The sequence below is a fragment of the Terriglobus aquaticus genome, from assembly GCF_025685415.1.
Classification (GTDB): Bacteria; Acidobacteriota; Terriglobia; order Terriglobales; family Acidobacteriaceae; genus Terriglobus; species Terriglobus aquaticus.
Window position 1 is genome coordinate 2,239,502 of record NZ_JAGSYB010000001.1, and the last position, 57,671, is coordinate 2,297,172.

The window sequence follows — 57,671 nt, forward strand, 5'->3', positions numbered from 1 at the left end:
TATCTGCAACGCAGCACTGTGCCGCAGATTCGGCTGGAACAGATCGTGACTCAACGGCCACTCGCCGGCGCCGACGATCGGACGCTGATCACGGTTGAGGTACGCACCACGAATGTCGGCAAAGTGAAGGTGGACCTGACCGGCGGCACCATGGACATTCACCAGCTCAACCCAACGGGCAGACGCGACCCGTTTACGATGGTGCAACTCGGTGACCTGACGCTGGAGCCGGGAGAGACGGATCAATCCCTGTTTCAGACGTTTGTCTTCGTGAACTCGGTGAAAACCATCCAGGTTCACTCGGCCTACAAGGTTCCGGCCAGCAAGGAAATGTACTGGAACCTGTACAGCCCGGTGGATCTTGGCGAGAAGGCTGCCGGCAAGGAGACCGCAAGTACGACGGTGGCACAGCGTTAGTCCGCCGTTACCGCCGCTTCTTGCCCTTCTTGTCTTTCTTTTCCTCGGGCGCCAACTGCGCTTCCGCCGGCGGCGTGGTGCCGGGCGGCAGCACGCGGCGCGTGTTGTTGCCTTCCAAGCGGTAGGTCTTCGTGATGAGCTGATTCTTCGGCGGCGTCCACATTCCCGTCTGCGGATTCGGCTGCGGCAGCGGCGCGCCCGCGGCCAGCACGGTGTAGCTGTAGCTGGGCGCCGGGCCAACGAAAGGCGATCCCTTTTGCGGGTTCGTCGTGCCTGGGTCCGTGCCGATCTTTACCGGCAGGTAGCCGAGAATATTGCGGTCGCGATTGGCGCCTTCGTAGCGGTGGTGCTTGGTGTTCCAGTAGAAGACGCGCAACTGGTTGAAGTCGTACGGCAGGCCGGCCTTGAACGGACTGAGCACGACGACGTAGTTGGGAACGTCCTTGCTGGCGCCCTCGATCTCCGGGTCGTTCACCATGTTCAGCACGTACGCGCCGACAATGCGCTGGTTCTCCGCGTAGCGCGCGACCGAATCCGGCACGTCCACGTCGAGCATGCGGCTCAGCATCCAGCCGGTGTGACCGTGGGTGTCGCGGACCAGCCACCAGTCTTCCATGGGCGGCGGCTCCGGAGCCTCGGGAGCAGCGGCTGCAACCGGTGTAGCTTTGCCTTTGCCTTTGCCGGCCGGAACCGGCGTAGGGGCCACCGGCATACCGGGCGGCTGCGGCTTCAGCGTGCTGGCGCGTGCCAGCAGCTTCAATTTGTCGCCTTCGTCCAGGCGGTAGAGCTTGTCGGTATCGCGGCCCGGTTTGGTATGGAGGTACACGTCGTCGCGCACCACGCCGCTGGCCACGGGAACGTCCTTCTCGTGCTGCGCGTTCAAGTCGTCGAACTCTTTGGAGACGGCCTCGGTCGCGACCGCTTTTTCGTCGATCCAACCCACCTCGCCCTTATCGGTGCGGACCTGGTAGAAGCGCTTGTTCGACTGCAGGATCTCGAGCCGCTGACCGTTGCTGACATTGCCGGTGCGATTGGAAACGGCAGCGATGCGGTCGCGCAGAAAGGTCGACTTGGCCGTGACGTACACGTAGTGCGTCAGGATCTTCGGCTTCATGCTGCTGCAGCCGACGAGCGACGCGGCGGCCAGCAGCGCCGGCAACGCAGTTGAGGTGCGAAGGCGGCACAGCAGAAGGGGTCGTTTCAGCAGGTTCATCGTACCGATTCAGGGTAGCATCGGCCGGTTTTGCACCGAGGCGGGCGCCTAGTGCGAAAGCGCGACGAAGCTTGCTCCCGTTCCGGTGGCGCTGGAGCTGACCACGTACAGGCGGCCCGGGTTGGTGGAGTCGAAGCCGTAGAGTGTCAGGTCGGGCGACCCGCCAGAAGCCGCCACCAGCACCCACTTGCCTGACGAATCGATGCCGATGGACGTGGCACCGATGCCGGACGAGAACGGCGAGCCCGGCACCGCGGTCAGGGCTTCGTTTGTGTCGATGGAGTATCCGGTGACCGTGCTGTCTGCCTGGTTGGTCACGTAGACGTACGTTCCCGCGCTGTTGACGGCGACGCTGGTGGGCGTGTTGCCGGTGCCGTAGATCTTTGTCGTGGTGGGCGTAAGGGCACCGTTGCTGGCGACCGACTCCACGAGAAGGCCCTGCGAGTTGCCGGTACGGGTCAGGAACAGGTACTTGCCCGTGGGATCCCAAGCCAAGCCGCGATCGGCCGTGAGCGAGTCGACGGCCGGCGTCGTGGAGAGTTGCGAGAAGGCCCCACTCGACGTGTTGAAGTTGAACAGGATTTGGCCGCCCACACCCATCGCAGCCGCCACAATCGTTCCCGCGGGGTTGATGCGCAGGTGGTACGGAATCGTGCCGCTATTGGGGAGCGTGAAGCCGATGCCCTGCTGTGCCGTCAACGCGCCGGTGGTGCTGTTGATCGAAAACAGGTCGATGCCCTGGCCGCTGCCGTCGAGCACCATAAGCCAGTTGCCGTCAGGCGAGACCTGCATGTCGGTCACGTTGGCGTTCACCAGCGCCGATCCGCTGTTCAGGGAGGTCAGCACTCCCGTGGACGAGATGCTGTAGCCGAAGATTTCGGACGCATTCCCGACGTAGAGGAAGCCGTTGTTGCGGCTGACAGCCGCCGCGGTCGGCTGGCTCGTCGAGATGGAGATTGGCGATCCGGACAGGGCCGCGAGCGCGCCTGCCGACGAAATGCCCAGGCCGGCCACGCTGCCGCCTTGGCTGTTCACGACAAAGGCATAGTTGTTCGCGCTGGTGCCGCTGCCGCCGGAGCTGTCGCACGAGCTGTCGTGGAAGAAGCTTCCGCAGCCGCTGCTGTTCGTGTTCGTAAAGAACGAGCTGCCACACCCGCTAAGACCCGGCAAAGCAAGCAGGGACAAGGCGGCAAGAAACGGGAGCGTGTGGCGGCGCATGACGATTGGACGGGGCTGCACGCGGTTTGGAGGCGTACTCTGGGCCACTAATTCGGCCGGCGCTGGCAGTCGGCGCACAAGCCGATCACGTCGATGCTCAGCCGCTCCACGGCAAACCCGTTGGACAGGCGCTCGGAATATGCGGGCAGGCCCAACTCTTCGGGGGCGCAGTCCTGGATCTGTTTGCAGACGCTGCACACCAGGTGGTGGTGCGGATGGCTGTTCATCTCAACCCGCAAGGTGCCGTGGTGCATGGAAAGCTGGCGAAAGACGCCGCTTTCCACAAACAGGTGAATATTCTTGTACACCGTAGCCAGCGAGATCGTAGGCAACCGGCGCTTCACGACGGCGTACACCTCTTCCGGAGACGGGTGGCCGTGCATGCCCTGCATGGTCTCGTACAGCACCTGGCGCTGATGGGTAACGGCAATGCCGTGTTCCGCGCACAGGCTCCGAAATGTAACGGCCGTGTCGTGCATGTCCAGCATTCAGTAGAAAAGCTGGCCGGGGCGCTGTCAAGGCAGTTGCGGCGCGTTGCGAGCCGGGCCTCCAACGCCTATGCTGGCTGCGACACAGCTCCGCACCGGAGCCGGGGAGACTCACGTTTTGATTCGAAACGCCCAACGCCTTCTGCTCCACCTGACGATGCTTGCCGTGGTCTTCGGGATCCTGCCCGGCACCGCTCTGCTGGCCGCGGGTAAACCACGGTCTCGCTGGACGCCGGACCAGGCGACTGCTTACATGCAGCGTCAGCCGTACCCGGTCGGAGCGAATTTCCTGCCCAAGAACTCGATCAACGAGCTGGAGATGTGGCAGGCGGCAACGTTCGATCCCAGCGAGATTGACACGGAGCTCGGCAGGGCGCAGGGCATCGGGATGACGACGATGCGCGTCTTTCTCCACGACCTGCTGTGGCAGGGCGACTCGGCCGGCCTCCTGCAGCGCATGGAACAGTTCCTGGCGATCAGCAAGAAGCACGGCATCAAGCCCGTGTTCGTGCTGTTCGATAGCTGCTGGGATCCCAACCCGCGGCTCGGGCAGCAGCACGCTCCCATTCCGGGTGTTCACAACAGCGGATGGGTGCAGGCGCCCGGCGTCGCGCTGGCTGACCCGGCGCAGCACAAGCGCTTCGAGGCATATGTGAAGGGCGTCGTCGGTCACTTCGCCAATGACGACCGCATCCTGGCCTGGGATGTTTGGAACGAGCCGGACAACGGTGGTGGCGGCAACTACGCGGACAACCTGCCGGACAAGGTAGCGCTGATGGATGCGATGCTGCCGGAGGTGTTCGCCTGGGCGCGCGCCGAGGGGCCGAGCCAGCCGCTGACCAGCGGCATCTGGCACGACGAAGCGACCTGGAGCGATCCGTCGAAGTGGACCGCGACGGAGAAGATTCAGCTCTCCGAGAGCGACATCATCAGCTTCCACAACTACGACTGGCCGGAGAAGTTCCAGGCGCGTATCGATTCGCTGAAGCCGCTGGGGCGGCCGCTGCTATGCACCGAGTACATGGCGCGCGGCAACGGCTCGACCTTCGACGGAAACCTGCCAGTGGCCGCGAAGAACAACGTGGGCGCGATCAACTGGGGCCTGGTGCAGGGTAAGGAACAGACCAACCTGCCCTGGGATAGCTGGGCCCATCCGTACACCGACCGCGAACCGCCCATCTGGTTTCACGACGTCTTTTACTCGGACGGACGGCCATATCGGGAGGCCGAGGTGAACCTGATCCGGCAGATCAGCCAGGAGAAGAACGCGGCGAAGTAGCACCTGTAAGGGTCGGCAGCAAAGAGGGCGCGGCAGATGCCGCGCCCCTGCCTCTGATGCCCTGCTCTACTTCGTGGTGTCCGTGACAAACACCTGGTCCGGCTTAGGACCGAGGAAGCGGTAAAGCGCGAACTGGCGCGAGGTTTGGTTCCGCAACTCGAACAGGAGATCGGCGCGGTTGGATGCATCCGCGTCCACAGCGTCGACAAGGCGGTAGCGCGGCGCGCGGTCCAGGTGCGCAGCGTCGGTAACGGAGCGCAAGCCGACGATCAGCTTGCCATCGGGATCGCGCTGGGCAACCACCGTGACAAAGCGCACGGGAGCCGCACCCGTGGTGGCAGTCTGTGCGGTGTAGACGTACGTAAGCGGAGCGTCAAAGCTGAGCGTGTACGCCGCGATCTGCTCGTTCTGCAGGGCGTCGTTGCCAGTTGAGGCCGAAGCTAGCGGCTTGCGCGCTGCTGGACTCCTTCGTGTCGCTGCAGCCGACCGGGGCCGAACTGCGGCCGCGCCTTTGTTCGGGGCCGCCGGAGCGGCGCCACCCGGTGCAGGACCTGCGGCATCTGTGGCCAGCGATGGGTTGTGCAACACGGCCTGGGCAAGGGTCCGCATTTCGCCCAGTGCGGCGGTGCGTTCCTGCTCGCTCGCGAAGGGCGTGCTGAAGTCGTGCGTGGGGCGGTCTTTGGGGTCGGAAACGGCCACGGTCAGGTGCAGGTCGGGTGGCAGGCCCGGCGCGGCAACCGCCTGCAAGTCGGGCATGGACGCCGCTTGAGTGACAGCCGGTGCGCTGGCGGAGGCGCCGGTGTTGCGGCGGAGTTCCGGCCGGCCGTTGTCCGCGATCACGCCGTTCGACGCGGCTGTGGTCGAGGCGCTGACTGTTCCCGCCGAACCGTGCACGCTGTTGGCGCTGTTCACCTCAGATGGGTCGGGCGGAATGTCGATGTCGGAGTCACCGGCAGCCTTGCGCTTGATCACCGGGCGGTCCGGGTCGTCTGCCGGCCCTTTGCCGGCGGCGGTCACGCTCGACGTTTCCTTGGGGCGCTTGGACTTCGGTCCTCCCGTCGTGTCCTCGGGGCGGCGCCGCAGCGTGGGCCGGTCGGGATTCGGAGCCTTGGGGTCGCGGTTGTCGTCATCGGGCAGGCTTACGCGTTGCGCGCGATCGGCGTCGGGGTCCACGTCAGAGGTGTCGCGCGGGTTACGGGTCTTGCTTTGCGAGGAGTCGGACGGAGTGCTGCCGAAATGCGGCTTGCCGTCGTCCTGCACGGGGTAGGCGTGCTGGGTATGGCGCGCGGGGGACTTCGAAATCGCCGTCGTCGTGGGCGCCTTTTCCGGCACGAACTTGCCATAGCCGAACCAGGCCACGTCGAAGGGAACGGTCACCTCGGCGCTGGAGCCGCGCAGGTTCTTGGCGAAGGCAAGATCCAGGTCGCCCAGCGGCTCACCGGCGTGCTGCAACTGGTAGATGTTGCCGGTGTCGAGCGCGAACGGGATCGGCCGCGCCAGGTAGGTGCCCGCGTTTTCGAAGTGGCCGCCAATGAAGAGCGACACGGGGATGAGGCGGGCGGCGGTGGGCTTCTTCAGGTCGCCCGCGTACTCGTAGACGGCGACGGCGCGGGTGACGGGCTCGGACTTCTGCACCTTGTGGATCTGGGCGTGGAGAGGTGCCATCGTGAACGGAAGAGTCACTGCGGCGAAGGCAAGCGTGAAGGAGCGTGCGCGGGGCATCAGGAAGTTGGACGAGTTGTGGCGGGCAAAGGTGACGCCGCGCTGTGCAGGGGCTAGGTGCGGCTCAGGCGAGCAGGACGGGATCGCCAACCCGGAGCGGCCCGGGCGTGACCACGGCGGCGTAGATGCCGAGCCGGCCTTCGTGGTGGCGGTCCAGGTGTTTCATCAGGGTTGGGTCGGGTTCGCTGGTTTCGGGATCGAGCGTGACGACTCGGCAGCGCGGGATGCGTTCCAGCAGGCGCAAGCGGCAGGTTCCGCCGATCCGGAGCGTGCGGCCGGGCAGGGCGTCTTCCGGAAAACTCTCGGCGTTGCCCCTGGTGAGTTCGTGGGAGGCGTCCACGGTAAAAGTGAGGACCAGGTTGGAGCGGAAGCGCCGGGGATCGACGCTCTTGCCGAAAGTTCGATTGAGCACCGCGAGAGTTTGCGTGGAGACGAGGGAGATGGGACGAACGTCGGTGTAGGGGCCGGTGCCGGGATCCTGCTGGAGCGTCATGCGGTTCTGCTGCGGCAGATTCTGCTCCAGGTTGGTCAGCAGCGCCGGGTCGTCCGCGTTGAAGGTGAAGCCGCCGGGTGTTCGAATCTCGGCTCCGTTACCGCTAACGTGGGCACTGTACAGCAGCATCGCCGCGCGTTCGCGGCTGGTCAGGCGTGGTTTGCCCACCGGAGCGCCGCTGCTCACGAGGGCGTAGCGGCGGTCGCCGGCGATGCCGTCCGCCAGCACTTCGAGTGAGTCCACCTGCTCACCGCGCATGCTCTTGACCGGGTAGCGCCAGAGCTCGGCGATGTGGGCGATGGCGGTGCCGTCCGGCATCAGTGCGCGGCGGCCTCGTCTTCGTTGTGCTGCAACGTGAGCGAAATCAGGATGGTGACGAGCAGGATCGCAAAGATGATGGCCAGCGAGGCGAGCGGCGTGAACTCAAACCACGGGTCGATGATCATCTTGATCGCCGCAAAGGCGAGCACCGCGGCCAGGCCGTAGTGCAGGTACTTCAGCTTGGCCAGGGCGTGCGCCAGGACGAAGAAGAGCGAACGCAGGCCCATGACGGCGAGGATGTTCGACGTGTACGCGATGAAGGTGTGGCGCGTGATGGACAGCACCGCGGGAATCGAATCGAGCGCAAAGACGAAATCCGTGAAGGCGATGGCGATTAGTGCCAGCAGAAGGACGGTCGGCGCGCGGTGGCCGTTTTCCTGGACGAAGAAGCCGTCCTGCGACTCGGAAAATGTGGTCTTCGACTCGAGCCACTGCTGCCACTTCGGCTTCGCAGGTTTGTCATGCTTCTGCGGCAGCACCAGACGGATCGCGGCAATCAGCAGAAGCACCGCAAAGATGTAGGTGACCCAGGCGAAGCGGTCCAGCAGCTTGACGCCCGCGACGATAAACGCAGCACGCATAACGACCGCGCCCAGAATGCCCCAGAAGAGCACCTTGCGCTGCTTGTCCGGCTTGACCTGAAAGCTTTGGAACAGCAGAAGAAAGACGAAGAGGTTGTCGATGGAGAGCGACTCTTCAAGAGCGAAGCCGGCAAAGAACTCCTGCGAAAGCTGGTGATCGAGCGTCGCATACAGGTAGCCGCCGAACAGCACGCCACTGGTGAGCCAGAGCGCGGTAGCGGCGTACGCCCGCGCCGGACTCTGCTTACGCAGCAAGAGGAACTCCACACCCAGGGCGACGAGCAGGAGGACGTGGAAGACGACCCAATGGGTCACGTTGGCGTGCGGCATCTAGTCGGTTGGATGTGTCTGCGAATGATCCGGCTGTAGGTGCCGAGGGCGAATGACGGTGCCGCCATTCACCGTCGGGGGCGATAGGGTGAGAATTTCCTGCAGATACTCTACAAGTTCGATCTCCCGCCCCCGCCCCAGTCCGGCACTCAGCCTCGCCAGAAAGAGACACACAAAGGTGATGACACAGCCCGCGATGGGCACCCCGACACTCCCGCGATCGCTCGAGAACAGCCAAAAAGCAAGAAGGCACAGATCAACGATTAGCGCTGCCGGAACAATGACCCGAAGAGTTCCGGGATAGGCGAACGCGCCGACTAAATTCGTGCCTTGCGGAGCCTCCTCATAGATCAAGGAAAGCTGCCGATTCACTTGCCCCGCACTGAAGAAGCGAAACCCGCGATTTTCAAACCAGGCTTCATGCTCACCAACCCGACCTACGATGCCGATCTGCGGGAGCAGCAGGGCGTCCGAACCGGCCACTTCACGGCGAAGACGCTCGATCAATTGCCGACGATTCAGCCGCGTTTCAATCCTGACGGGCGTCTCTGGCAGAAACACTGGTCCTTCTTCAATGCGCTGAGATATCAACTTTTGATACTGGTCCGGACAGCAAACCTTGCTACAGCAGATTCTTCGCTGCGCTCAGGATGACATTGCTGTGGTGGTTCGGACTATGCATTGATCCTCAAGCTACGCAGCGGCAGGCAAGTTCTTTTTGCGTGCCGGGTGCACCATATAGGCGACACCGATGCTGATCAGGTAAAGCACCAGCATGGGCATGGCGAAGAGGCACATGCTGAGCGGATCGGGCAGCGGGCAGATGATGGCCGCGATGATAAAGATGACCAGGATGGCATAGCGGGCGTTGCGGATGAGGAACTTCGCGTCGGTGATGCCAAAGAGCGCGAGAAAGAAGACGACGACTGGCAGCTCAAAGCTGACGCCAAGACCGAAGATGATCGCGGAGAAGAAGCCCGTGTAGTCGTCGATGGTGATGATCGGGTGAAAGCGGTGGCCGAAGTCGCCGATGAGCACCTTGAGCGCGCCGGGCAGCACCCAGTGGTAGCCGAACCAGGCTCCGCCCAGAAAGAGGAACACGGTCGTGAACATGAACGGCCAGACGTACTTCTTCTCGTGCGCGTAGAGGCCGGGCGAGATGAAGAGCCACACCTGGTAGAGAATGTAGGGCGCTGCGAGGATGCCGCCGCCGTAGAGCGCCGTCTTAAGGTAGAGGTTCAGGCCGTCGGTGGGGTGGGTGAAGTTGAGCTGGTACTTCGCGACGTCCATGGGGTGCTGCACGATGTCGAAGAGCCGCTCGTGGAAGTAGTAGGCGACGCAGAAGCCGATGAGCAGGGCGATGGCGGAATGGATGAGGCGCGCGCGAAGCTCGGCCAGATGCTCCATGAGCGACATGCCGGGCAGTTCGGCACGGTCGGAGACGGCGGTTTTTACGTTGTCGATGACGTCGGGCATTGAGAAGTCTGGGTTCCGAGTGATGGTTGCGGGTTCTAAACGTGCGTGGCGCGCTCGCCCTCGCCCACCATGGCGGGCTGGCTGCGGTCAGGTGGTGGCGGAAGCTCGGCTGCGGGCTCTTCACTGCTCGATCCGGCGCCGAGCGAGGTCTGGCTGAGGGCGCCGCCGATGCTGTGCTCCGGGATCTCCGCCGCGGGTTCAGCAGGCGCGTAGCTGCGGGTGCGGGCCGAGCTTTCCATGGGCAGGCCGCTGGACGGCGGCATCATCTTGAGCTCGCCGGATTCGGCAATGGGCTGGACAGACGCGACCGCCGCCTCTGCTGCTTCGGGTGCGACCTCAGAGACCGGCGCCGGCATATGCGGGTGCGGCGGGTCCTCGACCGGAACGGCCGCAGGCGTTGGAGGCTGGAGCGCGGCGACCTTGGCCTGGTGCTCCTTTTGCTCTTCCAGGCGCAGTTCGTCTTCCATCTGCATGCGGAAGTCGTTGGAGGCTTTGCGGAACTCGGCCATCAGCTTGCCAAGCTGCCGAGCCAGTTGCGGCAGCTTCTTGGGGCCTAAGAGCATGAGCGCCAGCACAAAGATAAAGATGGAATCGCCCATGCTTGGCATACAGCGAATGATAAAGCAGCGGCGCGGGCGGCTGCGGCGGATGGTGTCGGCAGGTGAGTTCCCGGGCGTTTAGTGGGGGCGGTCGGGACGGGTGAACCGCTCGTCCAGCGGCTGGCGCTCGCTGGCATCCTGCTCGGGGGTACGCCAGGAGGTGATGGCGGACTGACCCTGCTCCCAGCACAGCAGAACGACTTCATCGTCGAGCTGGAAGGGGAACTCCAGCAGGCCGCGCTGCAGGTCGTTCACCGAAACGCCGATCTCTTCGATCTCCTGCAAGGTGTCGCGGGCCTCGGCGACGGCCTTTTCCTGCTCACTTTTCAGCCTGGCCACATGCAAGAGGTCCACATGCATGCCGCCGTTGACAAAGATGGCCTGGTGAAGCGACTGCAGGGCGTGTTCCCGCGCCGTAGCTTGACCGGCAGCGGCTTGCGCGCGTTCCAGCAGCGAGGTCAGAACGGGCAACAGGGTTTGCGCTTCGGGAAGAGTGAACGTGCGCATCTGGTACTACGATAGCGGAGCCCGGCGCCTGTGTTGCGCGCCGGCAGCATCAGCCAAGCTGCTCCCCTGCCCTGACCTGGTGGCCGCGCAGGAACTCGGCCGCGGGCATGCGCTTCTTGCCTTCCATCTGGACCTCGTCCAGGGACAGCGCGGAGCCGTTGCCACATGCCACGAGCATGCCGGGGCTGTTCAGATGGTCACCCACTGCAAGGACGGTGCCGGGGATGGCCGACGGACGGGATGCCGCCAGGCGCATGCTGTGGACGATCAGCTTCTTGCCACGTATTGCGGTGAACGCACCCGGCCAGGGCTGGAAGCCGCGGAACCGGGCGTGGATGCTGGCGGCCGGCAGGGTCCAGTCGATCCGCGCGTCGTCGCGGGTGAGCGGGCGGGCGTGGGTGGCCAACGCGTTGTTTTGCGGCTCGGGATGGATCGTGCCGGCTTCGAGGCCTACAAGCGCTTCGACCATCAGGTCCGCGCCCAAGTGGGAGAGGGAAAGGAATAGGTCGGCTGAGGTGGTTTCCGGCGTGATCGGGACCGCCCGCCGCAGCAGCATGGGGCCGGTGTCGAGCCCGGCGTCGAGGCGCATTATGGTCACGCCTGTTTCCTCGTCTCCCGCTGCGATGGCCCACTGAATAGGTGCGGCGCCGCGCCAGCGCGGCAAAAGAGAACCGTGGCCGTTGAGGCAGCCGAAGCCTGGCAGGTCGAGCATCCATTGCGGCAGGATGCGGCCGTAGGCGACCACGATGATGGCGTCCGGCTGGATGGCCTCCAGTTGGGCACGCAGGGCTTCGTTGGTCTTGATCTTTTCGGGCTGCTCGACGGGGATGCCGTGGGCCAGCGCGGCGGCTTTGACTGGGGTCGGCGCAACGGTGGCGTCGCGGCCGACGGGGCGGTCCGGCTGCGACAGCGCTAACGCAACGTCATGGCCAGCCGCGACGAGAGCTTCCAGCGTGGGCACGGCGAACTGGGGCGTTCCGCAGAAGACCAGCTTCATCTGCCCTGCCTACTTACCACTCGCCGTTGCGGATGGCCTTGCGGATTTTGCGCAGGGTCAGGTCGCGCTTGAGGCGGCTAAGGCGGTCGATGAAGAGGACGCCGTCCAGGTGGTCGAGCTCGTGCTGCATGGCGCGGCCCAGCAGCTCGGCGCCGCTGACCTCAAACCAGTTGCCGTCGATGTCCTGCGCGCGCACGACCACGCTGGCGTCGCGGGAGACCTTGTCGCGGATGTCGGGCAGCGAAAGGCAGCCCTCTTCCTCGTGGGTCTTGCCGCCCTCGCGGGAGATGATCTCCGGGTTGATGAGGACGAGCTTCTGGTCGGGTTCCTTGCCGAAGGAGACGTCGATCACGGTGATGCGCTTGAGGATGCCGATCTGTGGCGCGGCCAGGCCGATGCCCTCCGCGGCGTACATGCTCTCCCACATGTCGTCGACCAGCTTGCGCAGGTCCGCGTCGAAAGCGGTAACGGTCTCCGCCTTTTGCGCGAGGACGGGGTCGGGATACTTCACGATCGGGTAAATCATCTTCGCTTGTTAGTTTACGTGCGTAAGCCGCGAGGTGTGACGGTCCGAACGTTAGTAGGCGGCGAGCTGTTCGCGGTAGCTCTTCAGGTTGCGGGAGGTTTCCTGCAGGCTGTCGCCGCCGAACTTTTCGAGCATGAGGCGCGCCAGGGTGAGGGCGACCATGGCTTCCGCGGCCACGCCGGCGGCTGGCACCACGCAGACGTCGCTGCGCTCGTAGGCCGCCTTGACCGGTTCGCGGCTTTCGAAGCTGACGGAGCCGAGCGGCCGGCGGAGAGTGCTGATTGGCTTCAGGTAGCCGCGTACGGTTACGTCTTCGCCGTTAGAGATGCCGCCCTCGATGCCGCCGGCGTTGTTGCGCTCGCGGGTGAAGCGGGTGCCGGAGCCGTTGGCCTCGTCGGCATAGCTGATGGCGTCGTGCACGGTGGAGCCCATGCTTTCGGCAGCGGTAACGCCGCGGCCGAGTTCGACGGCTTTGACCGCCTGCAGGCTCATGACTGCCTGGGCGAGCAGACCGTCCAGGCGCTCGTCCCAGTTGGCGTGGGTGCCGATGCCGACGGGAACGCCGTGCGCGACCACTTCGAAGACGCCGCCGACGGTGTCGCCGGTGCGCAGGGCGCGATCGACCTCGCCCTTCATCTGCTGCTCGACCTCCGGGTCGATGCAGTTCAGCAGGACGGTCTCACGGGCGGTGCTGCTGACGATTTCTTCCCACTGGTAGCCGCGCGTAAGCTCGACGGCACCGACGCGGACTACGTGCGAGAGCACCTCCACGCCGAGTTCACGCAAGAGCAGCTTGGCAAGCGAACCGGCGGCGACGCGGGCGGAGCTTTCGCGGGCGCTGGCACGTTCCAGAACGTAGCGGGCGTCGCGGAAGTTGTACTTGAGCGCGCCGGGCAGGTCGGCGTGGCCGGGGCGCGGACTGGCCACAGCCTTGTGCTTCGCTGGGTCGCCCGCGCCTACGGGCAGGATCTCTTCCCAGTTCTTCCAGTCGCGGTTGGCGATGGTGAGGGCGATGGGGGCTCCAATGGTTGCGCCGTGACGAACGCCGCTGAGGATGTGGGCTGTGTCCGTCTCGATGCGCATGCGACCGCCGCGGCCGTAGCCCTGCTGGCGGCGCCACAGTTCGCGCGCCACAAACGTCTCATCCACAGGAACGCCGGCGGGCATGCCGCTGAGGAGTGCGACCAGCGCTTCTCCATGGCTTTCTCCGGCTGTCGCAAATCGCAGCAATCTGTTCCTCTTCTCTGCCTGGTTTCGGTCGATGTTGATTTTATCGAAGTGTCCGGACGGCGTTCTTGAAGAAATCCGGCCATCGCCAGGGCCGGTGCAACGAAAGTTGCAGTAGCTCTCACGGATGTGGAGTAAAGCAGTTGTAACTTGATGGATAGCGTAACCCTATGCCGCTGAGCGCGTTAAAGCCGGTACCGGAATGGCTCGACCTGAGAACGGTCGCACGGGAGACGCACCGGCTGACGTTGCGCGGCAACCTGCCGTTGCGCTTCCCCGCACCGTTGGAGGAGCTCTTCAACGAGGAGCGCGCGGTCCAGAAGCAACGGCAGATCGTCAACATGGGGCTTCTGGCAATCCTGGTCTTCGACATGTTCCTGGTGGGCGATTACCTGGTCGCACCGGAGCAGGTTGGTCTGGCAATGTTTGTACGCCTGGGCGTTGTCACGCCGGTGGTACTGGCTGCACTGTGGCTGCTGTGGAAACGGCCTGTTTCCGCGATCACGCAGGACCTGTTCTCGCTTTCGTATTGCATTCTGTGTTGCCTGGCGACCCTGCACCTGCACCACTTCAGCTTTGCTTCCGCAACAATTCAGGCTGGCCTGGAAACTCTGCTGTTGCTGGTGGTGATGAACACGATGCTGCGCCCAGACCTGTGGGCGGCGGCGCTGGGCACCGTCGTGTGCTGTGGCATGTTCTTTGGCTTTCTGGTGCTAACTCACATGTTCACGCGGGCGGAGCAGTGGACGTTGGCGGGACAGGTCTTCTGGTGCGCCACACTGACGCTTCTGGCAAACAATCGGCTGCTGCGTGAACAGCGCTTTTCTTGGTTGCTGCAGGTGCGCGGACGCATCCAACGTCAGTCGCTGACCGAAGAGAATCGCGAACTTCTAAGCCTCTCTTTGCAGGATCACCTGACCGGCATTCCGAATCGCGCAGCGTACGAAAGGCGGCTGACCGAATTGTGGAGCCGCGTTGTCGAAACCGGTGAGTGGATCGCCGTGGTCATGGTCGATGTGGACTACTTCAAGCAGGTGAACGACAGCTTCGGGCACCTGTACGGAGACCGAGTTTTGCAGCGTATCGCCAAGCTGCTGGAGCAGAGCATGCGCGCGGAGCTGGATTTCGTGGCCCGCTACGGCGGCGAAGAGTTCGTAGTTTTGCTGCCGGGCTCCAACCTGGAATCGGGCGTGCAGGTTGCTGAACGTATCCGCGTGCTGGTGCAGGTGGCGGGTTCGCCAGCAGTCACACGAGGAGATGCACCGCTGCCAATGGACGTGAAGTGGTCCACGGTCTCGTGTGGCGTGGCCGCAATACAGCCGGGCCCGACCGACGACCCCAAGAGCCTCGTGGACGCCGCCGATGCCGCGCTGTACCTGGCTAAGCAAACAGGCCGCAACCGCGTTTGCACCCCCGGAGCCCTTACGCTCGTACAAAGGGCTTAGCGCACCTGCAGCTCGTCGTCGTGTACCGCGGCGTTCGCGTGCGGCACAGCAGCCTTCCCCGTTCTCAGGCGCTACACTTCTTGCACCCATCATCTTGCAAGAGGTTGCCCTGTGTCCCTGCGCTTGTCCGCCCTGTTCCGGTCTGCACTTGCCGTCTCGTTTTTTGCTTCCGTTGCAGGCCCGGTTTGGTCCGGGAGTGCCTTCGCGCAGGAGCAGCGTGCCGACGCCGTTCGCAGCGAAGCCTGGGTGCGCGCGCACTACAACAAGTACGAGTACCGCATTCCGATGCGCGACGGCGCAAAGCTGTTTGTGAGTGTGCTGGAGCCGCAGCCTGGCGCGTTCAAAGACCACGGGCCGTACCCATTTCTGATGACGCGCACGCCGTACTCCTGTGGACCGTATGGCGAAGACCACTACCCGCGCGCCGCCACGTACTCCGATGAACTGGCAACCAGCGGCTACATCTTTGTGTGCCAGGACGTGCGCGGGCGCTACCAGTCAGAAGGCGTGTTCCAGGAGATGGCGCCGCACATCGATGAGAAGAAATCGCCCAAGGACGTGGATCCCTCGAGCGACATGTACGACACGGTCGAGTGGCTCCTGAAGCACATTCCGAACAACAACGGGCGCGTGGGCATCACGGGTATCAGCTACCCGGGGTTCTACACTTCGGCCTCGATCATCGATTCCCACCCGGCGATCAAGGCCGCGAGCCCGCAGGCGCCGATGACGGACCTGTTCCTGGCCGCAGATGATGCGTACCACGGTGGTGGATTCATGCTGGCGGCCAATTTCGGCTTCTATACCGAGTTCTTCCCGCAGAAGACGCCGGTGTTCCCCGAAGGCGAACGCTCGGAGTTCGCGTACGGCACGAACGACATGTACGAGTTCTACCTGCACGCCGGCAACCTGGCCGCGCTGAACGCGATGCTGACGAAGCACGGTGCGGAGTCGCTGTTCACGGACCAGATGGTGCATGACACGTACGACAGCTACTGGCAACCGCGCAGCCTGCAGAATCATATGCGCAACGTGAAGACGCCGGTGATGACCGTGGGCGGATGGTTCGACGCGGAAGACCTGACCGGGCCGCTGATGACGTTCCACGCCATCGATAAGTTCAACCCGGAGCTGGGCGCGACCAACACCGTGGTTATCGGGCCATGGGTGCATGGCGGATGGGCGCGGAGCGACGGCGACCGATTGGGCGATGTGACCTTTGGCGCGAAGACGGGCGAGTTCTTCCGCAAGGACATCCAGTTCCCGTTTTTCGAGCACTACCTGAAGGACGCGCCGTCTCAGCCGTTGCCCAAGGCGTATGTGTTTGAAACGGGCACCAACGCCTGGCGCAAGTATGACCAGTGGCCGCCCAAGCCAGCAGCGGCGAAGATGCTGTACTTCCACGCGAACGGCACGCTCAGCTTTGACGCTCCGACCGCTGGTGATTGGTACGCTGAAGGGCGAAACAAAAAAGGCGAGTTTGGCCCGATTTTTCCGAACGATTCGGACAGCTATGTGAGCGATCCGGCGCACCCGGTGCCGTACACCAGCTACACCACGAACACGGTGCCGCAGCGCTACATGGACGACGACCAGCGCTTTGCCAGCCGTCGGCCCGACGTGCTGGTGTACACCAGCGCTCCACTCACCGAAGACGTGACGATCGCGGGGCCGATCTCGCCGAAGCTGCACATCAGCTCCACGGGCACCGACTCCGACTTTGTGGTGAAGCTGATCGATGTGTACCCGTATGACTATCCCAATCCGGAGGCAGCGGACCCGGCGCAGGGCAAGCGCATTCTGGGCGAGGCTCCGCTGCTGATTGGCGGGTACCAGCAACTGGTGCGCGGCGAGCCGTTTCGGGCGAAGTTCCGCAACGGCCTGACCGAAAAGCCGGTAGCGCTGAAGCCGGGCGAGGTGACGCCGCTGAACTTCAGCATGCCCGACGTGAACCATACCTTCCGCAAGGGCCACCGCATCATGGTGCAGGTGCAGAGTTCGTGGTTCCCACTGGTTGACCGCAACCCGCAGACGTTTACCGATATCCCGACTGCACGGCCCGACCAGTTTGTGAAAGCCACGGAGACGATCTACACCGGGGCGGCGAACCCCAGCGGAGTGGAAGTGCTGGTGATGCCAGCGCGGTAGGTTCACCTGTCTACACGGCCAACGGCATCATTTTTGCCTCGCGCCGCTGCCGTTTGTTGCCGTACATCAGAGCATCGGCGTGCTCCAGGACATCTTCGATGGAGCGATTGGCGCAGGTGTGATCGTAGTACACCGCGCCAACGCTCAGGGCGATGCGGAACGGTCGCTGGCCGCGCTGATTGTCGATGCGCAGGAGATCGGTGAGCCGCTCCCGCAGCGTAGCTTCCGACTCCGGCGTGACGTTCCGCACCAGAGCGGCAAACTCGTCGCCGCCCATGCGGCACACAGTATCCGATTCGCGGAAGACCTGCCGCAGTAAAGCGGCCACGTCCTTCAGCGCGGCGTCGCCGGCGCGGTGTCCATAGGTGTCGTTGATGTGCTTGAAGTTGTCGACGTCGAAGTAGAAGAGCAACAGCGCGGACTTGCGACGGCGCATGATCTCCATCTGCTTTTCGGCTAGCAGCAGAAAGGCGCGGCGGTTGTACAAGCCGGTCAACGCATCGATGGAGATGAGCTTGCGCAGGTGTGCCTGGCGGCGCAGAAACGCGACCCAGGCGAGCATGCCGAGCGCGGTGGCGCCCAAGGCTCCGCTGAGCCACAGGGCGTGCATTGCGGTCCACCAGGGTGCCCGCTGGAGCAGCGTGACATCTTCCTGGGAGCGCAGGCGCAGCAGAAAGCCTTCGGTGTCGGTGTCGTCGCCGGTTGCTTCGCACACGCCGCGCAACTGCAGCACGCTGCCGCGCTGCCACGGGATCGTGCGGCTGGCCTGCATGGGCAAATAGGCACGGAAGAGCAGGTTGTCGCTCTTGAGAAACAGCGTGGCGTCGTGCAGGCCAGGTGTGAAATCGACCAGCGTTCCGGCCGTTTGCAGCAACATGCCATCGCACGCTGTCGATTCCGCGTCGTCCGAGCGGGCAACGACTTCTGTCGCGCTGCGAAGCGCCCGGGGCGTGACGGTGCCGGTGCCGACCCGCTGGAACCGGGATGCCAGCAGCGTGGGTACACCGCCGGTGACGGCGGGGAAGCCGACCACCACGACGGTTGTGTTCAGCGCGGGTTGCTCCTGCTTGTCCACTACAAAGGCTGCACCGCTGCCGTCCTGCAGGAAGAAGCCACGGTGAGGCTCGACCAGCGTGACGGTTCCCTGCACCTCCACCTGGCCCGCGTTGCGTGTGGCATGGCTGTATTGCGCCAGGCCGGCAATGGGGCGGAACGGAACGTCGTACGGGTCTGCCGGCGCAGCATGGGTGACGACGAAGTCGGCACGCGACGTGGTGATAAAGCGGATGCCGGCAAACTGCCGCCGCTTGTTCCAGATGGTGGCGCACACGGCACGCATGCGGATCGTCGCGCCGGTGAACGACTCCCAGGCGAAGTTCGGCTCCGGGGCGACGACTCGAACCGGCGTGGGCTCCCCGGCTCCCATGTTTAGCAGCAGCCTGACCGTCAGGTGCTCCGCCAGGACCTTGCGCTCTACGGCGCGGACCTCGCCCTCGACCTCCACCCACTCGCTGTCCTGGCCGCCCCAGCCCAGGTCGGCGGCGTGCATGTGCGATGGCACTGGCAGCGGCCCATGCCCTAAGACGCGAACGGAGGCCCGGTTCACCGTGGGCGCAAAGTCGCCCGGCGAGGTGACGCCGTCTACAGCGACGCGGTCGCCCGGTCGCAGTTCCGGGCCGCCGGGTGCACGGTTGACCGCAATGCCGCCGGTCACGTCCTCCAGGAAGAACGAGTTCTTCCAGCCGCCGGAAACCGTGACCACGCCGGTCAGGTGCACGGGTTCGGCCTCCGCGGCCTCCGACGGATTCAGCAAGTGGACTTCGCGCGCGGTGGTTCGCGGTTGCACGATATCAGCGTGGGCAATGCTGGATCCTGACAGGGACACTGCCAGGGCCGTAAGGAGCAGGGCTAGAAGTTCGCGAAGATGCGTCCGGCTGTGCAAGGTTCCCTTCGTCACAATTCATCCCTTCTGCCTGCTGCCGGATCGGTCCCGGTCCATGGGTTGCCCAATGCCTCTATCGGCGCTGCAGCAATGTGCGACAGGAGGAATTTGCGGACGGCCCAGGGTTGCCGCCGCCGTAGCTGGCTGACACACTTGAAGCATGGCTTTGCATCTGGAACGTTCGCAGGAACTGCAACAACGCGCGGAGGCGCTGATCCCGGGCGGGGTGGACTCGCCGGTGCGCGCATTTCGCGCCGTGGGCGGACATCCGCCGTTTGTAGAGCGCGCCGAGGGAGCGTACCTGTACGACGCGGATGGCAACCGTTACCTGGACTACTTTGGATCGTGGGGGCCGATGATCCTGGGCCATGCCGCGCCGGCGGTGATCGAGGCGGTGCGCGAGGCGGCGCTCCGGTCGACGAGCTTCGGCGCGTCCACCGCGGCCGAAGCCGAACTGGCGGAACTGGTTACGCGCGCGGTGCCGTCCATCCAAAAGCTGCGATTTGTTTCGTCGGGGACGGAAGCCGTGATGAGCGCGATCCGCCTGGCGCGGGCGTTTACTGGGCGCAACCGCATCGTGAAATTTGAAGGCTGCTATCACGGCCACTCCGACGCCTTGCTGGTGAAGGCCGGGTCAGGCGTGGCGACGCTGGGCATTCCGGGATCGGCTGGCGTGCCGGTGGAAACGACGCAGTTCACCACGGCACTGCGCTACAACGACCTCGACGAGGTGGAGACGCTGTTTGCGCGTCACCCCGGCGAGGTCGCCTGCGTGATCCTGGAACCGGTGGTGGGCAACGCCGGCACCATCCTGCCAGAGCCCGGATTCCTGGAGGGCCTGCGCGAGATTACGCGGCGTGAGGGAGCCCTGCTGATCCTGGACGAGGTGATGACCGGGTTCCGGCTCTCGTTAGGCGGTGCGCAGCAGATTTACGGGATTACGCCGGACCTGACGACGCTAGGCAAGATCATCGGCGGCGGTTTGCCCGTGGGCGCCTTTGGCGGCCGCGCGGAGATCATGGATATGCTGGCGCCGCTGGGCCCGGTCTATCAGGCCGGAACGCTGAGTGGTAATCCGCTGGCGATGGCGGCCGGCATTGCGCAGTTGAGCGCGCTGCACGCGGCTGGGGCTGAGTTTTACGATCGGCTGGCGGAGACGACCCGGCAGATCGCGGATGGTGTGCAGGAGATCGCGGAGGAGTTGGGTGTGCCGCTGGTGACCAACCGCATCGGCAGCATGTTTACTTGGTTTTTCCGCGACAGCAGCGATTCGGACGTGGTGATCGACTTTGACGATGCCGCGCGATCGCTGACCGAGCGCTTCGGCGTGTTTCACCGCGCCATGCTGGAACGCGGCGTGTGGCTGCCGCCCTCGCAGTATGAGGCGGCGTTTGTCTCTGCCGCCCATGGCGCGGCGGAGGTGGAAGCAACGCTGGCCGCAGCGCGCGAGGCGCTGATGGTGGCGCAGGCTGCACTGCCGACGCCCGAACCGCTGACCGCGTAGGCATCACCGCTCTGGGAGGATTTCACATGCCGTGCAAATCTGCCCTGCTACCCTAAAGTTCTGCAACCAGCCCGCAAGGAAGCCGCGCACGTGAAGCCTGCCGCCGAGTCGAAACCCGATCTCCGCACCCCAGCCGCCACCGGTACAAAGTCCGTTACGTACGCCGACGCCGGCGTTGACATTACGGAGGGCGACCGCACCAAGCAGCGCATCAAGATGCTTGCGCGTAAGACCTTCAATAAACAGGTGCTGAGCGAAATCGGCGGGTTCGGTGGCCTGTTTGGGCTGGACCTGGCGAAGTTTCCGAACCCGGTGCTGGTCAGCTCGGCCGACGGCGTTGGTACCAAGCTGAAGGTGGCGTTTGAGCTTGGCATTCACCACACGGTGGGTGCCGACCTGGTGAACCACTGCGTCAACGACATTGCGGTGCAGGGTGCGACACCGCTGTTCTTTCTGGACTACCTGGCGACCGGCAAGCTGGAAGGCTCGGTGTGCGAGACGGTGGTGAGCGGCTTGTCTGAAGCGTGCAAGGCGAACGGATGCGCCCTGATTGGCGGCGAGACGGCGCAGATGCCCGGCTTCTATGCCGATGGCGAGTACGACCTGGCCGGCTTCATCGTGGGCGTGGTGAACCGCGACGAGATCATCACCGGAGCGACGATTGAGCCGGGCGATTGTCTGATCGGCCTGCCCAGCAACGGCCTGCACACAAATGGATACTCGCTGGCACGCAAGCTGCTGTTTGAGGTGGCGAAGTACGGGCCGACGCAGTATGTGAACGAGCTGGAAGACAAGACCGGCGCGGCGCTGATGCGGCAACACCGCAGCTACCTGCCGATTCTGCGCAAGCTATGGACGGCCGGCATTGTTCGCGGCATGGCCCACATCACAGGCGGCGGGATCACGGAGAACCTGCCGCGCATCCTGCCCAAGGGCACGGCCGCACAGGTGGAGTTGAGCAGTTGGCAGGTGCCTCCGCTCTTCCAGCATCTGCAGCAACTGGGCGACGTGGCGCAGGACGAGATGCTGCGCACCTTCAACATGGGCATCGGCATGATCGTGGTGGTGCCTGCGGATTCGGTGAAGAAGGCCAAGGCGATCCTGAACCGCGCGAATGAGCGATTTTCGCTGATCGGACGCATCGTGCGCGGCGAACGCCGTGTGCAGTACGTGTGATGGAAGCAGCGAGTCAGCAGGTTAGCGATTCAGCAAGTCCGCGTCCCGCCAAGGTGCGGCTTGGGGTGCTGCTGAGCGGACGCGGATCGAACTTCATCAACATCGCCGACAGCATTGAGCGTGGTGAACTGCGCGGATGCGAGATCGCGCTGGTTCTTTCCAACATTGCCGATGCACCCGGTCTGGCTGCCGCACGCGAGCGTGGTTTGCCTGCCGTGGCGCAGCCCAGCCGTGGCGTGCCGCGCGAGGAGCATGACCGCGCGATGCTGGCACACCTGCAGCAGCATGGCGTGGAATACGTGATCCTGGCGGGTTACATGCGCGTGCTCACGCCGGAATTTCTGCGGACTTTTCCGCAGCGGGTGCTGAACATCCATCCGTCGCTCTTGCCCAGCTTTCCGGGGCTTCATGCGCAGCAGCAGGCGCTGGAGTATGGAGTGAAAGTGGCGGGATGCACGGTGCACTTTGTGGATGATGCCGTAGATCACGGTGTGATCGTGATGCAGCGACTGGTGCGCGTGCGCGAGAACGACACGGTGGAGCGGCTGTCCGCGCGCATCCTGCAACAGGAGCACCGATTGTACCCGGAGGCGATTGCGCGCGTGTTGAGCGGAAGGTATGAAGTGCGCGGACGGCAGTACCTGCCGAAGTAAGAAAGCAGGCGAACAAAATGGGGCAGAACGAATGCGTTCTGCCCCGTTTTGCCGCACATGTGCCGGTGCGTTTAGACGGTGACTGCCTGCTGCCCGGCTTCCTGCAGGATCACCTTGAAGTCCAGCTTTCTGCGGCCGCGGAAGACCGTTACCGTGACCGTGTCGCCGCTCTTGTGGGAATTCATGGCGGCGCTCAGGTCCTGCGCATTGGTGATCTGTTGCCCGTCGATGGCGATGATTAGGTCGCCCCCAAGTGCGACGGGCGTGTTGCCAAGGTAGCCACGCTGGGTGCCGCCCTTCAGACCGGCGCGATCTGCGGCGCCGCCCGGGATGGCGCGCTCAATGAGCACGCCGTAGTCGGCCTGCAGGCCCATCTGCTCTGCCAGGTCCGGCCCGATTTCCAACGACACAATGCCCAGCGACGGACGCCGCACGTGACCATACTTCGCATAGTCGTCGAGGGCAGCGCGTGCCGTGTTGATGGGAATGGCGAAGCCGACGCCGGCGCTCTGGTCGGCGTTGTTGGACGCGATCAGCGTGTTGATGCCGATGACCTGACCGCGCGAGTTCAATAAGGGTCCGCCCGAGTTGCCGGGGTTGATTGCCGCGTCGGTCTGGATCGCGTTGTCGATAGCGGAATTATTGGGGCCGCGCACCGAACGCATAGCACTGATAATGCCGCGCGTCATAGTGCCGGCAAGCCCGAACGGGTTGCCGATGGCGAAGACCTTCTGCCCCACCTGCAGGTTGTTGCTGTTCGCGAGTTCGACAGGCTGCAGGTTAGGTGCGTTGATCTTCAGCAGGGCAAGGTCGTGCTGCTTGTCGACGGTGAGCACCTGTGCCTTGTACTTGTGCTTGTCGTAGAGCTGCACTTCGAGCTGAGCACCGCCTTCGCCCACCACGTGATTGTTGGTGAGGATAAGGCCCTGCTTGTCGAGGATGAAGCCCGAGCCCTGGCCCTGCTGCGGCACGGGGCCGTAGAAGAAATCGAACTGCACCTGGGTCGAGGTGATGTTGACCACGCTGGGCAGCACGCGCTTGTACACCGCGATGTTGTTCTGCTCTTCGGCGTCGTACGCTGGCTGCGCGTCCGCAACCTTCAACTGCATGGGGCCGACCGGGCCGGCGATGGCATCGAGGTGCGACTCCGCCGCAGCAGGTGCCAGCCTGCTGACCAGGGCATCCACCGTGCCTGCCGCCCACCAGTGCTGTGTCAGCTCAAAGAAGCCGGCCACCAGCAGCACCACCAGAAGAACCCGTCTCGCTTTCATCCTGCTCTGTTCCCCCACCCTTCCATGGTACGGATGCGCCATACGCGCGAGCCGCTTCCTGCTATGTTCAGCCGCCGTGGCGCGTACGCCGCGCCGCTTCGTCCCGCAAATCCTTCCAAACTTCCGTCACCGCTTGTCGCAGGTCCTCGAGCGTTCCCTCGTTCGGAATGGCGAAGTCGGAAAGCGCTGCTTTACGCTCATCCGTCCACTGGGCCCGCATGCGGTTGCGCGCATCTGCCTCTGCGGCAGCGCGCCCTGTGTCACTAGACGCGTGCGCGCTGGCAAAGTAGCGGTCTACATACCGCTGAATCCGCAGGCTTTCGGGAGCGGTGACGAGGACAACGCGATCGAACCGGGAGCGCCATGGCGTGGCGTCGCCCGGAGAGGCGGCGTGCTTTGTCTCAAACACCAGGGCCGATTCGACCATGGCCACGCCGCTGGGGTGCTCCTCGCCGATGCGACGCATCCACTCAGCCTGTGCGGCGATCACTGCAGGGTGAATGATGCTGTTCAGATCTTCCGCACGATCCTGTGCGAACGCGAGGGTTGCAAGCGTGGCCCGGTTCAGCGAACCGTCGGCCTGCAGGACACCCGGGCCAAATTGTTCCACGATGCGCTGATACACGGACTCGCCCGGCTGCATCATGGCCCGTGCCACTTCGTCGCTTTGCGAGACAAAGCAGCCAAGTTCACGAAAGATGTGCGCGACGGTCGACTTGCCGCTGCCCAGACCGCCCGTGAGCGCAACGCGCAGCATGCTAGGCGAACTCGAGGACGTCGGTTGGCAGGCTGCGCCGCATGCGCGCGGCCTTCACGGTGTTGTGCATGAGCATGGCGATGGTCAAGGCCCCCACGCCGCCCGGCACCGGCGTGTAGGCGCTGGATCTCAAGTAACTTTGCGGTGCAAAGTCGCCAACCAGCACGGAGCCGCGCTTGTCAAAGGCGGCCAGTTTGGCGGCGTTGCCCGGGAACAGGCGCTCGACGTCTTCGCGGCGATCCAGCCGATTGATACCGACGTCGATCAGCACTGCGCCTTCCGCGACCATGTCCGGAGTGATCAGACCGGGCACACCGGTGGCGACCACGAGGATTTCTGCGCGGCGCGTGTACTCGCGCAGGTCGCGCGTTTCCTTATGACAGACGGCGACGGTCGCGCCCGCGTTCAACAGAAGTGTGCTCATGGGCTTGCCTACGATGTCGCTGCGGCCAACCATGACGCAGTCGCGACCGCGCACGGCGATGCCGCTGCGTTGGAGCACTTGCATGACGCCCGCCGGGGTGCATGGCACAAGCGACTCCTGGCCGATGGTGAGCCGGCCCACATTGACCGGGTGGAATCCATCCACGTCCTTCAAGGGGTCGACCGCTTCAAGAATGGCGCGTGTGTCGATGTGCCGCGGCAGGGGAAGCTGGACCAGGATGCCGTCGACCGCATCGTCCTCATTCAGTTGCTGCAGGATGCCGAGCAACTCGGCCTGGCTTGTGTCCACGCCGAGGGTGATCAGGTTGCTGGCGATGCCGAGTTCGGCGGAGGACTTTACCTTGCTGCGAACGTAGATCTCGCTGGCAGGATCGCTGCCCACCAGAACCACGGTAAGCCCTGGAACTGCGCCTGCTTCTGCGAGAGATCGGACCTCTCGACCGACCTCTTCCTTGATCTCCGCCGCAATGGCGACACCGTCCAGTACCCGTGCACTCATATCACTCAGGATATCGAAGCGGAGGCTACGTCGTGTTATGTCGTTGTACAGTCTGCTTCTTCGCCCTAAGAGGCGACAACTCGCCGAGAACTCTCACGTCTAATCTCGCAAGCCGAAGGAAGCAGCCAGGTATTGCGCTTCCTGAAAGGGGGCACCATGGAGCAAAAACCAGCAATCGCATTGAACGTGCCCACTACTAGCGGTTTTGCGCAGCAGGACCTAGCTTCCTTGCGGGAGGAGCTGTTGCGGGCGGGGCTGGATAACTGGCAGGCAGGCGAACTGATCACCAGCTTCCTGGCCGCTCGCGGCTTTGGCGTGTCCGCGCGGGAAGCGCGCAAGGTGGCGGGACGCATCGAGTCGGCAAGTTGCTCCCTTGATTGCATGCGGCACGAACTGGGCCAGCTTGCCCTGCCGATGTAGTTGCTTGATTGCGTCTGCGTGAGAAGTTCGCGCTTCCCTGCGCTAGCAGTCTAAGCGAGACCTCCACGGAGCCTAGCGCTACTCGTATTTGAGTGTTTCCACGGGATCAAGTGCCGCCGCGCGATTCGCAGGTACCGTGCCGAAGATGACGCCAACCAGGGTGCTGGTGCTGAGCGCGATCACCGCGGACCACGGTGACACCGGGATATGGAACGGCGTGAGAAAGCTGATGCTGAGCGGCAGCGCAAGCCCCAGCAGAGTGCCGATCAGACCTCCACCGAGTGACAGGGTAACGGCCTCGGTCAGGAACTGCATCCGAACCTCGCGCCGCGTAGCTCCCAGAGCTTTGCGGATGCCGATCTCGCGGATGCGAGCGCTCACGTTGGCAAGCATGCTGTTCATGATGCCCACGCCGCTGACCACCAGCGTAATGAACGCGGCCGCGGTGAGTACGTAGGTCAGCGAGGTCGCGATCTGGCCCATCACTTCCAGCACGTCGACCAGCGTTTGCGCCTTGTACACGCTGGTGGGTTTATGGCGCGACTGGATGATGCGCGTGATCTTGTCGGCGCCGCTGGTCACGTCCATGGGGTCGCGCATGGTGAAGAAGATTTCCTTCACGTCGTCGCGGCCTGTGAAGTAGCGCGCCACTGGGTACGGGATGAGCGCTGTCTGGTCGCTGAGTTCCGACTGGCCGAAGTCGGTGATGCGCAGCTTGGCGACGCCAACCACGGTGAACGGAATACCGACGATGGTGAAAGTCTGCCCCACGGCATTCTGGGCGGAACCGTACAGCGCCTTGGCAAAGGGCTCGATTAGAACGCAGACCTTCTCATGCGCGATAGCGTCCTGGTCGTCGAAGAAGCGGCCGGCGACGACGGCCAGGTTGCGCACGTCCTTGTACTGAGGCGATACGCCCAGCAGCAGCGCGTCCTTGGTACGACCCTCGCCCATGCTGATTGCGGCATGCGTTTCTAGCATCGGCGACGAGTAGGCGATGCCGGGAACGGCTTCGCGAACGGCATCTTCGTCTTCACGGGTCATGTAGTCCGGCGTAGACGTGTTGTTGGGACCGATGGTGGTGCCGCCGCTGTACTGCATCTCGACCAGGTTTGGACCAAGGCTGCTGATGGTCTGGATGGCGTATTGCTTGCCGGTGAGCCCGACCGTCACCACGAGCACAATGGAAGCGGAGCCGATGATCATGCCCAGCATGGTGAGCAGCGAACGCACCTTGCTGGCGCGGAAGCTGTCAATGGCAAGCTGCAACGTCTCGCTGAAGACCATGCTGGTCTTCGCGGAGCGGAGCGTACCTTCGAACGATCCCTGCTGTTGTGCCGTTGTCGCCACTGCTTAGCATCCTACTCGCCGGGGTTGGCTACCGACGGGTAACCTGCGCGGTACGGCGCCCTTAGAGTGCACTCGACGCCTCCATATCAGACGCGCCTGTCTCGCCGGTCGTCGCACCTTTCCGATAGAACCGCTACACTGGGCGTTGAGCGGGAGGAGTGGCCGAGTGGTTTAAGGCTCTCGTCTTGAAAACGAGCGTGCCTGAGAGGGCACCGGGGGTTCGAATCCCTCCTCCTCCGCCACCTGCCTGTTTCGACCAAGCCAGCACAGTTCACGGCATTTCAAAGAATATGGACGATTTACCGGTCGGCTGCCCGTCCGGTTCGTTCCCGTCCCGACAACTCGGGCGTTCTCTGGTTCTGTGCGCTACGATGAGGCAGAATTGAGGCGCCGCAGAGACATCGGGGCGAAGGGACTTATGGCCGGAAATGAGAAGGATGAACGGGAAACGCTAACTACCCTGCAGAAGCTCAGCCGCCGTGCGTTTCTCTCCCGTGCCGGAGCGGCGGGCGTGGCAACGGCCGCTGCCGGCGTGGCCGCACCTGCGGCAATTGCTGCCACACAGAGCCAGGCCGCCAGCGCGTCGGCGTCTACCGCACCGGCGGCGCCTGCAGGTACGGTTCCGGTGACGCTGAAAGTGAACGGAACGACGCACCAGGTGAATATCGACCCACGTGCGACGGTGCTGGACACCCTGCGCGAGACGCTGCACCTGACCGGGACGAAGAAGGGCTGCGACCACGGTCAGTGTGGTGCCTGCACGATCCACGTGAACGGCAAGCGTGCTAATAGTTGCCTGCTCTTTGCGGCCATGCACCAGGACGCTGAGATCACCACCATTGAAGGTCTTGGCACTCCGGATCACATGCACCCGATGCAGGCTGCCTTTGTCGAGCACGATGGCTATCAGTGCGGATACTGCACCAGCGGCCAGATCATGAGCAGCGTCGCGATGCTGAAGGAGCCGATCGGTCCCCACGATGCGGACGTGAAAGAGGCCCTGAGCGGCAACATCTGCCGTTGCGGAGCTTACCCCAACATTGTGGCCGCCGTGCAGGCGTGCCGGCGCAGCGGAACTCTAGCGTAAGGAGCCCGACCATCCATGCAGCCCTTTGAACTTGTAACCGTCACGACGGTTCCGGATGCGGTGAAGGCTCAGGCCGCTTCGTCCACCGCGCAACAGGGTGCACCGGTTCGCTTCATCGCGGGCGGGACCAACCTGGTCGACTACATGAAGCTGAACGTGGAGACGCCACGCCAGCTCGTAGACATCAATCGCCTGCCGCTTACTTCAATCGAAGCCACGCCCGACGGTGGGTTGAAGATCGGTGCGTTGGCGACCAACAGCGATGTGGCTCACAATGAGCGGGTCAAGCGCGATTACCCGGTGCTGTCGCAGGCGCTGCTGGCTGGCGCATCCACGCAGTTGCGGAACATGGCAACGACTGGTGGCAATCTGCTGCAGAAGACACGTTGCGTTTACTACCGAGATACAGCGTTCGGCTGCAACAAGAGGCAGCCTGGTACCGGTTGTTCTGCGCTTGGCGGACACAACCGGATGCTCGCGATCCTGGGAACGAGCGAGCACTGCATCGCCACCAATCCCTCTGATCAGAACGTAGCCCTGGCTGCACTCGCAGCCGAGATACACGTGACGGGCAACAAGGGCGATCGCAGCATTCCCATTGGCGACTTCTTTTTGCAGCCAGGCAAGACGCCAGAGCGTGAGACGGTGCTGGAGCCGGGTGACTTGATCACACACGTCACGCTGCCCGCGGTGCCGACGGGCTGCCGCAGCCTGTACCTGAAGTTGCGCGATCGCGCCTCCTACGAATTCGCACTGGCTTCGGCGGCGATTTTGCTCAAGCAGAGTGGAGGCCGCATCGAGTTTGTCCGCGTAGCCTTGGGTGGCGTCGGCACGGTTCCGTGGCGCTCGCGGGAAGCGGAGCAGGTGTTGCAAGGGAAGCCCGCAACCCCGGCGAACTTTCGCGCGGCGGCAGAGGCTGCGCTGCGCCACAGCAAGCCGCAATCGCAGAACGGATTCAAAGTGGAACTCGCAAAGCGCTGCCTTACCCATGCACTCACGCAGGCAACGGCGCAGGCCTAAAGGACTCTAAGCATGTTTACTCAGCAGCAGCAGAAAGCTCCCGAAGAGGTCCGCGAAAGCTCCGTCATCGGTAAGCCCACTCCGCGCATCGACGGCCCGCTGAAGACCACAGGCTCGGCGATGTACTCGTCGGACCACAACTTCCCCGGCTTGGTGTATGCGTGGCCTACCACCGCCACCATCGCCAGCGGCACGGTGCAGCAGATCGACACGGCCGCAGCGCAGAAGATGCCCGGTGTTCTGGCCGTGTACACGCACGAGAACCTGGACAAGCTGTACCGCGTTCCGCCCGCGTCGGGCTTCAGCATGATCATCGACGAGCACCGTCCAGCGCTGGAAGACAACGTGGTGCGCTACTGGGGCCAGTACGTTGCCGTTGCTGTGGCGGAAACGCTGGAGCAGGCGCGAGCCGCAGCCGAAGCCGTCAAAGTCACTTACGCGAAGACGCCTCACAATACGGCGGAGGCCCTGCTGGCGGCACCCAATCGCGAGGCCCCGAAGAAGCCACAGCCTGAAGATCCAAAAACCGCAAAGCCGGCCGAAGGCAAAGCGAAGCAGGTGACGAAGCGCGGTGACACGGGCGCTGCTCTGCAGGCCGCCGCTGTGAAGCATGACGCGGTCTACAGCACGCCGCCCGAGACGCACAATCCAATCGAGCTGCACGCTTCGGTCGCCGTGTATGACAACGGTCGCTTCACGCTGTACGAAACCTCTCAGGCCGTCATGAACCATCGTGACGTGATGGCAGCAACGCTCGGCGTCCCACCGGATCGCGTTCAGGTGATCACTCGCTATCTTGGCTCCGGTTTCGGTGGCAAGCTTTGGCCGTGGCCACACGCCGGTCTGGCGGCCGCATGCGCTCGCAGCCTGAACCGCCCGGTGAAGCTGGTGGTCAGCCGATCCATGATGTTTGAGAGCGTCGGCCATCGGCCCCCGATCGACCAGCGCATCCAGCTTGCGGCCGACAGCTCAGGCAAGCTCACCGCGATCCAGCATGATTACGCCAACCACACCAGCATTGAAGACGACTACGACGAGGGTTGCGGGGAGGCGACCGGCCTGCTGTACTCCTGCCCCAACGTGCTGGCCACCAGCAGCCTGGTGCGGCGCAACGTGGGCACACCCACGAGCATGCGCGGCCCCGGCGCGGTGCCCGGCCTATTTGCGTTAGAGTCCGCGATGGACGAGCTCGCAATCAAGTTGAAGATGGATCCGATCAAGCTGCGGCAGATGAATGAGCCAGAGGTTGACGAAACGGACGGCAAACCGTTCTCCTCGCGGCATCTGCAGGAGTGTCTGTCGGTCGGCGCCGAAAAGTTCGGCTGGGCCAAACGCAACCCGGTGGTCGGCTCCATGAAGAACTCCTCCGGCCAGACACTCGGCTGGGGCGTGGCCGCCTGCACCTGGGGCGCCATGAAGATGGATGCGGAAGTCACGGTAGAGATACGGAGCGACGGAACAGCGCGCGTGGCAACCGGGTCACAGGACGTTGGTACCGGAACCTACACCGTACTCGCCCAGCTGGTTGCGCATGAGACAGGCGTTCCTGTCGACAAGGTCGAAGTGGTTCTTGGCGATTCGTCGTTGCCGGCGGGACCGATCAGCGGTGGCTCGTGGGCCACTGCGTCCCTGGTTCCCGCGGCCCTGAATGCTGCGAAGAATGCGACGAAGTCCGTGCTCAACATCGCGACGCAAACCGATGGCAGCCCGTTCAAAGGACGCAAGCAGGAGGAGCTCGAGTGTGCCGATGGCATCATCCGAGTCAAGGGCCAGCCCTCGCCTTCGCTTAGCGCTTCGCAGGCACTCAGCCTGGCGAGAGTACGAGCCGTGAACGCCAACGCGAAATCGCAGGGACTGTTCGGCGACAGTAATTCCAAGTTCTCCTTTCACAGCTACGGCGCGCAGTTCGCTGAGGTCACGTGGGAGCCAGAGATTGCGCGCCTCCGGGTGAGCCGCATCGTGACTGTCATCGACGCCGGACGCATGATCAATCCCCGTGCTGCGCGCAACCAGATCGAAGGTGCTGTTGTGATGGGAGTGGGCATGGCGATGCTGGAGGCCACGGAGTACGACCAGCGCTTCGGTGCACCCATCAACAACAATCTTGCGGACTACATCGTCGCCGTTCACGCGGACTGCCCGGCCATCGACGTCACGTTCCTCGATCACCCCGACTTCAACCTGAACGAGGTTGGCGCGCGGGGAGTGGGCGAGATCGGCCTGGCGGGAGTCGCCCCGGCCATCACCAACGCGGTGTATCACGCGACCGGATTTCGCGCGCGGAAGCTACCTGTTCGGATTGAAGATCTAATCGCCTAAACGGCGGTCTGAGGAGTCACAGTGCTCGGTGAGAGGCTAGCTGAGTCACCGAGCTAGCTTTCGAGCTTCTGTGTGGCGGTCGCGGTTGGCGATTCGTACCTTCGCATTTACTAGCTGCTTAGCGCGGCAAAAAGTCTAGAGGTGGTCCATGGTCTTGGCGGCCCGGAGAAACCCTGCCTTCGCAGCCGTTCGAACATAGGCGCGTTGCATCTGCTTTCTCAAGCGGAGGTCGCCGACTTGGAGCTTCGTGATTCGCAGGTCCATCTCGGAGCGACATTGCCGCTCGCAGAAGCGCGCGCGATCGCTCCATCCAGCAAGACTTCTGCCCTGCGGCGATCGCCCTGGGCGGCAGAGAGGCGCGCGAAGACGGGGATGAAGTCCGACTCAAGTGTGACATCGCCAGTCTGCGCGGCCTTTGCCTTCGCTGAACGGAAGTGCCGTTGAGCCTCCGCAAGATCTCCAGCTAAAAGCAGAGATCTCGTCCACGCAAGTTCAACGGAGACTGCGTCTTCGATCTGCTTCTTCGCGACGAAGAAGTCGAGTAGCTCGGACAGGCGGGACGCGGGTTGAATTGGCTGCCCGTCATCCAAATCGAAGAGGACACCGGAAATCTTCGTCTCCGCCAGAGCGACCGCCTCGTGGTTCGCTTGACGCAATTCTGCGGACCGGTTCAGCTCCGCGCGTGCGCTCGCTTCATCCCCGCATCGTGCAGCACATGCGCATCCGCGCGGAGCGCTGCGCCGAGCAGCTTCGGCTGGCCAAGTTTCTGCGATATCTCGATGGCTTGCTGATAGTCTGCGTGCGCTTCGGCAAGTTTGCCAGTGAGCCAGGACAAATGCGCCTCGCCCATCAAGGGCTTCAATGCGTTAGCTGCCTGGCCCTCGCCGGAATAGATCGCGTAGGCCTTGCTGTAATCCTGTCCCGCCTCGCGCAGCTTATTCTGCTGCACCAGCAGGCTGCCAAGGTTGGTGTAGACGCGAGCAACTTCACGCGTGTCATGCAGCCGTTCACGCAGCTTGAGACTCGCGATGTATGAGGCCTTCGCTGCCTCAGGATGCCCAAGCTCATTCTGGATGAGACCGATGTTGTTGAGCTCCGAGGCCACGCTTGGCGTGTTCTCGACACGCTGGAACATCCGCATCGCTTCCGTGTAGTGCTTCAGAGCTTCCTCCGCGTCGCCCACATCCATGGCGATGATCCCAAGATCGTTCTCGGCAACTCCGAGACGCTGGTCGTCGCCGACCTGTGCAAAGATCGCCTTCGCTTCGGTGTATGCGCTCTTGGCGTCGGCATACTTGGCGTGATCTTCAAGAAAGTTTCCGGTCGAGACCAGCATGATGCCCCGACCCTTGATGTCACCGGCTGCAGAGAATAAGTCCTCAGCTTGCTGCGCTGCCGCGAGACCTTCATCGACTCTGCTGAGCGACTCCAGCGCGGAAGCGCGAGCCGCCTGCGCCTGCGCCATCAACTGCGTTGCCTTGCGTTCGCGGCTGGCAGCGTACACGGCGTCCGCGCTGCGCAATGCGTCCGTGTGCTTCCCGAGAGACTCCTGCACCTTGGAAACGAGAAGCTCTATGCGCGGGTCGGCTCCGAGCAGCGAACGCATGGACGAGGCCGATCGCAGCGTGACCAACGCGTCCTGCGGCTGGTTGGCAGCGAACTGCGATTCCGCGAGGCCGAGGACATAATCGACATTGTCGGGGTCGTAATCCCGCAGGGTCCTGTACACGGCTATGGCCGCCGGCCGCTGGTGCCTGATTTCGTTTGCGGGAGCTTGCACAGCAAGCCGGGTTCGCACGGGAAAACCTGCCGAGAGTGTGACAGCTTTGTCCGCTTCATCAACGGCCCGCCCGCGGTAGCCGAGCATGTCCCAGGCGCGTGCCAGCGCTACATGGATCAGCGGCGAGCCTGGCTCAACGGCGGCAGCTTGCAAAAGTTTCACCTGTGCCGGAACCGGTTCCAGGCTCTGTAGATCCTCCAGTCCGGCGGCGTAGAGACGCACGGCCTTTGGCTGGTTGGGAAGAAGGCTGGGCGTTGCGGCCAAGGTCTGCTTCAAGGGCAGCAGACGAGCTACGTTGACAGCCATCTGCTGCGTCGCTTCGCCTAGCCCGCCGGCGGTGGTGTCCAGCGGCTGCTCGGATAGTCGCTGCTCACCTCGAAACCGCTCCAAGCTGGCCACCAGGCGCAGGCTCCCTGCCCCGCCCTGTCCGATAGGGGCTTGTGCTGCAGAGGCGTTTTCCGTCAGCAGGTACTCCACATTCAGCAGCCTTGCCACCTGAGCGCGCTGTTGCGGTAATAGGCGGGAGGAAGGCTTGAGGCCCAGGTCGCGCATGGCCTGTGCCACCGCTTCCGGTGGAGCGATGCGCACCTGGTCTCCGCTGGAAAGTTCATTGCTCAAAGCTTCCTGAGCGGCGGAGCCAAATCCTTCAAGACCGGAGTCGCTAACTGGAACGACAGCTAGTGACGGACGCGAGTGCTCCATCGGCACAGGCGGCACAACTGCATGCGACCGATGAAGCCACAAGGTACCGGCACCAAAGAGCAAAACGGTGCTCGCTGCGACGAGAGATCGTGCGACCACCTCTCGGTGCGCGCGCCATGCGCGCCGCGCGAGATAGCGCCGCGAGAAGGCCAGCGTCACATCACCCTTACTCAGCCGCTGCAGCTCCGCCTTGAACGCTTCCATGGTTTCGTATCGCTGTTCAGTAACGGGCTCCATAGCCCGACCAATCACAGCATCGAGTGCAGAGGGGAGGAGACCGGTAAAGCGGGCTCGAGCAGCGCGGCTGGGAAGAGCCGGCTGGCTGGTTTGGAAAAGACGCTCCATCTCCGCCGTGCTCAGTCCGGTCAGTTGAAAGGGAGGTCCACCCGTGAACAGGACATACGCCAGCACGCCGACAGAGTAGATGTCGGAACGAAAGCTGATCGCCGAAGTACCGGCAATCTGCTCCGGGCTCGCGTAGGTTGGCGTCGCAAAGCGAAACTGCGTGACTGTCTGCTCCGGATGCTGCGAATCTGGGGCAGACAGTCGCGCAATGCCGAAGTCCAGCAGTTTCAGTTCTCCCCGCGCACTGACCAGGACATTGCCGGGTTTGATATCGCGGTGGATCACCCCGTGCGAGTGAGCATGCGCCAGTGCGTCGCACAAGGTGATGAGGAGATCGAGGATGTGTGGCAGATCGAGGGTGTTGCGTTCCGCATAGACATCGATGGGCTCACCGTCGACGTACTCCATGACAAGGAAAGGCTGATCTTCGTCCGTGGTGCCAGCATCCAGGAGAGTCACGATCGCGGGGTGCTGCAGACGTGCGAGGATCCGGGTCTCGTGACGAAAGCGTCGCGTAAACTCCTCGCGCGCCAGGACGGACTGAATGACTTTGATTGCAACCGTGCGCTCATACAGAGTGTCCGCACGTCGTGCGAGCAGCACCAGGCCCATGCCGCCACGGCCCAGTTCCGCTTCCACCACATATGCCCCGCTCTTTTCTTTCCCGACAAGCGTTCACTCTACTTTCGTAAATTGCTACCACCGCTGCGCCGCCCGACTTCGACTTGCCACCGCACGGATCCGATAACTTCTCAGAGGCATTTGCCCATCGCCGGCTAGGGCGTCTGCCGAACTGCGGTTGTTTCGTGTGAGAGCACCGGGTACCACTTTGGGGAGAGTCTGCTCTCGCCCGCGTCACTAACCAGCAGCTCATGCGTCTGTGAATATGAACACGCGCGTTGGCCATCCAAGGCCGCTGGAGGCACAACTTGATTCACCTTCGATCCAAGGCTCTGATGCTGTGCCTCCTCATCCCCCTTGCTTTACAGAAAGCGCGTCCGCAGCTGCTTCCCGCCGATCGGCAGTCAGAGGTAGAGCAGATCGCGCATCGCCTCGCTGAGATGACTGAAAAGCGCAAAGCTGCACTCACGAGCTACGAGAGTCGGAGGGTAATGACCGTGACCTACCAGGGTGCGCTCAGCCAAGGCGAGGCGACGGAGACCGTGGCTATGACCTTTACCGCACCCGCAACGAAGCAGTTCACGATCCTGTCCGCAACAGGAGCGCAAATCATCCGCGACAGTGTCTTCCAGCGAGCGCTTACTGCCGAGCAAACGGCTGCCGGTGCTGCCGCACAAAAAGCGTCTGCGCTTACTTTGGAGAACTACACGATGGTGCTCGTTGGCCGCGAACAACTTCCGGCCGGCACTTGCCTGGTCTTGGACGTAACGCCAAAAGTAGCAAGCGAGTTCACCTACGCTGGGCGTGTGTGGGTAAACATGACCGACTATGCTGTCGTGCGCATACAGGGAAAGCCAGCGGTGAACCCCTCTCCTTGGATCACCGAAGGAGAGTTCACCACGGACTTCCAGAAGGTCGGTGACTTCTACTTCCCGCTCAAAACAGTTTCCAGCAGCAATCTTCCGCTTGGCCTTCGCGCCCAGCTCACGATCCAATACGGCTCCTATCACATCCTCGGCGCCACCCCTTTGCGCAAGTGACCGCGACATATCCGAGGACGGCATACCTCGTCACGTCCTACAACGGCGTTTGTGAAGGCTAATTCCGTTGGCAGTCATTTGTCGCCACGACGCTTGTCTATTCATGGCCTCGCACCAGATCAAGCATGCTGGATGCGCTGAACGCGAATATGGCGCGCATCTGGATCTCCGCCACTCCGTTGACGAAGATCATCAGCAACAGGTTCAGGTGACGGATATTACGCGAAGCGATCTGATCGGGTTTGGGGATGCGAGTTTCTACAGCTGATCTCTAGAAGGTGTAGCGCGCACCGAACTGGAACTGGCGAGGTGTGTTCGCCGCGCCGAACACGGCACCGAAGCCGGTCAACACGGTTGGGTCCGTTACAGCATCTGGGTTCCAGAAGACGTTGGGGTAACCATACTGCACGGTGTTGGTCACGTTGTACCCGGCGACCTCGAGCCGCAGGTTGGTCTCGTGTGGCATGGCGAAGGTCTTGTAGAGCGAGGCGTCCAGATTGTGGGCGCCATCAGTGCGCACGTTGGACAAGTAAGCCGGTGCGGTTCCGGCGGCGAACTGGCTTGCTGGCTGCGAGAAGCACGAGGGCGAGAACCACTGCTCGGCGGTGTGCGGCGCACCCTGGCTGGCATTGCAGGTCAGGTCGACGCGCTGATTAAAGTACGGATTGCCGGTTCCCACCGGGGCCGCGATAGGCACGCCACTGCTGAGGTACACAATGGTGTTGACGGTCCAACCACCCAGCAGCGAGTTTGTTACGCCATGCAGATTGAGCAGTTTGCCTTTACCAATGGGAAGGTCGTAGGAAATCTGCGAGTTGAACTGGAACTTCACATCCTGCGGAGAGACGGCGCGCTCGAGATTCAGATTGCGCCAGTCCTGCGGACTACCGGAGTGATAGCCGACAAAGTTCAGCGGCGTGTAGCTGGCATCGGTCAGAAGCTTGCTCCAGGTGAAGCTGTTGATCATCGTCAGGCCGTTGCTGAGCCGCTTTTCAACCTTGGTCTGGAGTGAGTTGTAGCTTGAGTCCGCAACAGGAAATCCGTTCACGGTCACGCCATGGTTGAACGATCCGTTCGAGAACTGCGGGTAGGGCAGCAGCGACATCCACAATGGCACGGTGCTGGATCCGGCGTACGGATTGGTGGCGGGCAGGATCGGGTTCCACTTGTTTGCGACCATCTGACAACCGGCACTGCCGTCTACGCAGAGCTGTGTGCCGTACTGCGCGATGGTCTGAATGGGAAGCGTATTCAGGTCGATTGAGCCTAGCGAGAGGAACAGACCGCGACTGCCGACGTATGCCAGCGTGAACACCGTGTGGCCTGGGAACTGCTGCTCGACTCCGAAGTTGTAGTTGTAGGTGGTTAGCGTTCGCGGGTTGGGCAGCACGGTACTCAGGCCCACGCCGATGTTGGTGGCAGGACCCGCAGCAGAGCCTTGCGGGATGACAACGCCGTTCGGGAATGGATTGCTCAGCGGATTGAGCAGCACCGTGTTGCCGTCGCTGTTGTATTGCGTGGCGTTCCACGTGGTGGATGAGGTGAAGCCGTCACTGTCGAATGAGGTGTTCGCGACCATGTTGGCGCTGGGGCCGTAGTAGATGCCGGCACCGCTGCGCACGACTGTGCCGGGCATGGGCTCCCAAGCGAAGCTGGCACGCGGGCCGATGTCTTTCCAATTTGTATTGAAGGGCGAGCGGCGATCTCCACCCACGAAGCGTTCCCCACCGGTGAGTGCGACGCCGTTCACGGTGTAGGCCAGGGTCGGGTCGAAGTACTCCAGGCGATTGTGCCGTTCGGTGCGGCCGCCAAAGATCTCCCAGCGCACACCCACGGTTGCGGTGAACTTTGGCGTGACGTGGTAGACATCCTGCACAAACGTTGCGTAATACGGGCTTGCCACGGCGCCAAACAGGTCTTTGGTGAAGTTGTCGGCCTCGTTGCCGGGTGCTGAACCCATGCCGATCAGGAAGCTTGCCCAGTCGCTGCCGTCTCCGGCAAACGTGGTGGAACTGGTTGCGGTTTTATCGAAGCTGTACGCGCCCGCTGGAAAGGCAGGCTGTCCCAGGTTCATGAACTTCTTCTGGTACTCAAAGCCGGCGCTCAACTCGTGCTTGCCCAATAGGTGCGTGATGGACGCGCTGGCATCGCTGTTCTCGCTGACAAAGATGAAGTTGTCATAGTTGCCGGTGCCACCCACTGGAGCCGTGTCAGAGAACGTGATGAGCGGGATTTGCTTGAAGACGACCTGGTCGGCCAGCGACTGGGGAAAACCGGCGGTCGTGATGTTGTAGTTGTCCTGGCGCGGATCGCCTGTCTGTTTCTCGTTGTGGCGGGTAAAGGAATAACGAAGCTGCAGCAGTAATTTTGGTGACAGCGTGATGTCGTCGCCGATGAGGATGTTGTTCGTCGTGGTCAGATTCACGTAGTACAGCGGGTTGAACATGTTGGCATCGCCGTACTGATTACTGTTTCCTTGCTGCGTGTGGCCATACGAGTAGCGACCGAAGATGCGGTTGCTGCTGTTGGGGGCGAAGTCGATGCGAGCATCGCCTTTCTGCGCGTGCAACGGAGCCAGACCCGAGGTGGTCAGGTTGTTGGTGTGGAAGGGTCCCAGGCCGGCGGTGTTGGGCAGCGGCAGCTTGTCAGAGAAGTACTTCGCGACGGGGTCGATGTTTGCCGCCGGAACGATGTTGTTGGCGAAGGGCTGACGAAGGCCCGTGTTGGGGTCGTCGGGCAGCAGCGGGTTATAGATGGTGAAGCTGTCGGCCGAGAAGTCGCCGGTGCGCTCGGCAGCAGTGGGTACCGTGTAGCTGCCCGTTTCCAAATAGGCCTGCTGCGTGGCTTCGTAGTCGCCGAAGAAGAAGAGCTTGTCCCGGAGAATGGGACCGCTGATCGCTCCGCCCTCCTGGTAGCGGTGGTAGTCGGGCGTACCCACGCCAGGGTTGGCGCGCTTGAAGAAGAAGTCGTTCGCCGCCACAGCGTTGGGCCGGAAGTAACCGAAGGCGTCGCCGTGAAAGCTGTTGCCTCCCGACTTGGTGACCAAGCTGATCACGCCGCCGCCACCGCTGGCATAGCTGGCCGGAGTGTTCTGCGTTTCCACGCGGAACTCTGCAACACCATCCTGCGGCACCTGGAATGCGGGCATGATGGTCGCGATGTTGTTTTCAGCAACGCCGATGGGACTGCCATCGAGCATGAAGTAGACGTTCCCCTGCAGCGACCCGTTGATGGTGTAGGAAGAGACGTCGATGCCTGTGCGCGCGTTGTTGATGCTCTGCAGGTCAGACGAGTTCGCGGTGCCATTGGCCGGTGATACGCCTGTGCTGAGCTGTACCAATTGGTAGACGTTGCGGGTGAGCAGCGGAACACGGTCGATGGTCTCCGCCGGAATGAGCTGACCGACGGTTGCGCTGGAGGTATTGATCGGCGAATCTGAGGCGTCGACAGTGACGGTTTCGTTGACGCTGCTGATCGGCAGGTGCACGTTGATGCTGTTGGTCTGGTCCACGGTGACCACCACGTTCTTTTGCAGAACTGTGTTGAAGCCCGGGTGCGTCACGGTGAGTTCGTAGGTGCCGGGAGCGACCGAGACGAAGCTGTAGACGCCGGAGTGAGAGCTTGCCGCTTTCTGGACGAGGCCCGTCTTGACTTCCCGAAGTTCGATCGCAGCGTCAGGAACGACGGCTCCCGCAGTGTCGGTCACGGTACCGCTGACGCCTCCACGGCCAGCCTGGGCGAACGTGGTAACGGCGAAAACCGTGCAGCATGCTGCTGCCACGAGGGGAAGAAGATGCCGCGAGCTACGTCCTGCCATGAAGGCCTCCAGGAGAGAACTTTTTTGCTGCTTCCGGCTATTCAAACCTTTGAATAAGTGTGAATAGCAGATATAGTTCCGCAGTGAAGGCGTGTCAAGCTTTTCGTTCACTTGATTTCTACAACACTCCTAAACAGGCAGGGGCCACACCAGATGCCGCAGCGAAAATCCGGCCACGTGACGCTGAGCGATGTGGCACGCGCCACGGGCTTTTCCGTGTCCACGGTGTCGATCACGTTGAGCGAGGCGCCGCTTTCGGCAAACGTTGCAGCGTCCACACGGGAAAAGATCCGAGCCACAGCGGCCAAGCTGGGCTACCACCCCGACGCGCGCGCGCGTTCGTTGCGCAAGCAAAGCTCCGGCACGGTCGGCGTGCTGGCGTTCGATCTTTCCGATCCCTTTTGTATGCCGGTCGTGCAGGGAATACAGTACGGTCTGCAAGAGACGGCCTATCTGCCGCTGGTAATGGACGCGCACACGGAGCGCAACGTCTTCGATCACTCTCTGCGGCTGATGCTGGAACGCCGTGTGGATGGAGTGATCGTGATCGCAAGCTGGACCTTTGACGAGGCCAGCCTGCTTGCGGACATCAAGAAAAACGCGGTTCCGATGCTGATCATTGGGCGCGATCTGACCCACAGCGGCGTGACGTCGTACCTGTTGGACAACGAAGAGGGCGGCTATCTGGCCATGAAGCATCTGCTGGAACTGGGACACCGGAAGATCGCGGTGATCCGCGGCCCGGGCGAGATGTTTGACAGCGCTCCGCGGTGGGAAGGCATGCAGCGTGCCGCGGCGGAGGCAGGTGTGAGATTACTGCCAGAGCTTACGCCGCAACTGCCGATGCTGGGCAGCCCCGGCGATGCGTTTGAAGGCGGTCGCACGATCGTTGCGGAACTGCTGAAGACGAAGCAGACCTTCACTGCGGTGACTGCGTTTGATGACATGACAGCGCTGGGTGTGGTGCGTGGCTTGTACGAGGCCGGACGATCGGTACCGGAAGACTGTTCCGTGGTGGGCTTTGACGATGTGCTGCCTGCCCTGGTGGCCACTCCGCCCATCACCACTGTGCGGCAGCCGATGCGCGAGATGGGACTGCAAGCGGTAGAACGCATGCTGAGCCTGCTGCAGAAACCCGCAGGAACACAGCGAGTTGGCAAGTTCTCCAGTCCACCACAACTGGTGTTGCGCGCGTCCACGGCTCGCATTGCGGGCAGAAAGCGAGCTTCGCATTGACCCCGCCAGTCCTCATCCATCTCTGCTCCCGGAACCAAACCACGCGCTGGAGATCTGCCATGCATCGCAATCGTCTGCTGTTCCTGCTTGTTGTGTTCGTCTGCTTGAGCTCACCCATCTTTGCGGCGGAGACCGCATTCCATGAGGGTTGGCAGCTGCACACGGGCTGTGGCTTGCAGGAGGATGGAGCAAAGCTCTCTTCGGTGTCGTACAGCGCGGAGGGTTGGCTGCCTACTGCCGTGCCGGCCACGGTGTTGGCGGCACAGGTGTCTGCGGGCCAGTATCCCGACCCCTATTTCGGTAACAATCTGCGCAAGCTTCCGGGCATGGGCTATCCCGTTGGCAGGAACTTTGCAAACCTGCCGATGCCCGAGGACAGCCCGTATCGCTGCGGCTGGTGGTACCGCAAACAGTTCGCCGCACGGCCGGAGAAGGGCCGGCGCACCTGGCTGCATTTTGGCGGCATCAACTATCGCGGCGAGCTGTGGGTGAATGGCAAGCTGATCGCCGGCAAGGATGCGATCGCTGGAGCGTATCGCATCTACGACTTCGACGTGACCGACGCGCTGCAACCCGGCAAAGACAACGTGGTTGCGCTGCAGGTATTTGCGCCGACGGAGAAGGATCTCGGAATTAATTGGGTCGACTGGAATCCGGCACCGCCCGACAAAGATATGGGCTTGTGGGGCGCTGTTTCGATGGTGACCACGGGCGATGTGGTGCTGAACAGTCCCATGGTCGTGACACACTTTGCTGACAACGCGCTGCGCGCCGCTGACCTGACCGTTTACGCGGAAGCGCAGAACGCGACGGCCGAGGCGAAGTCTGCTGTGATCCGAGGAACGGTAGCGGGTCACCCTGTGGAGCAGAAGGTGCAGCTCGCCGCTCACGAGACTCGCACTGTGACGTTCGCGCCCGTGCACGTGACGGATCCCAAGCCGTGGTGGCCGAAGCAGATGGGAGAACCGCACCTGGAGCAGTTGAGCCTGGCCGTCAGCGTGTCTGGAGTGAAGACGGACGATAAGCAGATCTCGTTCGGCGTCCGCGAGATGACTTCGGAGCTGACGGGCAATGGCAGCCGCCTGTTTCGCGTGAATGGCAAGCCAATCCTGATTCGTGGCGCTGGCTGGTCGCAGGACATGCTGCTGCGAACAGATAGCCAGAAGCTGCGGGATCAGATGGACCTGGTGCAGGCGATGAACCTGAACACGATTCGGCTTGAGGGCAAGCTGGAAGTGGATGAGTTCTTCAGGCTCGCGGATGAGCGCGGCATCTTGGTGATGCTGGGTTGGTGCTGCTGCGACAAGTGGGAGCAGTGGTCGACGTGGACCGACGATGACCTGAAGATCGCGTCGAAATCGTTGCAGGATCAGTTGCTGCGACTGCGCAGCCATGCCAGCCTGCTGGTCTGGTTGAATGGCAGCGACAATGCGCCGCCGCCGAAGGTGGAGCGCGCCTATCTGGATGTGGAGGCGGCAACACACTGGCCCAATCCGATACTCAGTGCTGCATCCTCACAGAACACAGCAGTGAGCGGAGCAAATGGCGTGAAGATGACCGGGCCGTATGACTACGTGGAGCCAGGCTACTGGTACGTGGACCAGCGGTACGGTGGCGCGTGGGGCTTCAACACGGAAACGAGTCCCGGCCCTGCGATTCCCTCGCTGGCGAGCCGGAAGAAGTTCCTGAGCGATCCGGAGGCGTGGCCTCCCACCGATGACTGGCGCCTGCACAACGGCAGTGGTGAGTTCGCGACGCTCAACGTGTTCGACAACGCGATGGCCGCCATCTATGGCAAGCCGACCTCTGCTGCCGAGTACGAGCGCATGGGGCAGACGCTCACCTACGATTCCGAACGTGCCATGTTTGAGGCATACACGCGCAGCAAGTACCAGGCTACCGGCGTGGTGCAGTGGATGCTGAACAATGCTTGGCCCTCGATGATCTGGCACTTGTACGACTACTACCTGGATGCCGGCGCAGGATACTTCGCGACGCGCAAGGCGTGTGAACCTCTGCACATCCAATACGCGTACGATGATCGCGGCATCGACGTGGTGAACAGCACCTACGCCGCATCTGGGCCGCTGCACGCAGCGGTGAGCGTGCGTGACCTGGCATGGAAGGAGCTGTACCGCAACGAACAGGACGTGACCCTTGCCGCAGACAGCGTTCAGCAGGTGACAACCGTGCCTGTCGCGCTATACCGCAGCGGGCAGCGCATCCTCTTTCTCGACCTCGCCTTGCGTGACAGCAAAGGCGAGGAGGTAAGCCACAACGTGTATTGGGTGCCGACGACGCTGACCAGCTTTGACTGGTACGGAACCAATTACACGCACACCCCGGCAGATCGCTACGAAGACCTGGCGGCGTTGACTCGGCTGCCTGCAGCGCAGGTTGAGACGCACATTGCGTTGCGAAACGCAGACAAGCATACGGCAAAGGTGACGTTACGCAATCCATCCAGCAATCTTGCGTTTCAGGTTCACGTGGCGGCTCGTACCGCGGCCGGCGACCTGGTGGCGCCGGTGATGTGGTCCGACAACTGGATTGAGATCGCGCCGGGAGGAACCGTCGTGCTCACGGGTGTTCTGCCGCAATCTTTGCCGAGCGATCTAGTGTTTGAGGTGGAGGGCTGGAACGTTGCACATGCCACCCTGAAGGCGGCGGAGTGACGCGTGAGTGACGCTACAGAACATGGCGGGCTTCGGAGATCGCTGCGCCTTTCAGACCTGGTGCTCTACGGCATCATCCTGATTCAGCCCACGGCGCCGATGCCCGTCTTCGGCGTAATCCAGACCACGGCGCACGGCCACGTGGTCACCGCGATTCTGCTGGCAATGATCGCAATGCTGTTCACCAGCGTGAGCTACGGTCGGATGGCGCAGATTCATCCCCAGGGTGGATCGGCGTTCCTGTATGTCGGCAAGGAAGTGCACACCGGAGCGGGCTACCTTACGGGCTGGTGTCTGGTGATGGATTACGTGTTGAATCCGCTCATCTGTACCATCTGGTGCAGCCGTGCGGCAATCAACTTCTTGCCGGGCATTCCGTACATCGCGTGGGCCATCTTTTTCGCAGCGTTCTTCACACTGGTCAACTGCCTGGGAGTCGAAACGTCCGCTCGCATCAATCGCGGTATGGCGCTCGCGCTGGGCCTGGTGATCGTGCTGGTCCTGGGCGCCGCGGTGCGATGGTTGTTGCATTTGCCTGCGATCACATCGCAGTTCCTGATGGCACCTTTCTATGATCCGCGACACTTTCAGATGTCCGGGCTCCTTCGCGGGACGTCGATCGCGGTGCTCACGTACATCGGCTTCGACGGCATCTCCACGCTGAGCGACGAAGCGGTTCGGCCCAGCCGAGACATTCCACGCGCGATCATCTTTACGTGCCTGCTAACGGGCGTGCTGGCGGCTATTGAGGTGTATGTGGCGCAGTTGGCCTGGCCGATCACGACCGCCTTCCCAGACGTGGATACCGCATACGTTCACGTGATGCAGCGTCTGGGCGGCGCAGCACTGTTCATCATCGTGAATGCGGCGCTACTTGTTGCCAATATCGGGTCTGGCATGGCGTCGCAACTGGGTGCGGCGCGCTTGCTGTACGCCATGGGACAGGATGGAGCATTGCCCCGCACCTTCTTCGGATCGGTTTCGCTGAAGAGTCGTGTGCCGCGCAACAATGTTCTGCTCATCGGTGCGCTGTCGCTGGCCGGAGCTTTGCTGTTCAGCTATGCACTCGGAACAGAGTTGCTGAATTATGGCGCGCTGCTCGCCTTCATGGGAGTGAACCTTGCCTGCATCATTCACGCCGTGCGCCAGCGCAGGGCCGATCTGTGGCGGTGGGTACTTCCATCCGCGGCTGGACTGCTCACCTGCCTGCTGCTTTGGATCAACCTGAGTCCGCTTGCCTTGACGGTTGGAACCGTCTGGGCTCTGTCTGGCATTGCGCTTTGGCTGGTTCGAGGACGCTCTACGACGTTGCCCGCATAAGGAGGAACGATGCATTCAACTTCGCGTTCTTTTCTGCACACAGTTGCTTTGCTGTGCATCGCTCCTGCGGTCGTGCTGCACGCCGCGGACGACGCCAAGAAGCCCGCCCCGAAGCCGTGGATGAACACGAAGCTGACTGCCGACCAGAGGGCCGACCTGCTGCTGCACACGCTCACGCTGGATGAAAAGATTCAACTTCTGCACGGCACCGGAGACCCACACGACGGGCGGCCCGACCCGCTGGCGCGCGATGGCAACGGCGGGTCCGGATACGTTCCGGGTTTTCCTGACAAGGACTTTCCGGGACTGCAGATCATCGATTCAGCGAGCGGCGTGTGCTATTCGGCGGGCAGCGGCCGCTACTCCACTGCCCTGCCCGCAAATATCGCGCTGGCCAGTTCGTGGGACACCCAGCTCGCGGAGCGCTACGGTGCCATGATCGGGCAGGAGCTGCGCAACCTGGGTTACAACATGACTTTAGGCGGCGGCGTGAACCTGACCCGCGAGCCACGCGACGGACGTACGTTTGAATATCAGGGCGAAGATCCCCTGCTTGCTGGAACGATGGTGGGTCACCTGATTCGCGGCGTGCAATCGACGCACGTCGTCGGGCACATCAAGCACTTCGCCGTGAACGACGAGGAGAGTGGCCGGCATGCAATCTCGTCGGAAATCAGCGAGCGAGCGATGCGCGAGACAGACCTGCTCGCCTTCCAGACCGGCATTGCGATCGGCCATCCCGGAGCCGTGATGTGCGCCTACAACCGCGTGAACGGCACCTACGCCTGCGAGAACGACTTCTTGTTAAAGACGGTGCTGAAAGGCGAGTGGAAGTATCCGGGCTTCGTGATCTCGGACTGGCTTGCCACGCATTCCACGGTGGCCGCTTCGCGAGCGGGCCTGGACCAGGAGCAGCCCAGCAACGTCTTCTTCGGCCCGGCGCTGAAGCAGGCTGTTGAGCACGGGCAGGTGTCGCAACGCGAAGTGGATGACCACGCGCACCGCGTATTGCGCTCGATGTTCGAGGCAGGCGTGGTGGACGATCCGCCGCAGAAGCAGGTTCCGGATGTTTTTGCTCATGCCCGCCTGGCGCGAGAGGTCGAACGCAAGAGCATCGTCCTTCTGCGCAACGAACATGCGCTGCTTCCCCTGGACGCGAGCCGACCGCAACGCATCCTGGTCGTAGGCCGCAATGCGAACGTGGGCATGATCTCCGGCGGTGGATCGGCACAGGTCGATCCGCCCAGCGGCAACGCGATCGGCGATATTCCCGCGAAGGAGCGGAAGCAGGATTGGCAGAAGGCGGTTTGGTTCCCGGATGCGCCGCTAGATGCTGTGCGAGAAGCCGCACCTTCCGCCGCCGTCGCCTTCGACGACGGAACAGATCTTGCACGCGTCAGTCGCGCAGCGGCAGCGGCGGACGTTGTGCTCGTGTACGCATACCAGTACATGTCGGAGGGCGTGGACCTGCCAACGCTTGCTCTGCCCGACTCACAAGATGCGCTGATTGCGGCGGTCGCCAAGTCGAATCCTCACACGGCAGTCGTGCTGGAGACGGGTGGCCCCGTGCTGATGCCGTGGCTTGACCAGGTGGGCGGAGTGCTGGAGACCTGGTTCAGCGGAACATCGGGTGCCGAGGCGATCGCGGATACTTTGTTCGGCAAAGTGAACCCATCAGCAAAGCTCCCGGTCACCTTCCCACGCAGTGACGCCGACCTGCCCCATCCCCAGCTAGCCTCGCCGCCTGCAGCGTCGCAGGAAGACTGGAGTGATGAGGCGAAGATGTCGCGCAAACTGCTTGCCGGCCTGCCTTCCTACCCGATCGCCTACGACGAAGGCTTGCAGGTGGGCTATCGCTGGTACGACCAGCAGCATAAGCCGGTGCTCTACCCGTTCGGCTTCGGCCTGTCATATACGTCGTTCGAGTACTCGTCGCTGGGAGTGGAACAAGGCAACACGATCCGCGTGACCTTCACGGTCCGAAATACCGGGACGCGAGCGGGTGACGAGGTCGCGCAGGTCTATGCAGCCATGCCTTCGAACACAGGAGAACCGCCCAAACGCCTGATTGGATGGGCCAAGGTGCACGTTGAGAGTGGCTCGACAGCAAGCGTAGTTGTGGACGTACCCAAGGAACGCCTCGGCATCTGGAGCGAGACCGACCATCGCTGGACCATTGCGAAGGGAAGATATGGCATCTCTGCCGGACCAGACTCCGGCCACCTCTCGCTCACGACGGAAATCGATTTGAGCAAAGTCAATTACTGATATCCAGGGGACTGCAAACGGGCGCTCTTCGTAGATCCCGTTGGCGGCAGACTCATCAGACACTGAGTGCATCTCTCCGCAACTGCGAGTGGACTGGGTGCAGCATGCTGCACTAATCCAGATGTTTCAACAGATAAGGTCCAGTGCGGCTGTTCTTAACTCTTGAAATCACCTCCGGTGTGCCCTCCGCCAACACCTTTCCACCTTCATCTCCCGCTCCGGGCCCCATGTCGATCACCCAATCGGCGCCGGCGATCACCTGCATGTCGTGCTCGACTGTCACCACCGTATTTCCCGCATCCACAAGCTTCCGCAACTGTCGTTGCAACCGGTCCACGTCAGCCGGATGCAGCCCGGTCGTCGGCTCGTCCAGCACATACAGTGTCCGGCCACTCTGTGCCCGCTGTAACTCGGTCGCCAGCTTCACTCGTTGCGCCTCTCCGCCCGATAACTCCGTAGCTGCCTGGCCCAGACGAAGGTACCCCAGCCCAACCTCCTGCAGCGTCTCGAGAGCTCGCGCAATCGTCGCTTCCTCTGCGAAGAACTCAGCGGCCATATCCACCGTCATCCCCAGCACATCTGCCACGCTCTTCCCGCGGTACAGCACCTCCAATGTCTTCGCGTTGAAACGTGCCCCGTGGCACGTGGGGCACGGGCTGTACACGCTCGGCAGAAACAGCAGTTCCACACAGACGAAACCCTCGCCTGCGCACGTCTCGCACCGGCCTTTTGCCACGTTGAATGAGAACCGTCCCGCATCGTAGCGCCGCGATCGCGCCAGCTTGGTTTCTGCAAATATCCGACGCACATGATCGAACAGCCCTGTATAGGTCGCCATATTCGACCGTGGTGTCCTGCCGATCGGCTTCTGATCTACCACCACCAGCCGACGTATCTCCTCCACGCCTTCGACGACTCGTCCGCCTATCACGCTCACAACGGCTTCGGACGGGCCATCCCCCGCCTCTTCGTCCTGAATGTCGATGGTCTGCCCCAACCGCGTCGCCACCAGTTCTACAAGGGCCTGGCTCACCAGAGTCGACTTACCAGACCCTGACACACCCGTCACCGCGGTCAACACCCCAAGCGGAAATCTTGCTTCTATATCCAGAAGATTGTTTCGCGTCACGCCCTGCAAGGTCAGCCAGCCCGATGGCGGTCGCCGCTCCGCATCATCGACCGTTGCGGGTGCAAACAGATAGCGACGAGTCTCCGAGCGCTCAACAGCACGCAAACCTTCTGGGGGGCCGGAATACAAGATCTCGCCGCCCTTTTCGCCGGCCCCTGGCCCCACATCGACGATCCAGTCCGCCCGCCGCACCACGTCCAACTCGTGCTCCACCACAAAGAGTGAATTGCCACTTTGCTTTAGAGCGTCCAGCGCGTCCAACAGCGCCGCCGTATCCGCCGGATGTAATCCCGCAGAAGGCTCGTCCAGCACGTACACCACACCGAACAGATTCGAGTGCAACTGCGTCGCAAGGCGCAACCGCTGCAACTCACCCGGCGACAACGTTGGCGTGCTGCGCTCAAGCGACAAATATCCGAGCCCCAGATTCAACAAGACCTTGAGTCTGTCCCCGATCTCACAGGTGATGCGCCGCGTCACTTCTTTCTTTTCCGGATTGGCAGGATGAGCGTTCCCGCCGGCTCTCCCATACGGCTCGATGACCGCCGCCAGCCGCTTCAGGGGCAGCGCCGCAATGTCCGCAATGTCCATGCCCGCAAACTTCACCGACAGCGCTTCAGGTCGCAGCCGCTTGCCGTGACAAACGTCACACACTTCCGAAATCATGAAGCGCGCGACGCGCTTCTTCATCATCGCGCTGTGTGTCTTCGCGAACGTCTCGAAGACGTGTCGCTTCGCGCTCGTGAAGGTTCCCATGTATCCCGGCTCAAGCTTTCGCTTCAGCGCCTGCCGGGTCTCGGCAGGCGTGAGGCCCGGATACACCGGCACCTGCGGCTGATCTTCCGTAAACAAGATCCAATCGCGATCCTGCTTCGGCAGATCCCGCCACGGCCGGTCGACGTCGTACCCGAGCGAGACCAGGATGTCGCGCTGATTCTGCCCACCCCAGGCCGTCGGCCACGCGGCAATGGCTCGTTCGCGGATCGTCAGCGAAGCGTCGGGCACCATCGACTGCTCAGTGACCGTGTACACGCGGCCGAGCCCATGACATTTGGAACACGCGCCCTCCGCCGTGTTGGGTGAGAAGGACTCTGCATAGAGCAAAGCCTGTCCGCGTGGATAGTCACCCGCCCGCGAATACAGCATCCGCAACAAATTCGAAAGGGTTGTCACAGACCCGACAGACGATCGCGTTGTCGGTGCTCCCCTTTGCTGCTGCAGAGCTACCGCAGGTGGCAAGCCCTCGATAGAATCCACCGCGGGGACCGAGAGCTGGTGAAACAAGCGCCGCGCGTAAGGGGATACAGACTCCAAGTAACGCCGCTGCGCCTCCGCATATAGCGTCCCGAATGCCAGCGAAGACTTGCCCGAACCTGAGACGCCGGTGAACACCACGAGAGCATCTCGCGGGATTGTCACATCCACATTTCGCAGGTTGTGCTCGCGGGCACCACGCACGCGCACCATGCCGCTCTTCTGGCTGCTTCCCTCTTTTGCTGTTCCTCCCAAATTGCGCCTCGCCGTGGACCTCTTCGGGTACCTACTTCTGCTCTAAGATGCCTTTAGCTTGACGGTGAGAGTCAGGCATTCACGGATCACAGCCACGAACCCGAGGTTAACCTCAGGCTGAATATGGCTCGCGACGCCCATGCCACACTTCTGGAACTGCGCTTCACAACCCGGGAGGAATGAGTCGGCTCACGCGATACAGCAATGGTGCTTGGGAAGACTTCTACTTCGTCGCGAGTAGATCCGCCATGTGCAGTTGTGGCGCGCTCGCAAAGAGTTCTTCCGCTTTTGCGAAAAGTGCCTTCGCAACCTCTCCGGTAGCGTGTGCTTGACGGCCATCCTCATCGGCAAAGGTGTCGAAGATACCGAACGTCGCCGGTCCTGTTTGGAACGCGAACCATTTCAATGTGTCGGGCTCCTGCAAAACAAGCTGCTTGGCCGACGTTAGAAGATCGGCTACCTCTTGTTCCTTGCCAGGTTTCGCTTCGAGAAGTACCAGAATGCCACAACGATCCATGCGACTCTCCTTCTGCCTTATTGCGCGACGTCAAGCGGGTATGAGCTCGATGATTATCCGATCCGAACGAGACGAAGCGGAGAGCTCTAGGCCGTGCCGTCCTCAAGTGCTCGGACCCTCTGCCAGGAGGGCCCGAGCACCTCTCCTACGCTGCTTGTGGGTGCAGGATTACTTTGTGCCATCCCTCGACGCGCTTATCGAAGTTCTTGTAAGCATCAGGTGCTTCGCTCAGCGGCAACTCATGGGAGATGATCGCGGATGGGTTCGCGCGGCCGTTGTGAATGAGTTCCATCAGCTTACGGTTATAGGCCTTTACGTTGCACTGACCCGTGCCGATCTTCTGCCCTTTAAACCAGAACTTGCCGAAGTCGAAGGCAATTTCCCCCTTCTTCGCAAGCTCGTCCGCGCCGCCCGGATCCTGTGGAACGAACACTCCTACAACGCCGATGCTCCCCGTGAACTTAACCGCGTTCACCAGCGAGTTCATCACAAGGTTGGGCACCTCCTTTCCTTGCGGCGTATGGCACTGGTACCCGATGCATTCGCAACCACAGTCTGTACCCTGTCCGCTTGTAGCGTCGAGTATCTGCTGGACTTCACGACCCTCATCTTCAACGATGGGGGTAGCACCTAGCTTCTCTGCCAAGGCGAGCCGATCGGTATTGTGATCCACGACGAAGATCCGGCTGGCTCCCTGCACACGCGCGGACAGCGTGGCCATCAGTCCCACCGGGCCGGAGCCGTAGATTACGACCGAGTCGCCGGGTGTCAGATTGGCTAGACGAGTTGAGTGCCAGCCAGTTGGGAAGATGTCCGACAACATGACATAGTCGCGCTCTTTCTCCGCCGCGTCCTCCGGCAGGACAAGGCAGTTGTAATCGCCATAGGGAACCCGAAGAAGTTGGGCCTGGCCGCCGCGATATGGTCCCATATCGGCGAAGCCATATGCGGCACCAGCCATATTGGGCATCACGCTGCGATCTGCCGTTGTGAGACAGAAGGCAGAGAGCCCGCGCTCGCAATTGGCACAGAATCCGCAACCGATGTTGAAGGGGAGAACAACGCGATCGCCAACCTTCACCCGATCGACTGCCTTGCCAACCGCGATGACCTCTCCCATATTTTCATGCCCGAGCACACTGTTTGCTGGCATGTCTGTGCGGCCCTCGTACATATGAAGGTCTGACCCGCAGATGTTCGTGGTGGTGATACGAACCAGTACGTCGGTTTGTTTTTCGATGGTTGCGTCGTCGACATTGTCGACGGAGACCTTGCGAGGACCGTGGTACACGAGCGCTTTCATGGTTTGCACCTTTCTGCTGCCAGCGAGCTCGCTGGAAGACGAAGTTGATGGAGGTCTTTGGAAGACGCGTCGAAGAACAGCATGTCTCCAGGAGTGTGCCTCCTCAGGCGCGGTTCGCAGCCATGCGCCTGAGGAGCTTCGTTACAAGCCGGGCAACGCTAGTTCGGCCGGAAGACCGCCCTCAGGATGCCGTCCTTTTTGTGCTTGAACATGTCGTACCCTTTTGGCGACTCTTCCAAAGAGAAGGTATGCGTCGCCAGAAAGCTGGTGTCCAGTTCGCCTTTGCGCGCATGCTCAAGAAGCCGATTCATGTACTTCTGACCATGCTGCTGTGCAGTCTTTACGGTTAGCCCTTTGTTCATGATCACGCCGATGGGAAACTTGTCCATCAGGCCATAGACTCCGAGGATCGACAGCGTTCCCCCCTTCCGGATGGCCATGATCGCTTGGCGCAAGGCTTCGCCTCGATCGGTTTCGAGACGAAGAGCCTGCTTCACAACGTCGTACTTGGCCATAAATCCTGTGCCGTGCGCTTCCATGCCAACCGCGTCGATACATGCATCGGGGCCCCGACCGCCCGTCATCTCCTTCAATGTGTCCAGGACGCTATCGACGGTTGAGTAGTCGATCGTTTCGGAGCCACAGTGCTCCCGCGCCGCAGCGAGCCGTTCCGGAAAGCGATCGATGGCGATGACCCTCTCCGCGCCCAACAGGTAAGCACTTCTTTGCGCCATCAATCCCACCCCACCGCAACCCCACACAGCGACAGTCGCACCCGGTGTCACGCAGAAATCTGCGCCCATATAGCCGGTGGGAGCAGCGTCGGAGAGGAACAGCACTTGCTCGTCGCGCAAGCCCTCAGGCACTCTGAAGCAATCAATATCTCCATGTGGAACACGGACGTATTGCGCGTGCGATCCAGCGTAACCACCAAATGCGTGTGTGTAGCCGTAGATGCCAGCGGTTGTGCCTCCCAGCAACGGCTCCTGTAACTCAGCGTTTGGATTTGTGTTGTCGCACAGTGACCAAAGGTCGTGCTGGCAAAACCAGCAATGTCCGCAACAGATAAAGGACGGAACGACCACGCGGTCGCCTTTTTTCACCTTGCGTACATCGGGGCCGGTCTCCACGACTTCTCCCATGAACTCATGCCCAATCACATCGCCCGCGCGCATGGTCGGGATGTATCCGTCGATGAAGTGCAAATCGGAGCCGCAGGTCGTGGAAGAGCTAACCCGCAGAATGACGTCATGCGGATTTACGATCGCGGGATCAGGGACGGTCTCGACCCGCAGGTCATTGACACCATTCCAACAGAGTGCTCGCATGCTGAACTCCTACACTGCGGCGATCGCGCGGGGCCACGCGGCTGGATTGCGGGATAGGGTGGGGATCTCGCCGGTTTCAACCAGCGACTTGAAGCGGCGGAGCAGCTTCATGAGCAGTGCTCGATCCAGGGAGCGGGTAAACCGTACGAATGCGCTGGTAAGTGTGCTGTCGGGCAGGGGTGAAACACTCAGGGTGACCACTGTTCCAAATTCGGCCGGTATTGCGTCACGAAACCGAAGGGACATCTCGTGAGGAACGGTTGCACCGGGCTCAGACCGCCATTGGAAGCTCGTCCCTTCAACCTGTTTGATCAGCCGCGAAGTCCATGTGATTTCGTGTTGCCCGGGAAGACTGATACGCATGCGGAACCGGTCCTCGCCCTCGCGGGAAACCTGAACTACATCTCCGAAAACCTGTGACATGGTCGCCGGATCTCGCCACGAACGGTAGAGCACGTCTCGCGGCTTGCCGATGGTGACTACGCCCGTGATCGGCTGTGACGAGTGACTGTTATGTCCTGCTGCTTCTTGCTCAGATCTGGCGAACGCGCCGTAGACAATCAGTCCGGTGCCAGCCGCCACAGAGAGCGCTCCTCCAACTCCTCGTTTTCGCAAGCCAAGCAGCACTGCAACGCTGCCTATAGCCGCACAGGTACAGCGACTTATTGTCGAGCCATTCATCAAAGCACCATCATTCTGACTAGAAGACTAGAGCGACATGCGCCGACCATGGGCGGAGATAGCACATGGCCAAGCAACAGCAGGTGTGTTGTTTGTTAAGTACGATTTTGTCGTGAACTGACGTCGAGTCAGGTCCAGCGTCTGTGAACCCCAATTAGTAAGAAGCCATGGGCAGAAGCCGGTGAGCAAAGGACTCAAGATCGATTCGAAGTTGCCACGATCACTGCGTGTTCTGATCCTGCAAAGTGGATCTTTACCTGTCAGCTCCGCTTGATCAGAGGCGAAGGCTGTATAGAGAGTTAGGAGCGGTTTGTAGCGGAGAAGCGTTGCCCTACGAGCTCACCCACGAAGGGGCCTCTGGGCTACGTCGATTCTTGGAATCTTGCTGTACGTACGCGCGAGATCTGCAATCGATGAGGGCTCACCACACTCGAAGTTGTCCATCGGTCCGACGCTTACGCTACGATGTACGGTTCCGAGCCGACGCCAGCCCGCCACTTCGCAAGTGCCTACGCCGTGAGCGAGGCGTCGAAGGTAATCCATCCATCCTTGTGCAGTTCATGGATTAGCTGTTCGATAAGTTCGGTTAAGTCATACGTGTCGCTTAATCCGTATTCCTGTCGCAGGAACGAGCCAATCTCCGCCCCGGAGCCCGCCCCGAAAAGCTTGAGAAGCTTGGCGAGAAAGGGAGAGATGCAGTGAAGGCGAAGCGTGGAATCGTCTTTACGCGATGCATAGAAGGACTGCATTGAAGTTGGCTCATCGCCGGCGGCCAATGCCGCCGTCAACGCAGAGAGGCTGTAACTTAACGTGAGCACTTGGACCGATGTTGCGAGCCGCCACCCTTTTTGCCTTGCATACAAACCTCTAGCTTCTCCGGCCGATGCGAGAGTAGCTTCGACCCTGAGCAGAGTAGAAACAACTGGATCCGATCGAAACTCTCCTTCTTGCACAAAGCGAAGGAAGTCCGATCGAGCGATGTCACGCGCGTAATACCGGCGTAGTTCTCCTGCATTGCGACATCTCGTAGACTCTTCGCTCCACGCGAGCCATTGTTTGTGCAAGTCCAGTGGAGTGACTCGCCTGACGAGGGCGCACAGCAGCCAACGGAAGTGTTCGGTGATCATGCTCAGCCATTCGCGAAGGTCAAAGAGCATCGTCCAATCAAGGTCGGGCGTGGGAATCCGGTAGAAATTCGAGAAGATGTCCGGGTTCTCCCGGATCAGCGTGACTTCCATGTCGGCCTGGCTCAGGCCTTGGTGCGACATGCTCGAGTTGAAGTCCGTGAGGATTAGATCGGCCGCATGCCTGGTCTGCAGCGGAGTGCCTGCCAACGGCGCCAACAAATTCAGTTGAGGATGGGAGCGCTTGCACCGAGCTGACCGCATATAGATCTGCAACGTGTCAGCTACATCTGCCCAGTTCTCTTCGGGAAAGCCGACGATCAGTGACGCCGTGGTACGGATACCAACGTCCTCACAGGCCTGCAGCATGGCTTCCGCTTTCGCCGGATCCAGATCTTTATCGATAATCCGCTGCATGCGCGTCGAGCCGGACTCGATGCCGAAGAATAGTCCACGGCAGCCGCTGCTTGCCATCTGCTGCAGCAACTCAGCATCAACGCAGTCCGTACGTGCGCTGCAGTCCCAAGTGAACGCTTCGCCCGACGCGCGCAGCGTTTCGCAAAAGGCAACTACTCGCTTGCGATCCACGGTGAACATGTCGTGCACGAGCTCAAAATGGCTGATTCCATAGGTCTCCGCGATCTGCCGCATGTCCGCCAACACCCGCTCCGGCGAACGAAGGCGGAAGCGTCGGCGAAAAAAGTCATTGGTCGAGCAGAAGCTGCAGGAGAACGGGCAGCCCCGACCCAATTCGATGGAGGCCGAGGTTGCATCCCGAAGATAACTGCTCAGGTGATACGCAGGAGAGGGCAGGGAATCCAGATCTTCGATGACGGGTGGACTAGCTGTTCGATACACCTGGTTGCCGTCGCGAAAACAGAGCCCAGGCACATCCGCGAAACGATAATTCCCGCAAAGTTCACGGAGAAAGATTGGCAAGGAGCGCTCAACTTCACCCCGCAGAACGAAACCGACTGCGGGGAAGCGGCGAAGTACCGCCTCATCCACCACAGAAGCCTGGGGACCGCCAAAGAGGACCATCGCGTGCGGTCGAAGCCGTTTGATGGCATCTGCAATCCTCAGGCTGAGAGGGAACGAGCTACAGATCGAACTCAGGCCGTACACATCCGCGTTAGAGCGGACCGCCAGCGCTCCCATGTAGTCCGCGAATTCGTCCATGCAGGGTTGTTCGCCATTCAACGCGAAGCGAAGGTACTCCGCATTCACATCGAACAGGTGCGGGAGGTCGCCCCACTGCTCCAGTACCGACGCGACGGACAGGATGCCGAGCTGCGGCTGCAAGGCTGCCTGTTGCACGGCCCTGCTAAGGATCTCCTCGCGGGAGCGAAATTCCGTAATCGTCGGTGCAGTGACGAGAGCGAAATGCATTTGCGATCCGGGGCCCTAGCGTAGACCGACGAGCTACGGTGCCCAGCCTTCCTGCTCGAGGCGGAGGTCCAGACTATACGTTGTCGATCCCGACGCTTCGGAAGAAGGCGCGGCGCTTGCATCGAGATATGTCGGACGCTGTGCGGTAGAGCAAACTTTCTGGAAGGGCAGATCCTCTACCTTCAAAAGCTGCTTCAGATCTTCCAGAAATCGCCTGCCCTCTTCGGTATCGGGAATTTTGATTTTCAACCCCGTGTCAGGCTGTACGGTTGGGCTAAGGATCTTCTCAGGCTTCTCCATCCAAGTACTCCTCTCTGCGTTGTTGTGGATCGAGCTATCCGCACCTGCAGATCGCACGAGCGGACCGGCACCGTGTTCGTTATAACGCATAGAACCGTGAAGCCAACAAAATGTTGACGCGGTCGCCTCCAGACGTCTTAGTGGACCTGAGCAAGGGTGCCGACCTGTATGGTCGAGCTCTGCTCGCCAAGATTGAGGAAGAGGCTATCGCCGTCAGTGGACAAGTTCAGCACGCGCGGCAAGACCTCGTCTATGGAGGCGCGCTGGTTATGGATGTGGGCTGCGACGATGGGTTCGCCGAATCGTTGTTTAGCCACATCGAAGCGGCGACGATAAAGGCACATGAACCCGTCGCGATTGGAGGTGTACACGATGCCGGTTCCGTTGCCGTACCAGCGCGGGTGCAGTGGTGTGCCTGGCTCCTCCGGCATGAATACTGACCGTTGTGGATGGAGGTCGATGGAATTCAGGTGCACAACCTCGATTCGCTTGCGCGCCGGCGAAGACGCGACCAGAACCAGATTGCTCGTGGCGGCTGACCAACTCGCGTCCCCCAGCATGGCTTCTGTTTCACTCAAGACAGGCTGTTGCTGGCCGGTGCGTGGATCAGCGAGCGAGAGCGCCTTGAGTCCGCTTCGGAAAAAGAACATGTGGTCGTGCGCAAACCAACCGAAGGGCGCGCTGCAGTCTTCGCAGATACGCTTCATGCTGGTCCCGATGCGCCCTGCATATACCGCGGACCGGCCTGTCGGTTCTGCCTGCTGAAACGCTAGCCAGACCCCGTCGCGGTCGACTATAGGTGACTGCGCCGACAAGCCTTGGTTCCAGACCACGCGTTCCTGACCGCTTTGCAGGTCGCGCAGCACCACCACACGTTGTGCGCTTCGCCCGCGCGTAAAGACGAGATAGCGCCCTCCCTCCGCGACAAAGGGCTGACCATCTACCTCGGGATCCTCTGTCACCTTTTCCAGAGAAAGCTGCTTCTTTTCAAGGAGACCGTCCATTTTCCAAATGTGAAGAGCTCCGGTGATGCGAGTGAACGCGATCGATCCCCCTCCTGATATTGAAGGATCGAGCTCACCGGAATCGGACGGGAGCAGCCATCGCGGCTGACCGATGGCGTGAGGATCACTGGGCGGCAACGAAATTTCGGCAAGA

The 57,671-nt window shown here is 62.0% G+C and carries 45 protein-coding genes and 1 tRNA gene (2 of these 46 running past the window's edge); 17 read left to right on the plus strand and 29 right to left on the minus strand.

What is annotated here, in order from left to right:
* Nucleotides 1–417, plus strand: partial view of a hypothetical protein gene (locus tag OHL12_RS09455; RefSeq protein ID WP_263413575.1) — the 3' portion only. 99 nt of this gene lie to the left of the window's left edge; only the last 417 of its 516 coding nucleotides appear in the window; the start codon falls outside the window, past its left edge; it ends in the stop codon at nt 415–417.
* A 7-nt stretch (nt 418–424) separates the two neighbouring features.
* Here the strand turns inward: OHL12_RS09455 and OHL12_RS09460 are convergent, their stop codons facing one another.
* Genes OHL12_RS09460 through OHL12_RS09470 form a run of 3 tightly spaced genes read right to left on the minus strand, consistent with a single transcriptional unit; the run spans nt 425 to nt 3,336 of the window.
* Complete coding sequence (locus tag OHL12_RS09460; RefSeq protein ID WP_263413576.1) at nt 425–1,630, minus strand: SH3 domain-containing protein; 1,206 nt, start codon at nt 1,628–1,630, stop codon at nt 425–427.
* A 48-nt stretch (nt 1,631–1,678) separates the two neighbouring features.
* Nucleotides 1,679–2,869, minus strand: a complete 1,191-nt coding sequence (locus tag OHL12_RS09465) for a lactonase family protein (RefSeq protein WP_263413577.1) — start codon at nt 2,867–2,869, stop codon at nt 1,679–1,681.
* 26 nt (nt 2,870–2,895) lie between these two features.
* Nucleotides 2,896–3,336 (minus strand): Fur family transcriptional regulator, encoded by a 441-nt coding sequence (locus tag OHL12_RS09470; protein WP_263413578.1) that lies wholly within the window; start codon nt 3,334–3,336, stop codon nt 2,896–2,898.
* 118 nt (nt 3,337–3,454) lie between these two features.
* On the opposite strand from OHL12_RS09470, the gene OHL12_RS09475 reads away from it, so the two are divergent.
* Nucleotides 3,455–4,615 carry a cellulase family glycosylhydrolase gene (locus OHL12_RS09475; protein ID WP_263413579.1) on the plus strand — a complete coding sequence of 387 codons (1,161 nt, stop codon included), beginning with the start codon at nt 3,455–3,457 and terminating at the stop codon, nt 4,613–4,615.
* A 66-nt stretch (nt 4,616–4,681) separates the two neighbouring features.
* On the opposite strand, the gene OHL12_RS09480 is transcribed toward OHL12_RS09475, so the two are convergent.
* From OHL12_RS09480 to aroC, 10 genes are all read right to left on the minus strand, one after another.
* Nucleotides 4,682–6,337, minus strand: coding sequence for a hypothetical protein (locus OHL12_RS09480; protein WP_263413580.1), 1,656 nt, complete (start codon nt 6,335–6,337; stop codon nt 4,682–4,684).
* A 64-nt stretch (nt 6,338–6,401) separates the two neighbouring features.
* The gene (locus OHL12_RS09485; RefSeq protein ID WP_263413581.1) at nt 6,402–7,148 is read right to left on the minus strand and encodes an MOSC domain-containing protein; all 747 of its coding nucleotides are present in this window, start codon (nt 7,146–7,148) and stop codon (nt 6,402–6,404) included.
* Nucleotides 7,148–8,062, minus strand: a complete 915-nt coding sequence (locus OHL12_RS09490; protein WP_263413582.1) for a TerC/Alx family metal homeostasis membrane protein — start codon at nt 8,060–8,062, stop codon at nt 7,148–7,150. Before OHL12_RS09490 ends, OHL12_RS09485 begins: the two co-directional genes overlap by 1 nt.
* Complete coding sequence (locus OHL12_RS09495) at nt 8,063–8,623, minus strand: hypothetical protein (RefSeq protein ID WP_263413583.1); 561 nt, start codon at nt 8,621–8,623, stop codon at nt 8,063–8,065. It lies immediately after the preceding gene.
* A 132-nt stretch (nt 8,624–8,755) separates the two neighbouring features.
* On the minus strand, nt 8,756–9,538 hold the full coding sequence (gene tatC, locus OHL12_RS09500) for a twin-arginine translocase subunit TatC (RefSeq protein ID WP_263413584.1): 783 nt from the start codon (nt 9,536–9,538) through the stop codon (nt 8,756–8,758).
* 35 nt (nt 9,539–9,573) lie between these two features.
* Nucleotides 9,574–10,146 carry a twin-arginine translocase TatA/TatE family subunit gene (locus tag OHL12_RS09505; RefSeq protein WP_263413585.1) on the minus strand — a complete coding sequence of 191 codons (573 nt, stop codon included), beginning with the start codon at nt 10,144–10,146 and terminating at the stop codon, nt 9,574–9,576.
* A 69-nt stretch (nt 10,147–10,215) separates the two neighbouring features.
* A complete protein-coding gene (locus tag OHL12_RS09510) occupies nt 10,216–10,644 on the minus strand; it encodes a DUF2203 domain-containing protein (protein WP_263413586.1) in 429 nt (142 codons plus the stop codon).
* A gap of 49 nt (nt 10,645–10,693) precedes the next feature.
* Nucleotides 10,694–11,641 (minus strand): methionyl-tRNA formyltransferase, encoded by a 948-nt coding sequence (gene fmt / locus OHL12_RS09515; protein ID WP_263413587.1) that lies wholly within the window; start codon nt 11,639–11,641, stop codon nt 10,694–10,696.
* 13 nt (nt 11,642–11,654) lie between these two features.
* Nucleotides 11,655–12,167, minus strand: coding sequence for a peptide deformylase (def, locus tag OHL12_RS09520; protein ID WP_263413588.1), 513 nt, complete (start codon nt 12,165–12,167; stop codon nt 11,655–11,657).
* Nucleotides 12,168–12,218: 51 nt separating this feature from the next.
* Nucleotides 12,219–13,397, minus strand: coding sequence for a chorismate synthase (gene aroC, locus OHL12_RS09525; protein WP_317889814.1), 1,179 nt, complete (start codon nt 13,395–13,397; stop codon nt 12,219–12,221).
* A 167-nt stretch (nt 13,398–13,564) separates the two neighbouring features.
* On the opposite strand from aroC, the gene OHL12_RS09530 reads away from it, so the two are divergent.
* On the plus strand, nt 13,565–14,839 hold the full coding sequence (locus OHL12_RS09530) for a GGDEF domain-containing protein (protein ID WP_263413589.1): 1,275 nt from the start codon (nt 13,565–13,567) through the stop codon (nt 14,837–14,839).
* A 111-nt stretch (nt 14,840–14,950) separates the two neighbouring features.
* Entirely contained in the window at nt 14,951–16,987 is a 2,037-nt protein-coding gene (locus OHL12_RS09535; protein ID WP_263413590.1) for a CocE/NonD family hydrolase, read from the plus strand.
* A gap of 10 nt (nt 16,988–16,997) precedes the next feature.
* Here OHL12_RS09535 and OHL12_RS09540 read toward each other — a convergent pair whose 3' ends face one another.
* Entirely contained in the window at nt 16,998–18,833 is a 1,836-nt protein-coding gene (locus tag OHL12_RS09540; protein WP_263413591.1) for a GGDEF domain-containing protein, read from the minus strand.
* 256 nt (nt 18,834–19,089) lie between these two features.
* Between OHL12_RS09540 and hemL the strand changes: the two genes are divergently transcribed.
* From hemL to purN, 3 genes are all read left to right on the plus strand, one after another.
* Nucleotides 19,090–20,433: a glutamate-1-semialdehyde 2,1-aminomutase gene (hemL, locus tag OHL12_RS09545; RefSeq protein ID WP_263413592.1), complete on the plus strand. Its 1,344-nt coding sequence runs from the start codon at nt 19,090–19,092 to the stop codon at nt 20,431–20,433.
* A gap of 90 nt (nt 20,434–20,523) precedes the next feature.
* Nucleotides 20,524–21,609, plus strand: a complete 1,086-nt coding sequence (purM, locus tag OHL12_RS09550; protein ID WP_263413593.1) for a phosphoribosylformylglycinamidine cyclo-ligase — start codon at nt 20,524–20,526, stop codon at nt 21,607–21,609.
* Nucleotides 21,609–22,262, plus strand: coding sequence for a phosphoribosylglycinamide formyltransferase (gene purN, locus OHL12_RS09555; RefSeq protein ID WP_263413594.1), 654 nt, complete (start codon nt 21,609–21,611; stop codon nt 22,260–22,262). The genes purM and purN overlap by 1 nt, the downstream gene beginning before the upstream one ends.
* 71 nt (nt 22,263–22,333) lie before the next feature.
* On the opposite strand, the gene OHL12_RS09560 is transcribed toward purN, so the two are convergent.
* From OHL12_RS09560 to OHL12_RS09570, 3 genes are all read right to left on the minus strand, one after another.
* Nucleotides 22,334–23,533 carry a S1C family serine protease gene (locus OHL12_RS09560; RefSeq protein WP_263413595.1) on the minus strand — a complete coding sequence of 400 codons (1,200 nt, stop codon included), beginning with the start codon at nt 23,531–23,533 and terminating at the stop codon, nt 22,334–22,336.
* A gap of 67 nt (nt 23,534–23,600) precedes the next feature.
* A complete protein-coding gene (gene coaE / locus OHL12_RS09565) occupies nt 23,601–24,290 on the minus strand; it encodes a dephospho-CoA kinase (protein WP_263413596.1) in 690 nt (229 codons plus the stop codon).
* Between the two features lies 1 nt (nt 24,291).
* Nucleotides 24,292–25,233 carry a bifunctional 5,10-methylenetetrahydrofolate dehydrogenase/5,10-methenyltetrahydrofolate cyclohydrolase gene (locus OHL12_RS09570; RefSeq protein ID WP_263413597.1) on the minus strand — a complete coding sequence of 314 codons (942 nt, stop codon included), beginning with the start codon at nt 25,231–25,233 and terminating at the stop codon, nt 24,292–24,294.
* Between the two features lie 156 nt (nt 25,234–25,389).
* On the opposite strand from OHL12_RS09570, the gene OHL12_RS09575 reads away from it, so the two are divergent.
* A complete protein-coding gene (locus OHL12_RS09575; protein WP_263413598.1) occupies nt 25,390–25,653 on the plus strand; it encodes a hypothetical protein in 264 nt (87 codons plus the stop codon).
* 78 nt (nt 25,654–25,731) lie between these two features.
* Here OHL12_RS09575 and OHL12_RS09580 read toward each other — a convergent pair whose 3' ends face one another.
* Nucleotides 25,732–27,003 (minus strand): ABC transporter permease, encoded by a 1,272-nt coding sequence (locus tag OHL12_RS09580; protein ID WP_263413599.1) that lies wholly within the window; start codon nt 27,001–27,003, stop codon nt 25,732–25,734.
* 152 nt (nt 27,004–27,155) lie between these two features.
* Between OHL12_RS09580 and OHL12_RS09585 the strand changes: the two genes are divergently transcribed.
* From OHL12_RS09585 to OHL12_RS09600, 4 genes are all read left to right on the plus strand, one after another.
* Nucleotides 27,156–27,245, plus strand: a tRNA-Ser gene (locus OHL12_RS09585).
* A gap of 140 nt (nt 27,246–27,385) precedes the next feature.
* Nucleotides 27,386–28,090: a (2Fe-2S)-binding protein gene (locus OHL12_RS09590; protein WP_263413600.1), complete on the plus strand. Its 705-nt coding sequence runs from the start codon at nt 27,386–27,388 to the stop codon at nt 28,088–28,090.
* A 15-nt stretch (nt 28,091–28,105) separates the two neighbouring features.
* Nucleotides 28,106–29,110, plus strand: coding sequence for an FAD binding domain-containing protein (locus tag OHL12_RS09595; RefSeq protein WP_263413601.1), 1,005 nt, complete (start codon nt 28,106–28,108; stop codon nt 29,108–29,110).
* Between the two features lie 12 nt (nt 29,111–29,122).
* The gene (locus OHL12_RS09600; RefSeq protein ID WP_263413602.1) at nt 29,123–31,429 is read left to right on the plus strand and encodes a xanthine dehydrogenase family protein molybdopterin-binding subunit; all 2,307 of its coding nucleotides are present in this window, start codon (nt 29,123–29,125) and stop codon (nt 31,427–31,429) included.
* A 218-nt stretch (nt 31,430–31,647) separates the two neighbouring features.
* Here the strand turns inward: OHL12_RS09600 and OHL12_RS09605 are convergent, their stop codons facing one another.
* Both OHL12_RS09605 and OHL12_RS09610 read right to left on the minus strand, forming a co-directional pair.
* Entirely contained in the window at nt 31,648–32,085 is a 438-nt protein-coding gene (locus tag OHL12_RS09605) for a hypothetical protein (RefSeq protein ID WP_263413603.1), read from the minus strand.
* 14 nt (nt 32,086–32,099) lie between these two features.
* Nucleotides 32,100–34,898 (minus strand): protein kinase domain-containing protein, encoded by a 2,799-nt coding sequence (locus OHL12_RS09610; protein ID WP_263413604.1) that lies wholly within the window; start codon nt 34,896–34,898, stop codon nt 32,100–32,102.
* A gap of 470 nt (nt 34,899–35,368) precedes the next feature.
* Here OHL12_RS09610 and OHL12_RS09615 point away from each other — a divergent pair, with 470 nt between their 5' ends.
* On the plus strand, nt 35,369–35,917 hold the full coding sequence (locus OHL12_RS09615) for a LolA-like protein (RefSeq protein WP_263413605.1): 549 nt from the start codon (nt 35,369–35,371) through the stop codon (nt 35,915–35,917).
* Between the two features lie 271 nt (nt 35,918–36,188).
* Here OHL12_RS09615 and OHL12_RS09620 read toward each other — a convergent pair whose 3' ends face one another.
* Entirely contained in the window at nt 36,189–39,734 is a 3,546-nt protein-coding gene (locus tag OHL12_RS09620) for a TonB-dependent receptor (protein WP_263413606.1), read from the minus strand.
* 153 nt (nt 39,735–39,887) lie between these two features.
* On the opposite strand from OHL12_RS09620, the gene OHL12_RS09625 reads away from it, so the two are divergent.
* From OHL12_RS09625 to OHL12_RS09640, 4 genes are read left to right on the plus strand one after another with little or no spacing between them, the layout of a single operon-like run.
* A complete protein-coding gene (locus tag OHL12_RS09625) occupies nt 39,888–40,970 on the plus strand; it encodes a LacI family DNA-binding transcriptional regulator (RefSeq protein ID WP_263413607.1) in 1,083 nt (360 codons plus the stop codon).
* A gap of 59 nt (nt 40,971–41,029) precedes the next feature.
* Entirely contained in the window at nt 41,030–43,645 is a 2,616-nt protein-coding gene (locus tag OHL12_RS09630) for a glycoside hydrolase family 2 protein (RefSeq protein WP_263413608.1), read from the plus strand.
* Between the two features lie 3 nt (nt 43,646–43,648).
* A complete protein-coding gene (locus OHL12_RS09635; protein ID WP_263413609.1) occupies nt 43,649–44,965 on the plus strand; it encodes an APC family permease in 1,317 nt (438 codons plus the stop codon).
* Between the two features lie 9 nt (nt 44,966–44,974).
* Nucleotides 44,975–47,233: a glycoside hydrolase family 3 protein gene (locus tag OHL12_RS09640; protein WP_263413610.1), complete on the plus strand. Its 2,259-nt coding sequence runs from the start codon at nt 44,975–44,977 to the stop codon at nt 47,231–47,233.
* Nucleotides 47,234–47,345: 112 nt separating this feature from the next.
* Here the strand turns inward: OHL12_RS09640 and uvrA are convergent, their stop codons facing one another.
* From uvrA to OHL12_RS09680, 8 genes are all read right to left on the minus strand, one after another.
* Nucleotides 47,346–49,829: an excinuclease ABC subunit UvrA gene (uvrA, locus tag OHL12_RS09645; RefSeq protein ID WP_263413611.1), complete on the minus strand. Its 2,484-nt coding sequence runs from the start codon at nt 49,827–49,829 to the stop codon at nt 47,346–47,348.
* Between the two features lie 265 nt (nt 49,830–50,094).
* Nucleotides 50,095–50,388 carry a putative quinol monooxygenase gene (locus tag OHL12_RS09650; RefSeq protein WP_263413612.1) on the minus strand — a complete coding sequence of 98 codons (294 nt, stop codon included), beginning with the start codon at nt 50,386–50,388 and terminating at the stop codon, nt 50,095–50,097.
* Nucleotides 50,389–50,533: 145 nt separating this feature from the next.
* On the minus strand, nt 50,534–51,691 hold the full coding sequence (locus tag OHL12_RS09655) for a glutathione-independent formaldehyde dehydrogenase (protein ID WP_263413613.1): 1,158 nt from the start codon (nt 51,689–51,691) through the stop codon (nt 50,534–50,536).
* Between the two features lie 158 nt (nt 51,692–51,849).
* Nucleotides 51,850–53,019 carry a zinc-dependent alcohol dehydrogenase gene (locus OHL12_RS09660; RefSeq protein WP_263413614.1) on the minus strand — a complete coding sequence of 390 codons (1,170 nt, stop codon included), beginning with the start codon at nt 53,017–53,019 and terminating at the stop codon, nt 51,850–51,852.
* A 9-nt stretch (nt 53,020–53,028) separates the two neighbouring features.
* The gene (locus OHL12_RS09665) at nt 53,029–53,601 is read right to left on the minus strand and encodes an SRPBCC family protein (RefSeq protein ID WP_263413615.1); all 573 of its coding nucleotides are present in this window, start codon (nt 53,599–53,601) and stop codon (nt 53,029–53,031) included.
* Between the two features lie 608 nt (nt 53,602–54,209).
* Nucleotides 54,210–56,213 (minus strand): B12-binding domain-containing radical SAM protein, encoded by a 2,004-nt coding sequence (locus OHL12_RS09670; protein WP_263413616.1) that lies wholly within the window; start codon nt 56,211–56,213, stop codon nt 54,210–54,212.
* 33 nt (nt 56,214–56,246) lie between these two features.
* Entirely contained in the window at nt 56,247–56,513 is a 267-nt protein-coding gene (locus OHL12_RS09675; protein WP_263413617.1) for a hypothetical protein, read from the minus strand.
* 137 nt (nt 56,514–56,650) lie between these two features.
* Nucleotides 56,651–57,671, minus strand: partial view of a serine/threonine-protein kinase gene (locus OHL12_RS09680; protein ID WP_263413618.1) — the 3' portion only. The gene runs 1,829 nt beyond the window's last position; only the last 1,021 of its 2,850 coding nucleotides appear in the window; its start codon lies beyond the right edge, outside the window; it ends in the stop codon at nt 56,651–56,653.

Excerpts from the sequence above, each read along its gene's own strand:
- uvrA (WP_263413611.1), bottom strand. The coding sequence starts at position 49,829 with ATGGTGCGCGTGCGTGGTGCCCGCGAGCACAACCTGCGAAATGTGGAT.
- OHL12_RS09615 (WP_263413605.1), top strand. The coding sequence starts at position 35,369 with ATGACCGTGACCTACCAGGGTGCGCTCAGCCAAGGCGAGGCGACGGAG.
- OHL12_RS09620 (WP_263413606.1), bottom strand. The coding sequence starts at position 39,734 with ATGGCAGGACGTAGCTCGCGGCATCTTCTTCCCCTCGTGGCAGCAGCA.
- OHL12_RS09470 (WP_263413578.1), bottom strand. The coding sequence starts at position 3,336 with ATGCTGGACATGCACGACACGGCCGTTACATTTCGGAGCCTGTGCGCG.
- OHL12_RS09675 (WP_263413617.1), bottom strand. The coding sequence starts at position 56,513 with ATGGAGAAGCCTGAGAAGATCCTTAGCCCAACCGTACAGCCTGACACG.
- purN (WP_263413594.1), top strand. The coding sequence starts at position 21,609 with ATGGAAGCAGCGAGTCAGCAGGTTAGCGATTCAGCAAGTCCGCGTCCC.
- OHL12_RS09460 (WP_263413576.1), bottom strand. The coding sequence starts at position 1,630 with ATGAACCTGCTGAAACGACCCCTTCTGCTGTGCCGCCTTCGCACCTCA.
- tatC (WP_263413584.1), bottom strand. The coding sequence starts at position 9,538 with ATGCCCGACGTCATCGACAACGTAAAAACCGCCGTCTCCGACCGTGCC.
- hemL (WP_263413592.1), top strand. The coding sequence starts at position 19,090 with ATGGCTTTGCATCTGGAACGTTCGCAGGAACTGCAACAACGCGCGGAG.
- OHL12_RS09505 (WP_263413585.1), bottom strand. The coding sequence starts at position 10,146 with ATGCCAAGCATGGGCGATTCCATCTTTATCTTTGTGCTGGCGCTCATG.
- OHL12_RS09630 (WP_263413608.1), top strand. The coding sequence starts at position 41,030 with ATGCATCGCAATCGTCTGCTGTTCCTGCTTGTTGTGTTCGTCTGCTTG.
- OHL12_RS09670 (WP_263413616.1), bottom strand. The coding sequence starts at position 56,213 with ATGCATTTCGCTCTCGTCACTGCACCGACGATTACGGAATTTCGCTCC.
- OHL12_RS09560 (WP_263413595.1), bottom strand. The coding sequence starts at position 23,533 with ATGAAAGCGAGACGGGTTCTTCTGGTGGTGCTGCTGGTGGCCGGCTTC.
- OHL12_RS09530 (WP_263413589.1), top strand. The coding sequence starts at position 13,565 with ATGCCGCTGAGCGCGTTAAAGCCGGTACCGGAATGGCTCGACCTGAGA.
- OHL12_RS09655 (WP_263413613.1), bottom strand. The coding sequence starts at position 51,691 with ATGAAAGCGCTCGTGTACCACGGTCCTCGCAAGGTCTCCGTCGACAAT.
- def (WP_263413588.1), bottom strand. The coding sequence starts at position 12,167 with ATGATTTACCCGATCGTGAAGTATCCCGACCCCGTCCTCGCGCAAAAG.
- OHL12_RS09600 (WP_263413602.1), top strand. The coding sequence starts at position 29,123 with ATGTTTACTCAGCAGCAGCAGAAAGCTCCCGAAGAGGTCCGCGAAAGC.
- coaE (WP_263413596.1), bottom strand. The coding sequence starts at position 24,290 with ATGCTGCGCGTTGCGCTCACGGGCGGTCTGGGCAGCGGCAAGTCGACC.
- OHL12_RS09485 (WP_263413581.1), bottom strand. The coding sequence starts at position 7,148 with ATGCCGGACGGCACCGCCATCGCCCACATCGCCGAGCTCTGGCGCTAC.
- OHL12_RS09650 (WP_263413612.1), bottom strand. The coding sequence starts at position 50,388 with ATGGATCGTTGTGGCATTCTGGTACTTCTCGAAGCGAAACCTGGCAAG.
- OHL12_RS09625 (WP_263413607.1), top strand. The coding sequence starts at position 39,888 with ATGCCGCAGCGAAAATCCGGCCACGTGACGCTGAGCGATGTGGCACGC.
- OHL12_RS09510 (WP_263413586.1), bottom strand. The coding sequence starts at position 10,644 with ATGCGCACGTTCACTCTTCCCGAAGCGCAAACCCTGTTGCCCGTTCTG.
- OHL12_RS09570 (WP_263413597.1), bottom strand. The coding sequence starts at position 25,233 with ATGAGTGCACGGGTACTGGACGGTGTCGCCATTGCGGCGGAGATCAAG.
- OHL12_RS09575 (WP_263413598.1), top strand. The coding sequence starts at position 25,390 with ATGGAGCAAAAACCAGCAATCGCATTGAACGTGCCCACTACTAGCGGT.
- OHL12_RS09490 (WP_263413582.1), bottom strand. The coding sequence starts at position 8,062 with ATGCCGCACGCCAACGTGACCCATTGGGTCGTCTTCCACGTCCTCCTG.
- fmt (WP_263413587.1), bottom strand. The coding sequence starts at position 11,641 with ATGAAGCTGGTCTTCTGCGGAACGCCCCAGTTCGCCGTGCCCACGCTG.
- OHL12_RS09595 (WP_263413601.1), top strand. The coding sequence starts at position 28,106 with ATGCAGCCCTTTGAACTTGTAACCGTCACGACGGTTCCGGATGCGGTG.
- OHL12_RS09480 (WP_263413580.1), bottom strand. The coding sequence starts at position 6,337 with ATGCCCCGCGCACGCTCCTTCACGCTTGCCTTCGCCGCAGTGACTCTT.
- OHL12_RS09640 (WP_263413610.1), top strand. The coding sequence starts at position 44,975 with ATGCATTCAACTTCGCGTTCTTTTCTGCACACAGTTGCTTTGCTGTGC.
- OHL12_RS09660 (WP_263413614.1), bottom strand. The coding sequence starts at position 53,019 with ATGCGAGCACTCTGTTGGAATGGTGTCAATGACCTGCGGGTCGAGACC.